The following is a 57671-nucleotide window of genomic DNA, read 5'->3' as shown; positions in this document are numbered from 1 at the left end:
AGGTGGGGGTTTCATTTTGACTCATTTAATAGATTAAAAGAAAACAGGGGTGAGGAAAATGACGCAAACACAAGCGCATACAGAACAAAATAAAACTCCATATGGGATGATTGTCATTTTATTTATCGGTGCATTTGTAGCTATTTTAAATGAAACACTACTAAATGTTGCACTTCCTTCCATTATGGACGAATTCCAGGTAAAACCAACTGCAGTTCAATGGTTATCAACAGGTTATATGTTGATTAATGGGATACTAATACCTGCGAGTGCATTCTTTATACAACGATTTACGAATAGAAGTTTATTCTTAACAGCAATGTCCTTATTCACAGTTGGTACGATACTAGCAAGTTTGTCTCCCACATTTGGGGTATTACTAGCTGCACGTATGATCCAAGCTGCTGGTTCCGCAGTCATGATGCCATTACTTATGAATGTTATGCTAACTGCTTTCCCAATTGCAAAGCGTGGAACAGCAATGGGGATATTCGGACTCGTAATGATCGTTGCTCCTGCAATTGGGCCAACTTTATCAGGATGGATTGTAGAACATTATAATTGGAGAGTGTTATTTGATATCGTCATTCCAGTTGCAGTTCTATCCTTATTAATTGGTATTTTCAAACTCAAAAATATTACTCCACAGCGAGAGATTAAATTAGATGTATTCTCTATTATTTTATCAAGTATTGGATTTGGTGGCTTACTATACGGTTTCAGCTCAGCAGGAGATATGGGCTGGAATGATCCAGTAGTATATGGAACCATCATTATCGGAACAATCGCTCTCATTGTTTTAGTTATTCGTCAGCTTAAGATGGATGACCCAATGCTACAATTTAGAATCTTTAAGTATCCAATGTTTGCTTTATCATCAGCAATTTCCATTGTATTATCTATCGCAATGTTCTCTGCGATGATTTTACTACCAATCTATATCCAAACCATTCGTGGATTCTCACCAATGGAAGCAGGTATCCTAATGTTACCAGGTGCTTTAGTGATGGGAGTTATGTCTCCTATAACTGGTAGACTTTTTGATAAATATGGTGCGAAGACACTTGGAATAATCGGATTAACAATAACCATTGTGACAACTTTCTACTTTAGTAGACTTGATATGACTGTTTCCTATACAAGCATGATGATTCTTTTTGCTATCCGAAGTTTCGGTATGTCAATGGTAATGATGCCTATTATGACAAATGGTCTAAACCAATTACCAATGAAGGAAAATCCACACGGTACAGCACTTAACAATACATTACAGCAAGTATCTGGTGCAATTGGTTCAGCATTATTAATTACTGTAATGAATAACCGAACAGAGTCACGCGCGGAAGAACTTACACAATCAGCCATGGCAAATATGGACCCAGCTACTTTAGGTTCAGAGCAAGCAATGGCAGAAATGCAAACACAAATTATGAATGAAGCAATGTTAAATGGTATTAATTTTTCGTTCTTTGTTTCTACTTTAATTGCAGTTGTTGCACTCGTTCTAGCCTTCTTTATTAAAAGAGTTGGAACAGACGGTCAAATTATTAAAAAAGAAAAGAAAATGGATCCATCAAAAGCTGTTGTTTCAGCAGAATAATAAAGTGAAATCCCCTTATGTATTTTAAGGGGATTTTTTTATTATATATTTCTTAGATTTTTGTTGTAGGTGTGGATCGTATTCCCAGGGATGGCGCGCGATTTCCTTGAGGGTCCCGCTCGAATTTCCTTGGGTGTCGCGCGATTTCTCGAGAGTGTCGCTCGAATTTCCCGGGGTGACGCGCGATTTCTCGATAGTGTCGCTCGAATTTCCTTGGGTTGCGTGCGATTTCCTGAGGGTCCCGCTCGAATTCATACCAAACTAAAAGGAATTAGCTACCCGTCATGCTAATTCCTTTTTCTGTTATCAAATAGTTAACGGCAAGATCATGGGCTTCAACTGGTAACCCCTCAAGCCTCTGAATAGAATGAAGTAATGAGACTGTTATATTCTGAAAATCCGTTAAGAATCTATCATAATATCCTCCGCCAAAACCAATGCGGTAGCCTTCTTTATCAAAAACTACCCCTGGAACAATCAGTAAGTCCATTTCCTGTTTTTCTATTTCCATCGTTTCTTCAGGTTTTGGCTCCAGCAAGTTATAATACACTACTTCAAGTTGATCGAAATGTTCTAACTTATAAAATACCATCTTCTTTTCTTTTGGAAAACATTTCGGTACACAGATGATCTTCCCATGTTTCCATCCCGCTTCAATAATCGCTTTCGTATTCCACTCAAACCCATGAGAAACAGTAATTCCAATCGTTTCTGATTGATTCCAACTTTCAGAAGTCGTAAGATAGTGCAGTAAATTTGACTCTGTTCGTTCCCGTTCTTCTCCTGATAACGCCTTTAATTTTTCAATCATTTCTTTTCGTAACGTTGATTTATTCACTCGCTCACTCCCCTAGCGATTGATTAATGCTAACACTTCACTTCTCGACTTATTATTCGTTTTAAACTCACCACGAACGGCACTTGTTATGGTTTTTGAGCCTTGTTTTTTCACGCCACGAATACTCATACACATATGTTCCGCCTCTATGACAACCATCACACCAATTGGATCCAATTCTTTCATTAATAAATCCGCAACAGATTTCGTGATACGTTCTTGAAGCTGTGGGCGTTTGCTAATATCATCAACAATTCTTGCGAGTTTACTTAAACCGATAACTTGACCATTCTTCGGTAGATAAGCAACATGTGCAACCCCAATGAACGGAACAAGATGATGTTCACACATCGAGGAAAATTGGATATCTTTTACTAACACAATCTCCTCATGTGGCTCCTCAAAAACGGTCTGGCAGTGAACTGCTGGGTCTTTATCAAGTCCTGAAAAGACCTCCTCATACATGTTCGCCACTCGTTTTGGCGTGTCTAATAGTCCCTGTCTATCTGGATCCTCACCGATTGCTTCCAGAATCATTCTGACCGCAGTTGCAATTTTCTCTTTATCCATTTGACTGAATCCTCGTTTCTACTAATTATTTGCTTTTATGATGCGTCTAATTGCACCGATATAATAAAGTGAACCAAAAGCACAGATAATGTCGCCTTCTCCGCATACTTTCATCGCCTGTTGAACAGCCTCTTCATAACTAATGCTCGGAACGGCAGTGAACCCCTTCTCTTGTAAACACGTGGCTAACTCTTCTGAAGGTAATGCTCTTGGCGTATCCGGTGTTACGGTAATGAACGTATTGATTGCTGGTGCTACTTCCGCAATCATTTGGTCAACATCTTTATCTTTCAATACTCCAAAGATACCAATGATTCTTTTATTCTTAAAATACTTTGTTAAATTATCTACCAATGCCTGTATACTGTCAATATTATGTGCACCGTCAATTACAACTGTTGGTTGTTGATGAATAACTTCAAATCGCCCAGGCCAAACCGTTTCTTCAAGCCCTTGTCGAAGCTGGGTTTCATTGATAGCATATCCTGCATCATGTAATAGATGAACGGCTTCAATTGCCATTACTGCATTCTTCTGTTGATGTTCTCCTAGAAGCGCAATTTTTAAATGGTTATATGTTTTATAATTGAAAATCTGTGCTTCGAGACTTGTACGAACTGTTGTAATCTCATCAAATTCTGGTTTATAGACAGTGCTATTTTTCTCTAAGGCAACTTGATAGATCGCATCCTCAGCTTCTTTTTCTTGTGGAAAAAGCAAAACATTGCTATTTTCTTTAATAATACCAGCTTTTTCCCCTGCAATTTCCGTTAGCGTATTCCCTAGAAAAGCTTGATGGTCATAGCTTACCTTCGTAATCATTGAAACGAGTGGTGACTCAATAATATTCGTTGAATCAAGTCTACCACCTAATCCTACTTCCAGTACTACAATATCACACTGTTCCTCGTAAAAATATTGAAACGCAATTGCCGTAATAATCTCAAATTCCGTTGGCCTTCTATTTGAAGCTTCCACTTGTTCTTTCACTTCGCTTGTCACACGACTAAGTGCTTCATCTGGAATTTCTAGGTTATTTATTTTGATTCGTTCATTAAATCTCTCTAAAAAAGGGGAAGTAAATAGGCCAGTCTTAAACCCAGCTTTTGTGAGAATATGCGATAGATAAGAAGCTACCGATCCCTTCCCATTCGTCCCAGCTATATGTACAAATTTTAATTGTGTTTGTGGGTTACCTAATGCGGCCATGATTTCTCTCATGTTGTCTAGTCCTAATTTCATCCCACTGTATTTTGGACTGTTTATATAGTCAATTGCTTCATTATAATCCATGAAAATCAGCCCCTTTCCCTTTAAAATAATCCGTATATCTTCCCTTTTGAATCGACGTCAATATTCTCCGCAGCTGGTTTTTTAGGTAACCCTGGCATGGTCATCATTGCCCCTGTTAATACAACGATAAAACCTGCTCCAGCAGAAACCTTTACATTTCGAATATTTACAGTAAAATCTGTTGGGCGTCCTAATTTTGTTGGATCATCAGAGAAGGAATATTGTGTTTTTGCAACACATATCGGTAAATTGCCAAATCCTAAAGCCTCAAGTTTGCCAATCTCTCTATGTGCTTCACGAGATAATTCTATCCCATTTCCGCCGTACACTCGACGTACAACTTTTTCTATTTTTTCTGTAATCGAATCCCCTAGTTCATAAGCATATTGAAGGGCTTGCGTAAGTTCGGTTAACTTTATTACTTCTCTCGCTAAATCTTCCCCACCAGCACCACCATTTGCCCATACATCAGATAGTACGACATTCACACCTAATTCAAGACACTTTTCTTTAATGAGGGCAAGCTCTACTTCGGTATCTGTCGGAAATTTATTAATCGCAACGACAGCAGGCATATTGTAAACCTCTTGAATATTTTCAAGATGCTTCATTAAGTTAGGGATGCCTGCTTCTAATGCTGGCAGATTCTCTTCACCTAGATCACTCTTTGATACGCCACCGTGCATTTTTAGCGCTCTTACTGTCGCAACGAGGACAACAGCAGAAGGCTCAATTCCTGAAAGCCTACATTTAATATCTATAAATTTCTCTGCTCCAAGGTCCGCACCAAAACCAGCTTCTGTAACTACATAGTCAGCATATTTTCGTGCCATCTTCGTAGCCATCACACTATTACAACCATGAGCGATATTGGCAAATGGGCCGCCATGAACAAGAGCAGGTGTGTGTTCCAGCGTTTGCACCAAGTTCGGTTTTAATGCATCTTTTAACAAGGCAGCCATTGCACCATGAGCATTTAGCTGCCCAGCAGTGATGGGTTCATCGTGATATGTATAACCAATAATAATATTTTTTAGCTTTTCTTTCATCTCATCGATGGAGTTTGATAAACATAATATTGCCATCACTTCCGACGCCACGGTAATATCAAATCCGTCCTCACGTGGAACGCCATTCGCTTTTCCTTGCAATCCATCAACAATGTTTCGTAATTGCCGATCGTTCATGTCCACTACACGTTTCCAGGTTATTTTACGTGTATCGATATGAAGCTCATTACCATGATGGATATGATTGTCAATCATGGCTGCAAGTAAGTTATTGGCAGCACCAATTGCGTGGAAATCTCCAGTAAAATGTAAGTTTATATCCTCCATTGGAACGACTTGAGCGTACCCTCCACCAGCAGCTCCACCTTTGATCCCAAAGACCGGCCCCAAGGATGGTTCCCTAATTGCAATCATCGTATTCTTGCCTAATCGATGGAGTGCATCACCAAGTCCAACAGAAGTGGTTGTCTTCCCCTCTCCTGCTGGCGTCGGGGAAATTGCGGTTACCAGAATTAGCTTTCCGTCCTCTCTTGTCTTTAACTTGTCCATTGCAGTATAATTAATTTTCGCTTTATAATTACCGTATAATTCTAGATCACTCAGGTCAATACCTGCTTGTTCAGCAATGTCTTCAATCGGTTGCAATTTTATTTCCTGAGCAATTTCAATGTCTGTCTTGTGCGTCATCTATTTTTGCCTCCTAACATTAACACTATTATAGAATAAAAATAGGGAAATGATAAGAATGGCGGGAGAAAGTTTGTTGGATGTTGTCGATGCGGTTCGCTAAGAGGACGTACATGTGAAGAGGTAGTGGGCAGGGAATTGTGAACTTTGGCGAAAAAGTTGTGAATTTCAGCGACTTAATTGTGAACTTCGGCGATTTAATTGTTAACTTCAGCGATTCCACTGTGAACTTTGGCGGAAAGGATTTTCAATATGCTTTTCCCGTATATAGTTGACGGGATGGAGAAAACTACATAAGAAAAAGAATGGAGGTAATGTAATGAGCCGTGGTAAAAACTTTAATCACAAGAAAAAAGGGCATCCAGGAAACTTTCCCGAAGATAGTACTGTAGAAGGTAAAGAACATAGTAGACAACGTGAACAAATAGAGGATATTGTCACACATGAGGCTTATAAAAACCGTCCAAAAGAGGACGAAATGCCCTAAATTACAAATAGAGGCTCCTAATTGGAAGCCTCTATATTAATTGAACATGATTCACCTATCCTAGTCACATATCATTTTGAAGTTGCAAAAATTCCTTCAATATAATTTGATGGGTTTTCACGATTCCTTCAGGGAGTTCAGTTGGATAGAAGAATTGAAATTGAATGGATTCTGTTTTATCAATCCTGAAATCACCTGAGAAATTATTCGTGTAATAAGCAGCGGTAACAGTATAAAACTCATCACCATTTTCAGCAACAGTTAGATATTGTGCACCTGAAAAAATATTAATTAAACGTAATTCATCAATAATTAAACCCGTTTCTTCTCGTACTTCTCGCTTTGCAACATCTTCCATTGACTCTCCTAGTTCCATTAGACCCCCTGGAATTCCCCAAGCTCCTTTAGGATGCGTTCGTTGTTGCATTAAAATTCTTCCCAAATCATCAACTATGATTACGACAGCACCTGGAAAAATAACCGGTCTGTGCCCAATAATACTACGTAAGTCTTCTATGTAACCCAAAATTAGTTCTCCTTTTCCAATTAGCATGTAGTTATGTATGCAGGATAGTGATAGCAGGTATGCAAATCAACATTGCTCTTCATTACACCTTTTGATTAAGTGCTTCAATTAAATGGTTTATTTCTTTAATTTCTGGGGAGTAATTGTTGTATTGAAGAAGTGTAACTGAAAGTATTATAACCCCTAATAAAGGCAAATAGATTTTTAAACTCTTGATTATCCGATATTCTGGAACGATTATTCCAATTAGACCTAAAAGAAGTAGCGTTGCATAGAGTGAGCTAAAAATCAATGCCAGATCTAGTTCATATTTTTGTACAAGTAATTCCAAAATAATGCCTTCCGTCTCTACATTGTAGGGATAAACTATCATTTCACCGGTTACCTTATTATCAATGATAAATTCTTCACCACTACTACTTCGTTCGTAGGAATATCCACCCGTATGATAGGCGAGTAATTCTCCCGATAAAAAGAATAGGCTATAAAGAATCCCGAAGAACCCAACACATTTTAATACTTTCCCGAAAAGTTGCCTCGTCTTCTCATCAATATCCATATTCACACCCCTTGTAGACAATAGCTAGCTTAGTTCAATCGAAATAATATAAACCTGTTCATAATCCGTTGCTTTTTCCAAATCTTCTTCCGTATTAATCTCATTGTACGTGGATACGCCACTTTTGTTTGAATTGATAACTGTTGCAATTACTTTTGTCTCACCAATAAATAGGGGGGCTGGCATGGCTATTTCAGCTGATGCTGTCGACGATATTTCTTCACGACCACTAATATCATGTGGCGTGTTTTGGCTTGCTTGACCATTTTGCGTCATGATGGAAGTAATCCACGTCTCCTCCCCCGTATTTGGCTTTTGATAGAGGAATACCGTTCGTATGGTGTCTTCTCTATCTTCCTCATTTATGCTCATACTCATCCCGCCAAGCGTGTCTACAAGCTCTCCATCTTCATAATAATCAACGATTGTATGTAGTTCCTCAACGTCTTTATTCGTAACATCCAAATCAAACACAAATACTTGATCACCAATAAGATTGGTTAGATTCCTTTCATAATTGGATAAATCAGCTACTTGAATAGCTGCATCTCCTTCAGCTTCCATTTCATCTTCAGAAGAGCATGCAACTAGCACCAGCAGCAAAATTATCCAACCAATTGCTATTTGCTTCATTCTTTACCCACCTTAACCATTAAAAAACACTTCTTTTATGACCCTACCTACTAGTCTTGGTATATAAATAAAAATATCCCAAAACCAAAATAATATATCAAATATCCATGAACGATCTTTTTTCTTTTTTACTTCTGCCATAGACATCCCCTTCTTTTCTAAATTTCTTATTTGTTCTACGGAAAAGAGGCGTGAAATGTTTCAATATAGATGGTCCTTATGTATAATTGTGGAATTCTCAACTTCCATAATTTCTACACTTTTTATTTTCATTAAAGCGTCCACTAATTTCTGACTTCCACCGAGCAAAGAAAACTCTACATCATAGTCCATACCAACAATCCAAGTTCTGTCTTCTGACCACCAATAAGTAGGCGAACACCCTGTTTTTTTTATTAACGTCTTTAATTCTTTTAGGGTACCATAGTATAGCCGTTCCTCACCGAGAGAACTTATCCTATCGTAATAAAAATAGCACTTTCCCTTCGTAAAACGCTGGAGCACACCATGCAACAGTCCTACAATTTCCTTATCTAGGTTTCCCTCATCTGAAAAAACAATATATCTTGCTAATGAACCACCAAAGTAGCGTATAAATGAATCATCACTAATTTCAGGTGTATAAGGAATATTGTATTTTTTCGCTAACGATTTATAAGTAAACTTCTTTTTAACATCTATCTCTAACTGATGGGTATCCTTCTCGTATACATCCCGACAATCCTCAAATGTTTCTGATTCGTCTTTAACGGCATGATCACGGAAAATCGGTTGAAAAATTTTCGCGTAACTTTCATAGCCCCTTGGAATAAGACGAGAAACAGGCATGCCATTTTTCGGTTCGAAATCCATCTCAATTCCGGCTTGTATCCATTTCAACTCACCAGCAAACGCTTTCAATATTTTTATAAGAATCACTCCTTAGAAAGATTTCTAGGAAATCAGCTTATTTCTGATAAGTATGCCAACTCGCGCTCGGAGGGAAAGAAATTCTCTTTAGTACTTCCATTGCATACACACTAGTCGTATCGAATTCACCCTGTAAATGTTGATATCCAAGTTCTTTTGCATATGTAATTTGTTGTAAGACGAGTTCGGGAATTAAAGGTATTGTTTGAGTATCAACGGAACCACACCAGCCTAATTCTAGCGTATCATCATCCTCCGATTTATGAAGCATTGAAAAAGCTTTTATCTCTTGATTCACACCTAAACATATTAGACTTCCTTCAGAAATCAAGTCATCTGGATATACGAGGCTTTCCCAGGCTTCCACGCCCATTTCTGCAACTGGATTATCCTCATGCGTGTTTTGATACACATCTTTAGCCAACAACGTTAATTTCTTCTTTAATTGCTTATCCCCCAAGATATTAGCAACAGTAACAATCTTGCCTTCTATATTATTAATAACATTGGCTACCTGCTGTTCCATTTCCGTTACACGTGATAAAGACAGTGTCGGCATACACGTCTTTCTAATATATTTAAATCCATTAGCTTCATAAAATTCCCTTAAGGCTATATTCGTATCCCAAATCGACGTTTGAAGAGGTAATTGTCTATCTATGGAAAGTTCATCTAGCAATCTCTTAGGAATATTTTCGTTATAATAGAAAGGATCAATTACTATCCGTAGATATATACAATGTGGGTGAAAAGTACTTTTCCAAGCAATCAAAGCACCGACCAATCGTTTTCCTTCAAATGCAGTTAGCTTATTGACCAGATGTTTACTTTTCAGGATATTTATCAAGAAAGACTCTTCACAACTCATACGTATTAGCCGCTTAAGTTGTTCCTCATCTTGTTGTTCTTCATTTCGAATAATTATTTGCATGTCCCCCCTATAGCAAGGTTCATTTCCAACAGAACCATATCGCGGCACACGATACCATTTTCCACAATTTCATGCGCATAGTTTCTAGTGAAATAATCGATATCAACACCAACAATACGAAAACCACATTTTTGATAATAAGCTAACTGGTCAACACTCGAGTTACCCGTACCAACTTTTAAAAATGAGTATCCTTGCTCTTTCGCAATCTGAATTGCCCGTTTAACTAAAGACTTTCCGATTCCTTTCCCTTGCTCTTCTACTGAAACTGCAATGTTTACTATTTCCATTTCCTGCTTGTTAAGTGGAAGTAAAACAAAAACACCTAGAGTTTCATTTGCTTCCCTTGCAACATAGCATTGTCCTTCAACAAGATATTTTCCTATATGCTCCTCAGATGGATCTGCTGATAAAAGTAGTTCCATCGGTGGTGAATCTGCGTACTCCCATTTTTCAATAATCATTGACTACTCCTTCTTAAAAGATATATGCAAAGCATCCCAAGCATAAACCAACTCTGTCAAATCAACACCAGAAATCTTGACTTTTATTGCATCTATTTTTCTAGCACCAAGCGCTTCATAAAAATACTTTGATGGATTATCCTCTATTACAAGCACTATCATAGAGTCAATCTCCTCTTTCAACAGATTTTCTACAACAGGCTGCACAAGCTGTTTCCCAATCCCTTTCCCTTGAAACTCCTTCATGATGTAGATAGCGTATAGCTCTCCTGGATACGCTTCATATTTATCAGTTCGTCTTCTCCCTCCAGCAGCAAAGCCTACAATCTCTAAAGAATTTGTTTCAGCAACATATACATCATGTAGTCCCGTATTATTTTCCCATAATGCAGTGCGGTTTTCGTAGGATAAATTACGTAGAAAATCGTCTGGGATTATTCCTGTGTATGTCGTACGCCAACTATCTACATGTACCCTGGCTATTTCTCGTGCATCACCTTTATTGGCTTTTCTAATTAGCATTCAATCATCCTCTTTACTTGTCATAAATCTGGAAGGATCCAAACCATCTCCCTCAATAACCATTGCCGTTAGCCCAAAATTAGTTAATGTTTCATGCCATTCATCCTTCTCCCAAAAAACAGCATCACCTTTTTTAACTTTCACATAGACATCCTCTTTTCCCCGAACCTCCCCTTCACCCTCTACAACTAGAAAAAGCTGAGGTGCAATTGCCTTGTGATAGCCTACAACACCATCTCTATCGATATATAGGCAGCCGATATGCATTTCTCTATCACTATTTAAGATTTTTGTCATAATAAAGTTTGAATTAAAATGTGTTATTTTTTTACCTGATGTGTTAGCAAAGGTATATATTTTCATAGAATAACCTCATTTCTTCTTTTTCTTCTTCCCTTCGAAAATATAATCAGCAATCGTTAATAAAAGCGCAAGCAAAAGTTCAGTTGCCGCGGGAACCGAAACGCTTAACATCATCTCATCCACAACAAATAAAGCTAACCAAGTAAAAGCTGTCTCCACAATAATTCTCGAAATAGCAAGTTCCTTCTTGTCAGCTATATAAGAAGCAGAGATGATAAAAAATGCCTTTGCTACAAGATCTGTAACCAATCCAAATATAAGAAAGAATACTAAAAATAAAACAAGTGACTGCAATGATTCATACGCTACCCCGAAAACATCAAAGAAACCCGCAAAGCCAAAGAACATGATGCCAAACGAGAATGCAATCGCAAAAATAATTAATAGAGCGAGTAAACCAAAGACGACGATTTTTCCAAACAAACCTAAGTTCTCTTCTTTTTTCATAAAAACATCCTAACTATTAATCTAGCAAAATCTTATTTCTAACTTTTAATGCCATTTCAACCGTATGCAAGATATGCCCATCAAAGTTATCTTCATATTCTTTAATCTTCTCAAACCCTTTTGCACGATAAAATCGCATACCAATACGGTTGTTTTTCTCAACATTTAACTGAACTTCTTTGACATCACCCATTTGTTCAATTCCAGTATGTAATAAAGCAGAACCAATACCAAGTCCTTGATATTCAGGGTAAATATAAATTGCACCAAGCGTCGTTACCCCCTCATTTGATGTGGGAGAATAGTTGGCAAAACCAACAATAGCACTATTTACTTCAGCAACAAAAATCGTTGTGTACTTCAGACGTCGCTTCATATTTCGATCACTATAAGCATTTTTTAAAAAGTTATTCTGAACATCAAGTGGAATAATTCCTTCGTAAGTAGCATTCCAGCTAACCCGAGCAACATGCTGAACCTGTGAAATATCCTTTTTCTTCATCTTCCGAATAATGAAACCCACAACAATCCCCCCCGAATTGTAACTACATTCGATTATTTTTAATATTATAACATTATTAGCGACAGAAAATATATGTCATCTGAAAAAAATCCACACATATAAGCTAATTTAGAAAACCCCATAAAATAATAAAAACGCTCAGTATATGCTAAGCGTTTCTCAACTATGTACTTATAATACTTAAGAACGTTTCTCAAGGTATTTTTCTTTAATCATTCTACCAACTTCAGATTGATCAATTCCACGCTTCACACCAGCAGCAATAACGAAGTACAAGATAACAAAAGGTATTGTATATACCACCAAAGACATGATAAAGCCCATCCTACTCCCCCTCTTTCATAAGGCCGATATTAATTCCTATTATAAGGCTCCTTGCTCCCTGTTACCAGGAATGTTGATATTTTTCGTTTTAGATTTGTCCCCACACCAAAATGCTATCCCATTAATATAATGCATTAGGTGTGAAGGGAGGTTATTAAACTTTTATGCGTAATAACTATTTATCATTCCTCTTGTTGGGATTGACCGCATTTTTCATTGCGTCATTCTTTGTAATCTTCTTTGCAGCCTCAACTGCTAATGAAGGCAAAGAGGAAAATACTACAGAAGAACCAGCTGAAAACGAAGACAACAACTCCGACTCTGATGATGATGAAAAAGAACCCGATAACGGTGAAGATGGAAACAATGGTGAAGAATCGAACAACGGCGATGATGGAAACAATGAAGAAGAATCGGACAACGACGACGATGGAAACAATGGTGAAGAATCGAACAACGACAATGATGGAAACAATGGTGAAGAATCGAACAACGGCGATGATGGAAACAATGAGGAAGAAGAAGGGAATAACGAAGAATCAGAGCAACAACTTTATTGGGGTATTGATTCCGCTAGTTATACAACAGAAGATTTATATGCATGTGTCGTCGATAACTTTGGCGATCCCGAAGTATGGGGCCGATATTTAGGTGATAGAGAAGATATTTCTGCGGGGTTAGATACTGATGAGGTCGCTTACCTCCATGAAAACGGGATTCCAATTCTAGTAATCTATAATCATGTAAATGATGCAAGAGGATATGACCATGGCGTGGAGCATGGCGAATCCGCAATTGCAATGGCTGAGGAATTAGGTGTGCCAGAAGGCGTTGCGATTTTCGTAGATATAGAGCCTAATTATCCAGTAGATGCAGCTTTTATGGAAGGTTGGTATGAGGCATTAGAGGCTTCTGCGTACTACCCTGCAGTATATGGGGTTTTTGATGAAGGCAGCGAATTAGACGAATCCTATAAAGCAATGGCAGAAGAAATTCAAGAAAAGATGATTGTTTGGACTGCCTTTCCACAAGAAGAAATTACTACAAAAGATAACGCTCCTGAATTTAATCCACAAGGCCCAGATACCTCATTGCTTTATGGCTGGCAATATGCAATCGATGCGGAGACATGTAACATTGATACGAATTTATTCACAAATGAAATGATGGATTATCTATGGCAGGAATAGGGATTTCCCTATTCCACCATTTTATTTTTTTGCATGGAAGGTGGACAAGCATAATTATATTCCTTAATTTTCTTGTTAATTTCTTTTATTTTCCTACGTCGTTCTCTTCCCTGTGCCTCTACTACCTCTTCCTTCAATATTGCAATTTCTCTCGACAAACGAACCCAATGTGGGAGAACATGGTTTTCCTTCATTGTTTTAAAAAGTTGCTTTTCAAAGGGATTTGCAATAAAACTTTGTTCGAATTCAATCGGCTTTCCTTTGCCAGGAAGATAATCAAACTGGCCGTCTCTCTCTGCTCTTTTGATGATATCTGTTAGATGATCCCTGTATTTAATTCTCTCCACAATTTCATATTCTCTCCTATTATCCCATTCAGGCTTTAGAATTGAATGAGATATTGCATCATGAGACTTTTCATCCTGAAGTAAGTATCCCCTTAAGATACCTTCACGCTTGAATCCAAGTTTTCCAAGTAAATTATTAGAAGCAGTATTTTCTGGAAAGGTCACTGCACCTAATCGAAATAAGCCTAGTCGTGTGAATGCATAATCTAACACGGTTTTTGTAGCTTCAAATGTAATCCCCTGTCTCCAATATGTTGGATCGAGCTCATAGCTTATCTCCGCTTTCTTATTCCAGATGCTTAAATTATTCAAAGCTACTGTACCAATAAATTCATTCTCTTCCTTGAAAATAATTCCCCACCTGATGCAGCGTTTTTGATTGAATAATCGATGAAGGTTTTCAATTAACTCCGAAGCTTCATCAATTGTTTTCAAATTTTCTTTGCCATAATATTTAGTTACTTCCTGTTTTGATAGAATATCGAATAATGCTTTCACATATTGAGGCTCAATCTGTACAAGACGAAGCCGTTTTGACTCAAGCTTAGGGAATTCTTCCATATCGATTTCCTCCCATAATCACTTATTTCTATAAGATAACACCTCATCAACAAAAGTTTTCTTTTTATTTGTATAGGTTAATTCATCATTCGCGTAACTTAACGCAAGATCCTTTTTCAATGTCTCATATTGTCTCGCTACTTCTAAATGTTCATTTAAATAATCTCTGAAAAAAGTATGTGCTTCCCACCAATCTCCACCATGCTCTACAACATGGTAATAATGCGTTTTTGTGAGGGTTTGAAGGCTGGAAAACTTCGCTAGTACTACTTTCCCGTCCACCTTTGCCCGATATTTACTTCTTGTAACGTCTTCCAATTAAAATGCTCTGTATCCTTAAGCGATTTTACTCCAATCAAAATATCGATGATTGGTTTTGCCTTAATATGGCGAATAGAGGTGCTTCCAAAATGCTGGATTTCTACAATATGTTCACTGATTAGTTTCTCTAATAGAGCTTTTTCTGATTGAAAAATCGCCTTCCATTTTTTATCATGTTTTACTAAATGAACGGTACCTTTGTCAACGCCTAACAAAAGAATTCCCCCTTTCTTTATATATTCTCTTTTGGATACATAATTCCTCTTAATACTTGAAAATCGTTCGAATATTTGCTGTTATGCTGATTTGTCCAGGCTCAATGGGGGTGGTGAAGCTATCTGTCGTGGCTGCGAAGGTTTTATAAGTAACATGCGAATCCATTAATTCCTCTGTAATTTTAATCGGAGTTTGATCGAGCGGGAGGTTCATGCTTAATGCAATCGCTTGTGCCTTTTGCAATGCGTTTTGAAGTGCATTTGTAAGTGCTTGCTCATAATAGGCGTGCTCATCATCTATTGTAAAGCGAATAGTTGAAACCCGATTTACCCCATTTCTAACTGCCGTATCAATAATATTACCCGTCTTGTCAATCGTATCAATTGTAACTGTGATTTCATTTGAGACCTCATATCCCCTAAAAAGTTGCTGGCCATCAATGAAGTCATATTGTGGATTTATATTAATTGCTGAAGTTTGAATATTCGTTGCAGGAACTCCAAGGTTTTCAATGGATTGGATTACGTTATTCATTTTATTTGCATTTTCCTGCTGGGCAATTGCAAGTGATTCGTCCTCTGTGATGACAGCTAGCTGGATGGTTACTGTATTCGGTTCAACGGAGATTGTTGAAGTACCTGTTACGGTGATTGTTCGTTTCTTCGATTTTGGATCGGTGTGCTGCTCTAGTTGGGGTCGCCTGAAGGATTGTTGATATTGCGAATAAGCTTGCCTATTCGGATAATACATCATACATTCCGCCTTTCGTGGTGTACTCTATTTAGATATATGCTGTAGATGGTGGAATAATTAAGTATTATTTGCAGTTTATTTTGGCGAGCACTATTTATAAGGATGAACTTGAAAATTTTCTTTTTGAATTGTGAACTTTGGCGAATTGGTTGTGAACTTCGGCGATTTAATTGTGAACTTCAGCGAAACTCCTGTGAACATTGGCGATACCACTGTGAATTTCAGCGAATTAACTAAAATCATACTTCAATTTATATTTTCTACCGCTTTTCACCCCAATTTGTTCTAAATTCTCGTTATGAAGTATTCGTTTTGTTGTATCAATTGATTCTAATTTCAAGAAATCCCTCGCTTGTCGATTAGTAATATACTCTCCAAATAGTAGCAAATAATCTTTCAATGCTTCCTTGTGAGCTGTCTTTGATACTGCTCCACAATACATGCAATTCCATTTCCCATGTATTCTCTTCATTGGTACACTCCTACACTCAGGGCAGAATACACCCTTAATAATGTCACGCTTTAAAATATCAAACTTTTTCATAATACACTCATCTTCTGGAGAATCCGCAACGAGTAATTCATTACTCAAAGACAATAAATCATTTTCTGAAAAACATTTGGTTTGATACTTTAAGGTAAATTGATCAATCTTTGAAAGTAGATTTTCCTTACGTACAACAATATTAATAAGATTTTTATCAAGGGATAAATTTTTCAATAAGGTATTTTGGTTGCTGTAGACAACAAGCTTTTCAATGGGGATTGGTGGTAAGTTAAATTCTCGGATCCAGCGTAGTAAACGGAGGTGCTGTAAATTAACTTGATCGATTGGGTTAGTGAAGATATCTTCTTTATTATTTTTCTGACGTATGGATTGACCCATATCATCAAATAAGACTGTTCCATCGATATTCTTTGTTTCAATGATTAATATAAAATAAATGTTTAGGAGGAGGATGTCTATTTGGAAGCAATTCTCTGAGTCATGATCAGGAATTCGAAGGTGGAAAAAAATGAAGAAATCATCGTAAGGCAGAAAGCTCAGAGGGAATTCTAATGCTTTCTCTCCGTTATAACCCGCCCGATGTCTTTTAGCGAAACTCGTTACTTGTTCTTTCTTTGGATGTTTACTCGAAATCCGCCGTTCTAAAGCCTCTGCCTCCAAAATATACTTAAATATTTGAAGCGGTTTTACAAACAATTTAATGCACAACCTTTCATATTTACTTTTTTATCTCAATTCGACAGAATGTGCATTAATTCCTGCTTTTTTTTATAAAAATTTCCACTTGAATTTGTGATCTTTGGCGAATGAAATGTGAACTTCGGCGATTTAATTGTGAACTTCAGCGAAACTCCTATGAACATTGGCGAAACCACTGTGAACTTCAGCGAATCAGTCACAACTGCCAAACCTACCCCCAATAATCCGGATCAGACATGCGCATTTCCTCCACGATATCCTCCAAATCAAATGGTGTGATGAAGAATAGCTGATAATCATCAACGCCTTTTGCATATTCATAGAAATATTTGTTGCTGCCAGGGAATTCTTCATCCATTAACATAAGGCTCGCATCACTTTTCTCCACAAACCACATATTCTTCGCTCTGAATTGATATGGTCCTTTGTAATCACCTTGATATAACGGTTTGTAAAAATCAACGACAAAGGTTAGCTCCTGATACTTTTCCTTTAATGGATCTGACCAACGGCTTTCTTGATTCTCAAAAGGAGGAAAGATGGCAATATTAATATCATAGATGTCCTTCAAATCGAGCACAATTTCTACTGTCCATAATTCCACACCCTTTTGTCCTGAGACAATTACCCATTCCAAGCCTTCCTCAATAAATCCAATCAATTGCTTTTGAATCGCTGCTTTTATGATTGTTACTCGAGGGTCATCTTCTTTAAATATCCCCATTTCATTAGGCTTGTACCCTGTTACGTGTAAAATTTTCACAACTAAAACTCCTTTCACCATACCTTCTCTCATTATAAACGAAAAAGAAAAGCTGGCAAAACGTTGAACGTTTACCAGCTTAATCTTCTTTAACACCATTTTTTAGGTGGTTTGGGTCCACATGGCCCACAACCGTGTCCCATGTGTCCCGGTCCGAATCCTGGGTTCATAGCTCCCGCCACTTGTCCCCCGTTTGGTCCGAATCCTGGACTCATTGCTCCTGCAACTTGGCCTGGGTTTGAACCAAATCCTGGGCTCATCGCTCCTGCTACTTGGTTAGGTGGTGCTGGTACTTGGAATGATGGACCCATTTGGTCTACGCTATTCGTAACATTCTGAAATGAAGTGGAGTGAGGGAAAATATGATTATTCTTCACTGTATGATGGTTAATAACATTTGTGTGTGAAGGATGCACATGCTCTACTACACTTTCAGAATAATTATGAACAGTATTAAACTTTGTTGGATGAACTACACATTTCGGACAGCCACAATTTGGTCCGTGATGATGTCTCATAAATAAAAATCCCCTTTCTTTTCATGGTACACTATTAATCTATGACAGCAGGCATCCTAGTGTATAAGCGCGTACCTATTTTTGTAGAGGAAAGTTATTAATAATGTGCCAGTAATCCTTTTTTCATTGCTACCCGCTCACAATACAAGAAGAAGATAAAACCAATCACAAAGTAAAATATCGCATTAAAAACTAATATCATAAAGTCTCCGAAGCCAATTCCTAACAATGATGTACCATCAATCATTACACTTCGTACGAGATCGACTCCCTTAACAATTGGAAGAAATGCCAAGACTGGTGCAACCGATACTGGAACAAAGGTTAATCCTGCGAGAATAAATTGCAAAATTTGCAAAAATGCTTGCACTTGTTTTAAAACGATGGACATTCCAGCGATAATAAAGCCAAGGCCAATCATGCTCATAATAGTAAGAATAAAAATAGGAGCAAGAGCGACAACATCAACATTTAACCATTGTCCTGTTGTAAGCATGGATAAATAAAGTAATGCAATGATAATTAAAAAATTCACCAAAACCGTAGATATTAAGCGCATGAGCATAATTTTCCATATTCCCATCGGTGACATGCTAAGCTGTTCAAGTGTCCCTTGAGTTGCTTCAATTTGCAGTTGCCAGCCAATATCCTGAACTACAATAATCGCTAAAAACCAAAAAACATAGTTTACAATTACATATTGAATATTCGCATCAGCTGTGTTTGGGTCACCAACAATTTGAATGCCAGCAAACATCCCAAGAAAAATGATGTAAAATGTAAGTAACATTGCAATCGTATTTGGTAAATAGCGTTTTAATTCAATGTATTCTTTTCGTATATTTCCTTTAAGAAGATTGAGCCATTTCATGTTCCGCTTCCCCCTTTACTATTTTTATGAAAATTTGTTCAAAATTAATGCTTTTACGATCAATTGATTCAACAACTGTGCTTTCTAATTTCAAAATATCAAATAAATCATAAATTTCTTCGCTTTTCTCTAAATCTACCTCTAACGACGATTGAAACGTGTCAGGTATATAGGTATAGTGCGGGAATTTTTGCTCGAGTAAGAGCAGTTGTCTCTCCGTTAAAAGACCTCCTAACGCTATCTTATATGCGCGCACTTCGAACAAGCGGAGCAAATTTTCTACTTTATCATCTGTGACAACTTGGCCGTTGTTAATTATAACTGTACGTTCGCATATATCCTGAATGACATCCATGTCATGCGAACTGATGATAATGGTACGATTATATTCGCTTGCAACACTACGGAGCAATTCACGAACCTCGTAGCTTGTTTCTACATCAAGACCAAGGGTTGGCTCATCCAGTAAAATTACATCGGTATTTGCAAGCATCGCAACAGCAATTGCTAACTTTTGCTGCATTCCGCGTGAGAGACGGTTTACAAGTTCATTCTCCTTCTCTTTTAATCTGAATTTCTCTAGTAAACTAGCAACCTCTTCTGCTACTTCTTTACGTGATGCTCCCCTATTTCCTGCGAAGTACTCCAGATTTTCACGAACCGTTAATCTCCAGTAAATATTGCGATTTCCTTCAAGCACTGCACTAATATGATTTAATGCTTTTAAACGCTTATCTTGATTATTAATTCCATCAATCAGAATTGTCCCAGCGTCTGGTTTCACTAATCCACAGATCATTTTTATCGTCGTTGACTTTCCAGCACCGTTTGGACCAAGTAATCCAAGTATTTCTCCCCGATTTACGGAGAACGATATTCCTTTCACAGCTTGTATGACCTCTTTTGCCTTCCTCTTCTTATAAGACTTCTTAAGATTCTGAATTTTAATGATTGGCTCCATCTTCGTCGCATCCTTCCATCTCTTAATCTATAATTAGTTTACCGTACGATTAGATCCTGCAATACAATCCTAAGTTTGAAAAAGACTCAGCCTTAGGACTGATTAATTTTATCATTTTAAAATTCCGTCTTAAGTACGACCGAGCAAAATGGAAAGTTTCATATTTTACCATTGCTAAAAAATGAAACCTAGCATACGATTAGTACGTAGATATTAAGAAAGAACATAAAAGGAGGTGAATATAGATGTTACTTGAATTGATGAATGAGCTTCTTAGTGAATTTTCGCCGATTTATTTCTACTTTGGCCTTTTGTTAACCATTGTGTATTTTGATCCATTTCAGTTCACAGTTAAAAGAAAGATAGTAGAAAATCAGCTTTATATGCGTCATAGTCATGAACTTAAATATCAGACATTACCAAGGCAAAGCCTTATTCCACGAATTATTGAACTTCGCAATTGGCTCACAACAAAAGTAAAGCGTGTTGAAGCGCCAGATGATGATGCGGATGCTCATTCCTTCTCGTACCCAAACTTAAACCAAATACGAGGAGGACAAAAATGGAAAAAACATCTATATTCACTTCTGTTAAAAAATATAGCTTTATCTTAGGAATTCTTTTACTAACACTATTGTCAGGATGCCAAGCTGCCACAAATGACCCAATTAACGCAAATTCAACAGGGTTTTTTGATCATTACTTTGTGTATCCTTTCTCAGAGCTCATTAAATGGATCGCAAATCTTTTTAATGAAAACTACGGAATATCAATTATTCTCATTACGTTAGTTATTCGTCTTGCGCTAATGCCATTCATCTTAAAGCAGACAAAAAGTAGTGTGCAAATGCGAGATAAAATGGCAGTCATTAAACCAGATATGGATGCACTTCAGGAAAAATATTCAGCGAAAAAAGATAGGGAATCACAAATGCAGATGCAGCAAGAAATGATGCAGCTTTATCAAAAGCACAATATGAACCCACTAGCATCGCTTGCAGGCTGTTTGCCAATGCTCATCCAAATGCCATTACTTATTGCGTTTTATTATGCAATTCGCCGTACACCGGAAATTGCAACCCATTCATTCTTGTGGTTTGATTTAGGTCAAACAGACATTATTCTAACAGTTATCGCGGTAGTTATTTACTTCGTTCAATTCAAAGTTTCACAAATTGGAATGGATCCAAAAATGAAACAGCAAATGGCAATAATGGGCTTAATTTCACCTGCAATGATTGGGTTTATCTCCCTTTCTGCGCCTGCTGCGTTGCCTTTATATTGGGCAGTTGGGGGACTATTTATGATTGTCCAAACACTGATTGCTAGAAAAATGTATACGACGAATAAGTAAACAAAAAACACTTCCAATCAGCTTTTAAGCTAATTGGAAGTGTTTTTCTTATGCTTTCTTATTTTGTTCTTTCAACAAGTCACGGATTTCCGTCAATAGCTGTTCTGTTGGTTCTATTTTCTCTTCAACTGGCGTATCGACAACTTCTTCTTTATGTTTAAATCGATTGAAGAACCGAATCACCAGGAAGATCGAGAATGCAATAAGGAAGAAATCAAGGATCGCTTGTAAAAATGTACCGTACAATACTTCAGCATCGCCTACATGTAATGTAAGTCCTGTTATATCAATTCCGCCAACAATAATACCAACGAGCGGCATGATGATGTTATCAACAAAAGCAGAAACGATCGAGCTAAATGCCGTACCAATGACAACTGCAACAGCAAGGTCGACAAAGTTACCTTTCTTAAATGCAAATTCTTTAAATTCTTTCCACACAAAAATCAACTCCTGAAAATATGTAAATCAACATTTTAAACCATACGTATTTCTTCCCTATTATTCGGGGGTTAAAACCTCGCAAACTCAAAAAGAGCATAAATCATTTCTGATTATGCTCTAAAGGCTCTTTTACATATCATGGTGTGTATTATGCTTTTGTCTTGAATGATTCGCATTTTTAACTTTTTTTGAACCTGCTAAAGGTTCTCCGTACGGTTGTTCTGGACTCTTCGGTAATCGAGGACGTTCTTGTTGCTTCGGTCCTTTTGGTTTTCCTGACATATGAATTCCTCCTTTCGCCAAATTTAGTGTTTGAGAAAAGGGGGAATTTATGCACTTTCTAGATAAAAGAAGGCAAAACACCAAAGTTTTGCCTTCTTTTCACTTATTTCGTAAATTCTTCTGTTAATACATTAACAATTTGTTTTTTGCGTGATACAACACCTTTAAGGAAAGCACGGTTATTGTCTAATGATACACCATAGCCTGTTTCAACTTTACCGTTTCCTTGTCCAAGTGCAAGTACTTCAGAATCGTTGTTTAAGATGTCTGTCACAACAAATAAGAATAGATCTAAATCTTTATCTTGAATGATTTTTTCAATTTCAGATTCAAGTTCCGCTTGGATTTCATACACTTTGTTTGTATCCACTGCATTCACTTGCGCAACTTCAACTTTCGCATTTCCCATTGCGAATTCTTTGGCATCCATTGTAACAAGGTCTAATGCAGATTTATCACTAAGATCAGCACCTGCCCTGAGCATATCTAAACCGTATTTTTCTAGATCCACACCAGCAATTTCAGCAAGTTCATGTGCAGCATCTACGTCTTCCTTGGTACAAGTTGGTGATTTAAATAAAAGGGAGTCAGAGATAATTGCAGAAAGAAGTAACCCTGCATTTTCTTTTGACACTTCTACGCCCTTTTCTTTGAACATTTTATTTATAATCGTTGCAGTACACCCAACAGGTTCAGCTCGGAAATATAAAGGTTCTTTTGTTTCAAAGTTTGATACACGATGATGATCAACAACTTCTACAATTTTTACCTCTTGAATATTATCAACACTTTGTTGGAATTCATTATGGTCGACTAAAATGACGTCCGTACCTGCTTCTACTTTTTCAATTAATTGTGGTGCCTCTACGCCGAAATAATCTAGCGCAAATTGTGTTTCTTTGTTTACTACACCAAGCCTTGCAGCTTCAGCTGTTTCACCTATTTGTTTTTTCAAATCAGCATACACGAGTGCTGAACAAATTGTATCTGTATCTGGGTTTTTATGACCAAAAATTAATGTATTTCCCATATTCCATTCTCCTTCTATGTATAAGTATCCAATTAATAGACTCTTAAAAAATTCTATCACATCATTTATCGTTATTCAATGAACTGTCATGCATGATAAGATGCTAAAATTGCCTGTTCTTTTACCGGGTCATGAACTTCTCTTGCTGCTACACCTGTAACATCTACCACTTTTAAAGATGGGTTCAGTGGCCCTTGCATGTCCTGTGTTTTCACAATACAGTACCCTTTTTTCGTTGAGGCTATGATTTCTAGGATTGCTTTATCAGAATATAAATCATAAATTTTCTCTTCATCTTTTTGGTTCATTGTCCAATTATCTTGCGCTTCTGGTGTTGAAGTTGTTTCTGTTTGAATCGAGGTTTGCCCAGATTTAGTAGGCGCGATTTGTAGAAGTTTTACATTTCGTAATAATTTATCCAGTAACTTAATTACTTCAGACAGACCAATCAACATCGTTCCAATTAAAGTAGGAATAATTAGCGTATTAAAGAAAAAACGCCAATCAAACAGTGGCTCATCCATTCCCCCAAAATTGTCATAGACATAGGTCGCATCTTTGTATGCCATAAAAACGCCAGCAATTATGATAAAGATTCCACCATAAAACATCACATTTCCAATAATATTCTTCTGAAAAATAATCATCCACCCCTTTCTATCATTTTACATGTAGTTTGATTATTTTTATAGTAAAATTGATAGAAAGTTTGTACAGGAAAGTGTGATGACTTAATATGAACAAATATATCGTTGTAGGTGCAGGAATTTTAGGAGCAAGCACCGCATATTACCTTGCAAAAAGTGGTGCAGAGGTCACGATCGTAGACCGGCAGGATAAGGGACAAGCAACAGATGCTGCTGCAGGAATGATTTGCCCATGGATTTCACAGCGGCGAAATAAAGCATGGTATGCCTTAGCAAAGGGTGGGGCAAGAATTTACGGGCAATTGGTAGCTGACCTTGCTGCAGACGGTGAATCAGATACTGGATATTCCCGTGTTGGGGCAATTAGTCTGCAAACCGAAGAAAAGAAACTCATCGCTATGCGGGACCGTGCATTAAAACGCGGAGATGATGCCCCAGAAATTGGTGATGTAACGATCCTCCATGAAAGGGAGACCAAGGAACTTTTCCCACTTCTTACTGATGGATATCAAGCAGTTCATATAAGTGGTGGGGCAAGAGTCGATGGTCGAGCAATGCGGAATGCGTTAATTCGGGGAGCTCAGAAACATGGAGCTACTTTTCTGAACGGAGATGCTACACTCATTCATGAGGGTAATCGAGTAACAGGTGTTACTATTAATGGTGCTATTATGCAGGCAGATACAGTTATTGCGACATCGGGTGCATGGATGAACGAATTGCTGCATCCACTAGGAATTGCATTTGACGTTGTACCGCAAAAAGGACAGGTGCTTCACGTAGAGGTTCCTGGTATGGATACTTCTAAATGGCCTGTTGTTATGCCACCAACTAATCAGTTTATCCTGTCCTTTGATGATCGGATCGTTATTGGGAGTACACATGAGGATGATAAGGGATTTGATTATCGCACAACAGCTGGTGGATTGCATCAGATTCTATCCAATGTGATGGATGTTGTGCCAGGGTTGGTTGAAAGCACAGTTATCGAAACACGCGTTGGTTTCCGTCCATTTACTCCAGGATTTTTACCAGTTATTGGGGCTATGCCAGGCTATGAAGGACTTTTGCTTGCAAATGGACTTGGTTCTTCTGGATTAACTACTGGGCCATATGTCGGCTCGCAATTGGCGAATTTAGCCCTTGGTAAGGAGCTTGAAATTGATTTGAGTCAGTATGATGTTAGTGGGGCTTTGAAGTAAGTTTGTTAGGCAGATTTGTTTGTGGGGTCTGTCTTATAACCTATTGTTTTAAAAGAAAAATAAACCGCTGAGAATATCTCAGCGGTTTAACTACATTCATTTTTGTATTAATTTCTTATCAGAAATACGATACTGAATGTCAGCAACTTTTTTTATGAACGTTTGGTCATGGGATACAAACACAATTGTTCCTTCGTATGCATCAATAAACCGTTCAAGTGCCTCAATGGCATGGATATCTAAAAAGTTAGTTGGTTCGTCTAACAATAGTATGTTGTATTCTCCTAAGAACAGCTGGCATAGTTGTAGACGAATTGCTTCTCCACCACTTAATGACTTCACACTTTTTCGTAAATCTGTACCAACAAACTGCATCGAATGTAACACACTTCGTAAAAATCCCTCATCATAATTAGAAGTTTTTTTCATAAATTGCATAACCGTTTCAGCACTTGTAAATTGATAACTCATTTGAAGAAAATAACCTATTTTTGCTTTTGGTGAGATCGTTAATCTGGGCGCCTTATTTGCAATATGCTGGAGCAATGTACTTTTGCCGCTGCCATTACTACCAGTAATCGCTATTTTTTTACCTAGTGGCAACTGAAAGCTTACCTCATCCAATAAAACTTTATCCTTCACTTGTAGCGTAAAACGATCCGCCATAATTGGAAATTTATTATGCAATTCCAAGTGCTTTGACTGCCTGAAGACGATTTTCCTATCTTCTTGTACTGCTTCCACTTCTTCAAGTTTTTCCATTCGATGTTCAATCGCTTTTGCAGCGCGCTGTGCGGCTTTTTGGCTCGTTCCTTTTGATTTCGTCATAAAAGACTTGTTCGGCATAGCGTTTGCTTCTCTTTTTGACATGCGCCCTGCTTGAGCAATTTTTTCCGCCTTTTTCATTTTTTCGTGCGCAGCTCTTTCTAGGCGACTCTTTTCTTTTACAAATTGCTCATGAGCATGTATCTGTTGCTCACGTTCTAACTGCTTCTGGGCAGTGTAGTCACTATAATTACCTGAATATACATGAACCTCTCCGTCACGTATCTCCCAAATGGTTGTGACAAGTTCATCTAGTACAGCACGGTCATGACTAATTAAGACGAGTGCTCCATAATAAAACTTGAGTTCATCAAGTAAAAATGAAATACCTTCTTGATCCAAGTGGGTTGTTGGCTCGTCAATTAGTAATGCCTCATAATAGTCGGTAAACAACTGTGCAAGTTTCAGTCTTGTCTGCTCCCCGCCACTTAGCACATCAGAATCTTGTGGAACTGCTAGTTTTCCAACTAATGCTCTATCGGCTTCTTTTTGGCTTGGGTCTTCAAGCTGTTCTAACAGCCCAAATCCTACATGGCGTTTTACTAATCCTCTTGTCGGTTGAATTTTACCGGCAAGCAGTTTCAGCAATGTACTTTTCCCAACACCATTTTTCCCAACAATACCGATACGGTCAAATTGGTGTACAGCTAATCGTTCTACTTTTAATATTTCTTTATCCAAATAAGACATTTCAACGTTTTCTAATTCAAAACATATTTGTTCCATTTTTGCTACCTCCCCGAAATTTTAATCTTTCGTATCGATAGCTAGAATCGATACGAGCTTGTCATTCAAACTCGTATCAAAAAAATAATAAAAATTGCATGATTGTCACCCTCCTACTTTACTTTTAATGCCATAGCTCCATTTAGAATAACGAGAACACCTATAATAGAAAATAGTGCCGCAACACTTGTTAATTCAAGCAATACTCCTGCAACCGCATAGCCAATTGGGGTTGCTAGTAACGAGAGACTTGTCACAAAACTAAAAACTCTACCCAATAAATGGGGTTCGATTTCTGTTTGGATAAAGGCATAGAATGGTGCTGAAAACAATGGTCCAGACAAACCGACTAAGCCAGCCAACACAATAAAAACGACAAACAGTGATGGTGAGAGTAAACCAGAAATAGATAGTGCAACCCCCATCAGCATCATTCCTGTAACAAGCATTTTAATTTTGTCAAATCGATCTCCAATTACACCGACTAGTGAGCCTCCCACGATTAAGCCCACAGCAAAAATAATCTCCACGATACCAGCTTCCACAACACCCTCTCCAAAATGATTGCGTGTCATCAGTGGAAAATAAGTGCCAAGTGGAATGTATAACATGGCTACAACCGTCATGACGATTGTTAACTTCAACAGAACAGGATGCTTCACAAGTGCATCATATCCCTCTTTCATTTCAACGATAAATCTTGTAGAATCCGCTTTTTCAGTTCTTTGTACTTTTGGAATGTTGATAAATAGTAAAATACTGCTTGCGATAACCGCACCAAAAACATCTAACAATAACACCCATTCGAGTGAGCTAACTGCTAGTAATGACATCCCAACAGCTGGACCTGCAATATTTGATATCGAACCGACTGTCTGTCCCCAACCAGCAACCTTTGTAAGATGTTCTTCGGGTGCAAGTAGTGGAATGGAAGCCTGCATTGCAGGCATGTGAAATGCCGTTGCTAATGAACGAACAACTAGGACAATGATTACCAATAAAATACTTGGCTCATAAAAATACATTGTTATAAATAAGAAGAGACTTCCTAGTGCAACGGTCATATCTGCCAAAATCATCATCAATTTTCGTGAATAACGGTCCGTAATTGTCCCTGCAAATGGACCTACTAATGCCTGTGGTAAAAATCCAGCTAAACCAGCCAGCGTCAGCACCAATGGAGAACCACCCGTTATATCTGTTAACCACCAAATAATACTAAATTGTACAGCAGCACTACTTAGTAATGAAAAGAACTGCCCTGTATATATTGCTATAAATTTCTGTTTCCAATTTTTGTTTTTCATTATAATCGATACCTCCTGAATTTTTGCGTATCGATTTTTCATCGATAAGCGTTTGTTAATTGAATAAAACGCTTATCAATAAAAAAGTAATGTCATCACGTGAATATCCCCCAATCATTTTAAAAACACAAAAAACCACAGACCATCTGCCTGTGATTTGAGAGTAAAGGGAATATGCCCCATCCTTTTCGATTCGGATAAAGCTTAAATTCTTGCCATTAGAAAAAAATATAGAAAGACAGAATAATCCACCTTTCTTCATATTTTATCATTGTAATTGAAATGAAGATTATTAAAAAAGGACAGACTAATCCCATTTACTCTGTATATCCAAACAGAGCCTTTGAACGTATTCAATTACTGGTTCAAAGCTGGGAAACGAAGTCTCATACTGTGTGTCATTTTTTAATAATCCTCCTTCATATTTAAAAGTACGATACCAATTATAATTATCCTTATAGAAAAAGTCAATGCTAAATCTTAACTATACCTTTATTTAACAATTAAAACTGGACATTCTGCTCGCTTGGCAATTTTATGACTGACACTCCCTAGTATAAAGGTCTGCAATTTATTTAACCCTCGACTACCTAAGACAACACAGTCAAATTTATTTTTATTAGCATAGTCAACTATGACGGGTCCTGGCTCACCATGAAGAATATGTGTCTTATAATCTAGCCCTGATTCCTTAATCAATTCTTTTACAGATTTCAATTTATCTCTACGTTTCTTTTCAATCTCAAAATCAGATGCGGCACCAAGAACATCTGACTTAGATGTTTCAATACTAACCACATATACGACTTCAATTGCACTATTAAACTTCTCCCCTATTTCAACCGCATATTTAGCTGCACGTAAGGAATGTTCAGAACCATCTGTTGCAAGTAGTATCTTCTTAAACATCGTGGAACCCCCTCAGAGAGCATCTTGTTTTCTAATAGAATACCATTAGTAAACTTGGTTGTCACCAAGCCTTTCAGTGACAGCCTCCATTGCACTTATGTAGGTAAGAAAGGCTGTAATCTCTAATAATTACTTAGAAAATTACAGCCTTGTAAATTAATTACCAGAAGCTTTTGTAATGCCACCGATACGATTTATTAATTGTTTGCTCTCCATATTTAATCCAGTAAACTGTATACGAATACCATTCTGTTCAAATTTCATTTCAATTTTATCTAAAGCACCAATCGCTGAATCATCCCACAAATGAGCTTCTGTTAAATCTATTTCAACTTGTTTAACTGAATCGGTAAAATTAAATTTTTCCACAAAGTCATTTACAGATGCAAAGAATAACTGACCTTCGACACGATAAATGCGTTTTTGACCACGCATCTCCAATTCTTCTGTTACTTTTACCTTTGATATCTTCGCAGCAAAGAAAATTGCGCTTAGAAGTACACCGGCCAATACACCCTTTGATAAGTCATTCGTTACTAACACAATTCCAACAGTTACTACCATCACAATTGCATCTGTCAATGGTATTTTGTGTAGTGTTGTTAATGACTTCCACTCAAATGTACTAATGGAAACCATGATCATAACACCTACTAATGCAGCCATTGGGATTTGTACCACTAAGCCGCCTAGTGCAACAATTAAAACCATGAGGAATACACCAGCAACAAGTGTTGATAGGCGGCCCCTCCCACCAGATTTCACGTTAATCACGGATTGACCAATCATCGCACATCCAGCCATTCCACCAAAAAATCCTGAAACAATATTGGCGATTCCTTGCCCACGTGCCTCTCTATTTTTATTACTCTCTGTATCTGTCATATCATCAACAATATTTGACGTTAGCAAAGATTCTAGTAAACCAACAATTGCTAGTGATAACGAATAAGGAAAAATAATCATAAGCGTTTCAAGCGAAAACGGTATAGATGGAATTAAAAATACGGGTAATTCTTGTGTTAAAGACCCCATGTCACCAACCGTACGAATGCCTAGGTCTCCAAATATAGCAATAAGTGTTACGACAATAATTGCAACCAACGTTGAAGGTACTGCCTTTGTTATACGTGGAAATAGGTAAATAATTGCTAGCGTTAACCCGACTAAAGCATACATAACCCATGTTTCTCCAACGAAATGCACAAGTTGTGAAGTAAAAATAACGATAGCTAATGCATTAACAAATCCAACCATCACCGAACGTGGTACGAATTTAATTAAGTTTGCTAACTTAAATACACCAAATATTATCTGAATAATCCCTGTTAAAATCGTAGCAGCAAGTAAATATTCTAAACCATGTTCTGCTACTAAATTAATCATCAACATTGCCATTGCACCCGTTGCTGCCGAAATCATCCCAGGTCTTCCACCAACAAATGCTATGACAACCGCAATACAAAATGATGCATACAATCCAACCATTGGGTCAACTCCAGCGATAATTGAAAACGCAATCGCCTCTGGAATTAATGCTAAAGCAACAACAATTCCTGCTAAAATGTCACCCTTCACATTGCCAAACCACTCTTGTCTTAATTGTTCTGTTCTCAACGATTTCCCTCTTTCTATAATAATTTTTCAAGCCATTCATAAGCTTGTGCCGACAAAGACCATAGCATCATAACACAAGAATCACCTTTTGAAAAGAGGAGGGAAAACGCATACACTACATCCATGCTCGCTTATTCATACCTTTTCTTCATTAATTACCATTAATTTATATAATCGCTCTTCATACTTCTCCCAATATGTCTAATGTAATCTGTAATAAAGATGGATAAAGTTGTGGATTGGATTTGTATTTTACAGAAGTGGCGTTAATCTCATAATGAGGAATAATTTTGCTAGAAACTTTTTTCACCAGAGGGATTGGGATATGTAGGATTCCTTTTAAAGCGATATAGTAGTCACCTGCCATCGGGAATAACATACCTGTAATCATTTCTCCGCGTTTCGGAGCTCGTGTGTTTTTACTATTTATATATGTCAATTTAGAATTGCCTTCAAAGAGGTCGTTTAAAATAAATACTTTCCCATTTGAGTGGTCCGTGTTCTCTACCATATAGAATCCAGGATTTAAATGAAGCCATTTAACCAACACTTCTTGTACGGTTACATTTCTCTTTCGCAAATTTGCTTTGTTTCTTAAAAGGTATCGCTGATAAATTGTAATTTGCTCAAGCCCAATTGGGGAACAAAATGTCTGCCAAAAAAATAGTTGTTGGAAGATTCGCTCACCCTCTTCTTTTGAAATGTTCATCCCTTCTATCAATCTTTCCATCTTATTAACAATCGTTCTACTATAATAGTGCATAGCGAAATCAAATATCTCATCTAATATTTCAAATAATTCTTCCTGTACAATATCTGGAAACAACACAACGTTGCTAAGTTGTCCTTGCATGATTCTATCTCCTTTCGCTTTTTTCTTATTCTACCATGGGACAGAAATCGCTGCAGAACGTGAAACCTGATTTTACAGGACCAAATTGCACGCATTTTGCTATTTCTCTCTAGGGAAAACGTAAAAACTGAAGAAGAATGTGTGGTGTTTTACAAATTAAGGGTAATTTTCAATCTTTCATAAAAGCTCTTTTCGCATATTTTGTTGCATTTTTTATAATTAGCATTTTGTATAGACTCCGAAGTAAGTTAAAGGATTACTTAATCACATCGTTCCGGAAAGACACTTCGCTTTTCGCGGGCGGCTGATGAGCCCCCTTCGTGCTGACGCACTACGATGTCTCATCTAGGCCTCTCCTCCCGCAGAAGTCTTCGTGCCTTTCCTCCACTGAGATCCTGCTCTATCGCTGTACATTTTTGAATTTTACTGTCTATTATGATTGTTGATTGTAGCGGAGGGCAGCCAGTCGACTCCTACGGGAACAGCACGTGTCCGAAGACCCCGCAGCGGCGATCTTTCCGCGAGGAGGCTGAGGCCGTGCCCATGGAAAGCGTACTGGCTGACCGTAGCGGAAATCAACGTGCACTTACTTCGCATTTTATATCAACTATAAATTTCAATAGCTAAAAAATAAGTAATCTTTAAGAAAAAGCCTTCAAAAAAAACTCATCTACCAGTTAACCAGTAAATGAGTACCTAGATGCTTATGTATTTTTCCATACAGCAGTATATTTCTTTTTATATTTTACATCTTCTTCCTTTTCAATTAAGTCCAATGCTAACTTCTTTATGCCTTCATCATTTAACACATCATATAAATTTCTTAAACCTTGTATCATATCAAAGCGAATGAGTGTGTAGTTCTTTTCATCAGTACCGTTAATAAAACGATTTGAAAAATGATCTAACACTAACGCTTTTTGTTCAGATCCGGCTAGCCCAATTTTCCAAATGGATTGTAAGCTATGTCTTGCTGTTACGAACTTCTTATCTTTCGTCACTTCCCATACGGAAGAAAAGTCTTGAAGCATTCTGTTCTCTGGATCACTCTTCGCCAAACCACATAGAAATTGTGCAGCCCTAGACCTTTCGTGGTTATCCTTATGTTTTAAACTCTCCTTCAATTCGTCCCATACTTCATATGCCCAATCGACCTTATTATCAATTGCTATCATAATTTGATTATATGCTTCGTATTGTACATTTTTGTCGGCTGCATAAAGTTCCTCAAAATACGCTTTAATTGTTCCGTTCAATCTAATCACTCCAGTCAGTTTCTTAATATGGTCAGTCTTCATGTAATTTAAACAATTAAGCTCATTATACTCTATTTTAGTTGATTGGAAGGGTGGTGGATGAAGATTCCACCACTCAATATAGATTAGATTTGAATAATACCAATAAATATAGCAATTACTAACAAGACAAGGCTAAGTCCCCACATCCAGAATAGAGAATAGCGTAGATGACGTCCCATTTCAAGTCCTGATAAACCAAGTGCAAGCCAAACTGCTGGGGCTAAAGGACTGACAAATGTACCTACAATATTACCAATAATCATCGAATATGCAGTAGATAAAGAGGCTACTCCAAAACCTGATGCAATTTGTTCTACGACTGGAAATAAAGCAAAGTAATACGCATCCGTACTTAATAGTAAATCAAATGGTACACCTAAAATCCCAATGATAATATGCAAATAAGGTGCAATCGCTCCAGGAAGGATACTTACAACATCATTTGCTATAGCAGTTAACATTCCTGTCCCATTTAGGATTCCTAAGAATAATCCTGCCGCAAGAATAATGGATGCCATTGTTAGTGCATTTGGTGCATGTGCACGTATTCTTTCCATTTGTTCCTTAACATTAGGAAAATTGATAAGTAAAGCGATACTAACCCCAATCATAAACGCTAATCCAGCTGGAACAATCCCCGACATAAGAACACCAATAACAGCTACAGCTAAAATAGCATTTACCCATAATAATTTTGGTCTGGTCAAAGTATCTTTTTCTTTGGAAACTTCCTTATCATTCATGACAGTTTCATCATCCAATAGTTCGGCCGTTGCTGCGATTTCCAAAGAACCATATTTCTTAACAATTCGACGTTGCTCTCTCATTCCAAGTAATACAGCTAAAACTAACATTAGAATAACGCCAATAATTTGAATCGGTATAAGTGGTCTCCATAATTCTGTAACATCCATCCCAAGAACAGAAGCGGTCCTCCCTAATGGACCTGCCCATGGAAGCATATTCATAATACTTGCGGAACCAGCTATTAATAAAAGTAGGAGATATGGATTCATTTTTAAACGGTTATATAATGGAAGAAGTGCTGGAATGGTTATCAAAAATGTAGAAGCTCCAGATCCATCTAATTGTGCTACTACCGCAATAAGAACAGTTACCACACTAACAATGATTACATTCCCTCTTGAAAAGGCTACCATTTTATTAATTATTGGATCAAATAAACCGACATCTTGCATTATTCCAAAGAATAGGATTGCGAAAATAAACATGACAGCAACAGATATAACCGTCCCTATTCCATCTTCAAAAAATGTACCAATTTCAGAAAAAGTAAATCCTGCGAGTAGCGCCCCAATAATCGGTGGTAACACCATTGCAACAATCGGAGTTACTTTGCCGCTGATAAGTAGAGCTACGATAACTATTATAATTATGAAACCAATTAAACTTAGACTCATATTTTCTCCCCTTCCCACGGTAAATATTACAACTCTATGCCATCCCTTTTATTGAATGCGCTTGCAATAGAGTGTAAATTCATTTGATTCTTTAGATTAATAAAAAAATACCATAAATTCAGGAAGGGATAAATAATTAGTCCATAAATGTAATAACCTGTATATTATTAATATTGTTCATAAGTTTCACAGAGAAATATATCTACGTTCTGGTCTTCCAACACTTCCATAAATAAGTTTTGTTTCTATCTTATTCGTTGACACTAAATATTCTAGATACCTTCTTGCTGTAGAACGACTTGTTCCAATTTCTTTACTTAGCTCAAGTGCAGTTATTCCTTCAATTCCCTTATCTTTAAATAGTTGAATAATCTCATTCAGAGTAATAGAATCAATCCCTTTTGGTAGATTTGTAGTGGCTGCGGAATGCGAAGTTTCCCCGAAACCTATAATAAGATCAATTTCTTTCTGATTCCACTCTTTATCCACTTCTAGCTGTGTTCTGAAGTCTTTATATCTCTTTAACGTTTGCTCAAAACGTGAATCATCAAATGGTTTTACAATAAAGTCAAAGATACCCCCACGTAGCGTTTCCTTAATCGTTTCCACTTCTTTTGCCGCTGTTACGACAATCATATCAACATCATGGTACCTATGACGAATTTCCCAAAAAAGATCTAAACCCTCTACATCAGGTATGTAGATATCCAATAAAATCAAATCTGGCAAACATTCTGTATTGTCAAGGAAAATCAATGCTTCTTTCCCACTGCTAACCGTATGCTGCACTTCAAATCCATTCACTTTTTCAACATATTGCCGATTAATATCGGCCACCCTAAAATCATCCTCCACGATGAGTACAGAGAAATTATTACTCATTTGTATCCCCCTCTTTTGGAATGCTTATGAGGAAACAAGCCCCTCCCAACTCTCCTTCTTCTATGATGATTTCCCCACCAACTTCTCGTATCACTTGCTTGGATAATGCCAACCCTGTACCATGATGTAGTCCAGGTTTTGTTGAGAATCCTTGTTCAAATATATGCGGAATATCTTTTTGTTTAACACCCGTACCAGAATCTTCTATTTCAAATAAAACTTCTTCCCCTATGTCCGTAAAGAAAATGGAGATTTTACGTTCCTCATCAATATTATTTTTCACTGCATCTAATGCATTTTCGATGACATTCCCTAATGCCGTTAGAATTGCATCCTGCTGTGCTTCAGAAAACGAAAACTTTAGCTGACTGTATGGATTAATAGAAAAAGTAACGCCAAGTTCGAGCGCTTGATTGAACTTTCCAAGTAGTAAAGCATGAATCAATGGGTCAGAAATATTTTCTGATAAAAACTTTAATCGATCACTTTGAATATTATTTTCCTTTTTTATAAAATCAATAGCCTCTCTTAGTTGGTTGTTCAATATTAAGCCAAGTATAATATGAAGTTTATTGGAATGCTCATGTGTTTGCGCTCTTTGTGCATTTGCATATTGCTTAATTCGTGATAATTCTTCAGTTACTTTCTGAAGCTCACTTTTTTTTCGAAAAGTGATTACGGCACCTGATATTACCTCTCCTTGGTACATCGGTAATTGGTTAACCAATACAATCTGTTCACCAAAAACCATTTCCCTATCAGTAAAGTTTTCTCTATTATTAGTAATTGCTGGTAAAATCTCTTGGATTTTCGTTCCAATATAATGCTTATCCATATCCACATGTTGATTAGGTAGAAATTCTTTTGCAGCTACATTTATTGTTGTAATCAATCCATTATTATCAATTGCGATTATTCCTTCAAGTGTCGACTCTAAAATAGCTTCTTTCTGCAAATACAGATGCGAAATTTCTTCTGGCTCCATATCGTACAACAATTTCTTTATGTAATTAGAAATAATAATAGCACCTATAATCCCTATGAGAACGATAATGCCAAGCGTATACCATATGGATTTACTTTGATTTATAATAATATCTTGTACATTATCATTTAGAAAACCGACAGATACAACACCAATTATATTTTCTTCATCATATATTGGCACTTTTCCTCGAATGGATAACCCGAGCGTTCCCACTTCTTTCGATATGTATGACTGCCCATGTAACAATGCTTGTTCATTATCTCCACCAACCATTTCTTTGCCAATTTTGTTAGTATCTGGATGTGAATACCTTATTCCATCACGGTTCCCCACCACGATGAATTCAGCCCCAGTATCTTCCCTGATGGGGATGACAATGTCTTGAATGACTGATGAAGGATCCTCCAAATAAAAGGAATCCTTTATTTCGGGGATATTCGCTACACTTTCAGCTAAACTTAAAGCTCTTTTCCCAATTTGGTCTTCTATCGTGGCTGATATGAAATGATGTAGGAATAGTGCAAAAGTAATACATATTCCAACGATCAGTAAGCTAATAAGCATTATCATCTTAAGCCTTAAATTAAATTTCACTTTTGGAGCCATGTATTTTCACCTCACTTCAGCGCCCAATTCGGGCCATTTTGGTGCCTGTCACTTGTCATCATTTTGGTGCCTGTCACTTGTCAGAATTTGTTTAATTTTGTCGAAATAATATTACTAATCTAGTACATATTTATCTCTCCCAGCTGCTAATCCGAACAAGAATACTAGAATAGCAACGGTGATAATGGTGGCTAATGGAATATTCCACAAATGCGTAATATCATATAGATACCCTATAAAAATTGGCCCGACTGCCGCAAGGACATAACCTAATGCCTGTGCCATACCCGATAACTCAGCAGCATCACGAGCATTCCGCGCCCGCATGCCCAAAAATGCGAGAGCCAATGCAAATGTTCCTGACAATCCAAATCCGATAAACATGGTACTAATAATCACCAACGGATAAGCTTCACTAATCAAAAGCAGGGAAAATCCTACAACCGAGCAAAATGTTATGGCAGAAGCAACCCACCGCTGTGATTTGAATCGTCCGGCAATAACTGGTACAAGAAAGCTTGCTGGAAGACCAATAAATTGTGCAAAAGAGAGCAGCCATCCTGCAGTAGACATACTGAAACCTTTATCATGCAGTATCATTGGTAACCATGAAATCGTGACATAGAATAAAAAGGACTGAAGCCCCATAAAAATCGCTACTTGCCAAGCTATTGGTGAACGCCACATTTGCTTCGTATTAGAATGCACATATCTTCTCTCTTCTACTTGTTTGTCAGCCTGGGCTTTCCTAGACAGGATAAACCAAATGATTATTCCAGCAATTGTAGGAATTACCCAGACTAATAAAGCCAATTTCCAACCAAGATCGAGTCCACTAGCTAAAGGTATACTTACCCCAGAAGCCGTTGCAGCAAATATCCCCATAGAAGTTGAGTAGATACTCGTCATTAGCCCTACTTTCGCTGGAAACTTATCCTTAATAATCCCAGGTAAAAGCACATTTAATATAGCAATTCCGAATCCAACAAACAATGTGCCCGAAAAAAGTAAAAATACCAATGAAATCGATCGGACACTTACCCCTATTAAGAGAAAAGCCAAACCAATTACTATTGCACGTTCATTTGTATAGCGATTTCCAAGCCTTGGTGCAACCGGAGACATCATTGCAAAGGCAATAAGCGGCAAACTCGTTAACAGTCCTGCACTCCAATTTGATAAACCAATATCATCCCGAATCATACCAATGAGCGGACCAACAGATGTGATTGCAGGACGTAAGTTAAAAGCAACAACAATAATGCCCACTATTAATAAAATTGAATAAAATCGTTTTGTTTGTTCTGACGTACCTAACAAATTTTATAACAACTCCCCTCACAAAATCGGTGCCTGTCACTCCTCGGATTTTGTCGTTTTTTGTCGACGATAGTACACTGTTTCGATTTAAATAACCCCCTATGAGTTATTATTCATTTTAGGGGGCTATTTTTTAGATTTGATATGCAGAAAGCTTACTCCTTTGCCAATTCATAAGTAGCTTGTGCGTACAATGCTGTTGCTTTAAGTAGGTCTTCCACATATGCATATTCATCTTTCTGGTGCATGACATCTTCACGCCCTGGGAACATTGCACCAAACGCAACACCATGCTCCAGTGCTCGCGCATAGGTTCCACCACCGATTGCCAGTAGTTCGGCTCTTTCACCAATTTGTTCTTCATACACTGTTTGTAATGTTTGAATGAGTGGATCATCTTTCTTCACATAAGCAGGCTTAGAATCGCTAAAGTTTTCCATTTGAAGACCTGCTTCTGCTAATTTCGCTTCAATCGCTGTTCTGCCTTTATCAATATCAAATGTTACTGGATAACGCATGTTTAACCCGATACGCCCTCCAGTTTCCTTCTGATAGCTCATAATTCCTACATTTATGGTTAACTCGCCAGAATCCTCATCACGATAGGCAATGTCAAATACTTCCCCACGGTTCTTATTATAAAAATCGGATACCGTATGAACAAATTTCTTCCCTGCACCATCTAAATCATACGTATGTAAAAACTTCGCCATCAAAATACCAGCATTTTTACCATTTCGTGGTTCCGCACCATGGGCACTCATACCAACCAATGATAAAACAAGTTTTTCTTCCTTTTCAGAAGTATTTCCTTCTAGCCCGAAATCCCCTAGAAAATCCTGAAATGCTTGTACAATCTCTGTTTTCCCCTCAACTTCTATATGTGCTTCTGCATAATCAGGCACCATATTATATCTACGCCCAGAATCAAAAGATACCAATTGAATACTTTCACTAGATTGCTCAGACTGTACAGGTTGTACAATATCATAATCGGAAATACCTTTTTCTGCATGGATAATCGGAAAATCTGCGTCTGGTACAAAGCCTAGAGTCGGCATTTCTTCTTTTTCAAAATAGTGTTCCACACATCTCCAATCACTTTCCTCATCAGTACCGATAATCAAACGCACTCTTTTCCCGAGTGGTAGTCCTAATTCTTTTACAATCTTCATGCCATAATATGCAGCAATCGTTGGTCCCTTATCATCACTAGCACCGCGTGCATAGATTTTACCGTCTTTTATTACTGCACCATAAGGGTCTACGCTCCAACCATCACCCTCAGGCACGACATCAACGTGACCTAAAATTCCAACAAGTTCTTTTCCTTTACCCACTTCTAGGTGACCTGCTAGATTGCCAACATTTTTCGCTGTGAAACCATCTTTCTCTCCAAGGTCTAGAATATATTGTAAAGCATCCTTGACACCTTGTCCAAGCGGCGCATCAGCATTAGTATTTTCTTCATCTAGCACACTTTTAATCTTTAACAACCCTTGTAAATCTTTGATAAAATCATCTTTCCTTTTTAAAACTTCATCCATCCAGTTAATCTTTTCCATCATTTTACACTCCTTGAAGCATGGGGACGGTTCTTCCGCTTCCATGCTTTCTATTTTCCACAACATTTTTTATACTTTTTATTACTTCCGCATGGGCAGGAGTCATTTCTGCCTATTTTCTCTACTTTTCTTACTCCCCTTGGCTCAGGTCTAGATTCAGGCAATGGACGTAAGGCTTTTTGTTCTTCACGAAATAACTCTTCAGATGTATGGCCTTTAAGGAACCATTCTCTCGTATTATTCATCAAATGGATAAGCTTTCCAGTTAACTCTTCAATTTCTTCTAAACTTTTAAAGTCAAATCGTTTTCCTAAATATTGTAAAACATCTTGAGGCCCGTCGCCATTTCTTGTTGCATACACGCACTCTTCTACGATGTTCTCAGTCTCTTCCCGATCAATTTCATAATTCTTAGTAATAAAGTTAACCAACTGTACATAACCCTGGTTCTTTTCAACAAAATCTGAGTCACCAGCTTTTAAGAGTTGTTTTTTCGTAAAAGGATAAAATGGCACATTTTTTCTTGTCTGTTGCTCTTCTAACACCTTTTTAGGATCATTCACTCTAATATCTGAGATACCATTTGTATCAATATAGAATCCATTATAATAAGATTTTGCATCTTCCATTACTGCTGAATACGCAGCAATATCAATTGTTTCTTTTATATATTTACCCATTACCTCTATAAAGTCCTTCATACGTAGTGTCCCATAATAATACAATATACCCTGTGTAAGTTTAATCCATTCCGTATTTCGTTTTACTGCTGTTCTTATCTTAAAATCTACTTCTAGCGTAGCTATTGCTCGGCTAAACTCTTCCGGAACAGCTAATACCTTTCTTCCGTTCAAGGTACCAGTATAAACCACCCCACTAGCTCGGAAATAGTTAAGTTGGTCTGTATCTAAGTTTGGAGCGTCTAAATAACCACCATTATGAGCAATCTTTGTTAACAAGTTGAAACGCTCAGTATCCAACCCTAGACAAAATGTTTCTAAGAATGCAGGGAGCTTTTCTTCTAACAATGCAATTAGTTCTGCTTTCTTTAAACTACTTGCATTCTTTAATTCTAAAAACTTCCTTATATCATCCAAGTTTATTTTTGTATATTTACTTAACCCTTCATGTAATGTAAAAGGAACAGCTATATCACTCCAGAATTTCTTATTCTGTCTTATTTCTTCATCCCTTTTCATTTCTTCTAAACCTTCCATAAGTTTCATCATATGTTTTTCTTCTATTTTTCCGCTCATATTATACCCCACTTCCTCTTCGTTGAAAAAATTCTTCTAGAAATATTTTACCATATGTAATCAAGGAACGTAGAGTTGCTACTATTTTAGTCTGCATACAATTATAAAGATTTTACCTTCATATTTCTGTATTAATTTGAATGACATATGACCAAATGGGGGTATATTTTTGTTAAACACATTATGTATGAGATTAAGGTTTATACATTTGAAAGGAGGGCTGAGAAGAGTGGAACAAGAAGCAATGCTAAATGAAATCTTAAATGCGTTAAAAGTACACGGGGAACAGATAAGAACGGAGACGAAGGAAGGATTCAAGCTTGTCGATAAACGTTTTGAACAAGTTGACGAGCGTTTCGACAGATTAGAACAGAAATTTGACAGAAGCCAAGTTCTATATCAGTTCTTGCGAGAACATGGGAGTAATCTCCACCCTTATTACGCTTTCTACCGTTGAATTTCTCATCTAACACTAGCATTTCAGCAACTGTACGATAATTATTTTCTTCCATGAGGGTAGCATTTTCTTTAACAGCCTGTAGAAGGACGCCAGCCTCGCCTGCTTTTGTTTCGCTTTTACGATTTGATTTAAATCCTCGATTTTTTGCATAGTGAATTAGGATTCTAGCAAACTCTCTATCGGTTAATTTCCTCTCCACACCATTAACACGAATTAGCCAGATATCAAAATCCTCTTCTTCCCAATTATATAGCTGATTCGCCTGTATTTCGGATAGTAGACCCTTCTTTATAATAAAATCGCGTACTCTACCAACTCTATATCGTCGTCTCCTTATTCTCCTTCTTGCTGACCTCGCTTCACGTCTTGGTGTAGCAAGTAATGAGCCGTTCTTTGGATTTTCCGCAACGTCAAAAACTCGAGAATTCAAGTCCTCGATTCGTTCTTTGTCTAGATTAATAACAGCCCAACCGACTGATGAAATCCCAATATCTAGTCCTATGCTATATCTCACTAGAATCACCCTAATTAATGTATTTTTAGTGCTTTGTGCCCTATTTTAGATATAAAAAAAATGACTAAATGCATTTAGTCATAGTTGTAATGGGGAACTCCGCGTATGCGAAGCTAGGCGATCCCCAACGCCACGGCTTAATGCCTTACCATAATAACTTACCTGTGAACACTGATGTAATATAATTCAAACGACCTTCCCCTAGGTCGTTATATCTATCATATAAAATATAAAAAATTTTTCAATATTTTCTGTTATAATTATTTTCAGAGTGGTACTGTCACCCGTTCCGTTACGTTCAGTAGTAATACATCAAATAAATAAGAATCACAGACCGTTCTTACGGCGTATCTACTAGAATATAATATAACAAATCTATTCATGATAAAAGGAGTTGAGCACATGTCTACAGTAGGTGGAAAGTATATCGAAGTTGATTCTGGTGTAGAAATTTTTGTTCAAGACGTTGGACAAGGTGATGCAATTGTATTTATTCCTGGTTTCACTTTCACTACGGAGGTTTTTTCGAAACAAGTGGATTATTTTTCAAAAACAAATCGTGTGATTGTTATTGACCCACGAAGCCATGGGAGATCAACGGTTACTGTACAGGGAAATGATTATGTTACACACGGAACAGATTTGGCTAACGTGTTACAACAGTTAGATGTAAAGAATGCAACACTTGTAGGTTGGTCTTTTGGCTGCTTTACTGTCTGGGAGTATATCAAACAAAACGGAGTAAACAACATTAGATCGATCGTCATGGTCGATATGCCAGCAAAATCATTGTCTATAAATAATGAGGATTGGGTAGAAGGTTCACTTGATGATATTGCTGCAATTTACAGTACGTATTTACGCAATCCGCAGGGTCAGAGGCAATTCATTACGGATTATATTCAACAAGTAATGGTTCAGCGGGAACTAGAAGAGGAAGAATTAACATGGCTTGTGGAACAATCATTAAAAACACCATATTACATTGCGGCAAATCTATTTGCATCAGGTATGTTTTCCGATTATCGTGCTCATGCAACATCAGTGGGGAATTCTATTCCAACATTAACGATTGTTGCTGAGCATTGGTCGGAAACTGCAGTAGCATACACAAAGAAACTTTCCCCAGAGTCTGAAATCGAAGTATTAGGTGGACATATGATGTTCTGGGAGCATAGTGATCCATTTAATCAAATCATTAAGAATTTTATTAAATAGTAGCACCCCAAAAGATGGCTTCGTTTCGTTATCTTTTGGGGGTCAATCCATTACATTACATTTAATACTTTATCCGTTATTTTCCGAATGACGTCTCCACGACTAACAATCCCAACCACTTGCTTCGCACCATTTATTACTGGTAACTTTTTAAAGTGATGTTTTGATAATATTTTTAATGCGGTTTCTAAGTCGTCATCTTGGTTTAAAGTTACCACATTTTTTTTCATAATAGACTTTATCTCATCGGTACCTCGATGCGGAATAACCTCTTCTAAATCTTCTTTATAAAACATTAAGTAGGAACTATATGTTTTTGGACTGATATGCCTTAACACATCTCCATCACTAACCATCCCAATTATTTGACTGTAATCGTTTACAATCGGAAGACCACCAATTTTATTTTTTGATAAAGTTTCCAATAATGTTTTTATCGTATCATCCTCTTTTAACATATACACATCTTTAATCATAAAATCCCTTACCAACATTACGCTCATCTCCTATTCGGGTGCCTGTCACTTGTCGAGTTTTGTTGTAATTTGTCGAGGTTTGATTTTCACATTATTATTATACCACATTTCATAAAATTAGTGAATAACTTCACAAGGATGCCTTCTTCCAAAACAATAAAGCCTTGCTTATCGAAAGCAAGACTTTGACATACACTAATCATTAATGCTTCATTTTCGGATCTAATGCGTCTCTAAGTCCATCTCCAATCAAATTAAATCCAAGAACAACTAACATGATGGATATACCTGGTGCAAATAACGTCCAAGGGGCTAGTTGAATAAAATCACGAGAATCAGCAAGCATTTGGCCCCATTCTGGTGTTGGAGGTTGTACCCCGAGCCCCAAAAAACCAAGTGCCGCTGCTTCAAGTATGGCTGTACCAAAACTTAATGTTGCTTGTACAATTATTGGAGCGATACTATTTGGTAAAATATGATGAAAAAGAATCCTGCCGCTCTTCATTCCTTGAGCTTTAGCAGCCATGATATATTCTTCCTCACGCAAACTTATTACTTTAGAACGAACAAGTCGACCAAAGATAGGGATATTTACAATGGCTATCGCTATTAAGGCATTTTCTAAAGACGGACCTAAAATCGCAACGATAGCAATTGCAAGTAATATACTTGGAAAAGCTAGTAATATATCAAAGATTCGTGAAATAAGCATATCGATCCAGCGCCCAAAATACCCTGCAAGGATACCTAATAAAGTACCAAAAACCAACGCACCCGTAACAGCAAAAAAACCAACCTGTAGGGAAACCCTTGCCCCGTAGGCAATTCTTGTGAAAATATCCCTACCTATGTGATCTGCCCCTAACCAATATTCTTCAGATGGTGGGTGGAGCCTGTTAGCTAGATTCTGTTCTTCATACGTATACGAAGAAAGAACTGGTGCTAAGAGACCGAGTAAAATAAAAAATAGAATAATTGTAAAACCAATAATAGCAAATCGGTTTTTCCTTAATCGTTTGAAAGTATCTTTCCAGGGAGATATTGCTTCTTGTTCTTCCAACTCTATTTCTTCAAGATTCATAGGGTTTGCTTGTTGTTCCGCATGTTTTTTTATTTTACTTGTTCCCATATGCAACTCCCCCTAATATTTAATCCTTGGATCAATTATCTTGTACATAATATCAACAATAAGATTTACCATAACAAAGATAAATGCAATGACTAGAATTCCCGACTGGATAACGGGATAATCCCTAAAACTTATGGCTTCATAAACATATCTACCAATCCCTGGCCAGCTAAAGATCGTCTCTGTTAGAATCGCTCCACCTAATAGTACCCCTGTTTGTAAACCAATTACAGTTAAGATGGGAATAATTGCATTTTTTAATGCATGCTTATAAATTACTAAAAATTGACTACCACCTTTTGCACGAATGGTTCGAATGTAGTCAGATTTCATAACCTCTAGCATACTTGAACGTGTCATTCTTGCAATAATTGCCATTGGTATCGTACCTAAGGCAATGGCTGGTAATACCAAATGTTTTAAGATCGTAAATGCTCGTTCAAAATCAAGATGTATTAACGAATCCAACACGTAAAATTGTGTAATTGCAGCGATTGGATCCCTACTATCCTGTCGTCCATAAGCAGGTAGCCATCCAAGTTCCTGTGCAAAAATCCACTGCTCCATCAATGCTAACCAGAATACTGGCATCGATACACCAACAAGCGCAATAATCATTGCAAGAAAGTCAAACCAAGAATTTTGTTTCCATGCACTAATAATGCCCGCATTCACTCCAATGACAATAGCAAATATCATGGCAAAAATAGTTAACTCGATTGTTGCAGCAAGATGGGGCCAAATTTCACTAGAAATTTCAGCCTTTGATCGTAGGGAGGTACCTAAATCACCTTGTAACAGGTCCATAAAATAAATTCCATACTGTACCCAATAAGGTTCATTTAATCCCATACTTTCTTCTAAGTCTGCTATGGCTTCAGCAGTTGCAGCCTCTCCTAAAATTACCTGTGCTGGATTTCCTGGGATAAGGTGAACAATGGAAAAGGTAATAATTGTCATTCCTAATAGGACTGGTATGAGCATGAACAACCTTCTTACAATATAGGCAAACATTTTTTCACCCCTTGTTCGTTATCGTTATGTACGCTATAAATTCCTTATTTATTTGAACGAATTGGGAAAATGGATTCAAGGGAAAGGGTAGTAGCAAGCAACTACTACCCCCTCTTGTAACGGTTACTGAGCTAATTCAACTTCTTCTAATGATTCACTTGTTGAAGGATGCGGCACATAATTTAATACACCACTACCAGCTGCTAATACAGGAGTAGAATGTACTAATGTTACCATCGGAGAGTCTTCCGAAATTAATGCTTGTGCTTCCGCATATAGCTCAGCACGTTCATCCTGATCAACAGAACGCTTTGCTTGGTCTAATAGCTCATCAACCTCAGGACTGTTATAAAACGTATTGTTACTACTTCCAATATTTGAACTATGAAGTAAACTACTTAAGAAATAGTCTGGATCGCCATTGGTACCGGACCATCCCATAATGTACATTTGATGTTCACCTTGTTCAGTCATCTCTAAGTACGGTGCCCACTCATGACTTGTAATGGTTACATCAACACCAACGTCCGCTAGATTGTTTTGTACAATTTGTGCAACTGTTTCTGGATCTGGCATATATGGTCTTGCTGTCGGTGACATCATCAATTCAATTTCTAAGTCATCCACATAACCTGCTTCTTCTAGTAACTCTCTAGCTCGTTCTGGATTATAATTATAACCTTCAACATCATCGTTATATCCTAGATAACCTGGTGGTAATGGATTCTTCGACGTAGTTGCATAACCAGCATATAAAGCATCTGCAATTGCTTGCTTATCAATTGCGTAATTGATTGCTTGACGGACTTCTTTCTGATCAAATGGTGCTTTTTGCGAATGGAATCCAACATATCCAAAGTTGTTCTCTGAACGCGTATAAAGCCCAATTCCTTCTTCAGATTCAATACCTGCAGCATCATCTGGATTTAATCCATCCATAATATCTACTTCACCAGACCGTAGCGCAATTAAACGAGCAGAGTTATCTGGGATTACCTGGAAAATAACTCTATCTAATTTAGGCAAGCCTTCTTTACGATAATCCTCAAATTTCTCTAAAACAATGGAATCATTCTTTGTCCAACTAGCAAATTTAAACGGCCCAGTTCCCACTGGATTTTCATTAATTCCAGAGCCATACTCCTCAAGTGCTGCAGGAGAAGTAATTGCGAAGTAACTCATTGCTAAATTTTGCAAGAAAAATCCAAGTGGTTGATTCAGAACAAATTCAATTTCATGATCATTAATAACGTTAACTTCCTCTACGACATGTCCTTCATCACCTTTATATCCACCAAACATTGTTCCATACATGGAATATACATACGCTGCATCTGAAAATGCATACTCATGTTCTGGGTCTGCCCAACGGTCGAAATTAACTTTAACCGCTTCGGCGTTAAATTCTGTTCCATCATGGAATGTTACCCCTTCCTCAAGATAAAAGGTATAACTTAATCCATCATCTGAAACCTCCCAATCATGTGCAAGCCCTGGTTTGATTTCAAAAGAATCAGCTTCAAAATCGAGCAACGTTTCGAGAACTTGTTTTGTTACTCGTGATGATTCTCCATCTGTTACACTTCCAGGATCTAAACCTTGTGAATCCCCACCTCTTGCAAATACAAGTACTTGATCACCAGTGGCTTCGGTAGGTTCTTCAGATGTTTCTTCTTCACTCGTTGAAGAATCATTTGTAGTTTCCTCCCCATTATCAGTGGATGACGTGTCATCATTACTGCTTTGACTACCGTCTCCACTACACGCTGCAAGAACTAGAACAACACTAATGAGTAAAGCGAATAAAAGCGAAAACTTAAATCTCATTTTTGTTTTCTTCCCCCTTTATAGCTATTTAATATATTTTTTACTGCACTCCATCTTGATAAAGATGACATGCAACAAAATGATAATTCTCAACGGCTTGAAATTCCGGCCTTTTCTGTTTACAAATATCCATAGCATGAGGACATCTTGTATGAAAGGCACAACCTGTTGGTGGGTTTTCAGGGCTTGGTACGTCCCCTTTTAAAATAATTCTTTCCTTTTTTATATCTGGGTCTGGATCAGGTACTGCAGATAAGAGTGCTTGTGTATAGGGGTGTTTTGGTTCTTCATATAATTTATCTTTCGTTGTTAATTCAACCATTCTTCCTAGATACATTACTCCAACACGATCACTAATATGTTTCACCACACTTAAATCATGAGCGATAAATAGATAGGTAAGATGGTATTCATCTCTAAGTTTTTCCATTAGATTGAGAATTTGTGATTGAACAGATACATCGAGTGCAGAAACGGGTTCATCACAAATAATTAATTGTGGGTTATTCGCTAAAGCCCGAGCAATTCCTATTCGTTGTCTCTGACCTCCACTGAATTGATGGGGATATCTTGATGCATGATAACTACTAAGTCCTACGACTTCTAATAATTCTTTTACACGACTTGACCTCTCTACTTTCGAAGTCATCCCATGAACCAATAATGGCTCTCCAATAATTTTTTCAACTGTATGCCTTGGATTGAGTGATGCATAGGGATCTTGAAAGATAATCTGCATATCCCTTCTTAATTTTCGTAATTCTTCCGTATTTAGTTTTGTAATATCCTGTCCATTAAAGGTTATTTCACCTTCTGTAGGTTCAATTAATCGCAGAATTGATTTTCCTGTTGTAGATTTACCACATCCAGATTCACCGACAATCCCTAGTATTTCTCCTTTATTCACTGTAAAAGAAACATCATCAACCGCTTTTACATGTCCAACCTTACGACCAAGGATTCCACTTTTTATAGGAAAGTACTTTTTTAAGGACTTAACTTCTAATAGAGGACGCTGCACGATCTATCCCATCCCCTTTCTTCTCGTCATATAAGAAACATCTACTCTTTCGTTCCCCTTCAATTAAAAACAATTCTGGATCTACTTGAAAACAACGATCAAAGGCACGCTCACATCTAGAGGCAAAACGGCAACCCTTACGATCCATTTTCGGTTTTGGTACTGTACCTGGAATGGAATAGAGTTTTTGTTCTTTTTCATGTAATTTAGGCAAAGACTTAATTAATCCTTGTGTGTACGGGTGCTTTGGATCTTTTAATATTTCTCTTGTTGTTCCTTCCTCAACTACTTGTCCCGAATACATTACAACAACCCTCTCGCAAATTTCTGCTACTACGCCTAAATCATGCGTTATTAATAGAATCGCTGTTTCTTTCTCGTCATTTAGAATTCTCATTAAGTCTAAAATTTGTGCTTGAATGGTTACATCTAGCGCAGTTGTCGGTTCATCGGCAATGAGGATTTCTGGTTCACATGACATGGCAATTGCAATCATTACACGTTGCCTCATTCCACCTGACAATTGATGAGGATATTCGTCAATTACTTGCTCTGCACGGGGAATTCCTACACGCTTTAACATGTTAATCGATTGTTCCTTTGCTTCTTTTTTACTTATTTTCTGATGAATACGAAGCGCTTCTATCATTTGATTACCAATCGTGAATAGTGGATTTAATGAAGTCATCGGTTCCTGAAAAATCATTGAAATTTCGTTTCCTCGGATTTTCTTCATTCGCTTTTCGGTAGTTAAAGCAAGATTCTCACCTTTAAATCGAATCTCTCCTCCGACGATTTTACCTGGGGGACTAGGAATTAATTGCATGATAGAAAGAGAGGTTACACTTTTCCCACAACCAGATTCTCCAACAATACCAACTACTTCACCTTTATGTACCTTGATACTAACTCTATCGACAGCAGGAATTTCTCCATAATCTGTAAAGAAATGTGTGCTTAAATCCTGTAATTCTAAGATGACCTCTGACAAAGTATCTACCCCCTTTAATAAAATATAGTTCTTATTATTTATAATATACTGAATTATTTTTAAAATATCAAGAAAAAGATTATTCTAATCTATTATTGCGTCTTTTATCAAGTCACCTGTATTTTTAATTCTATATCTAAGTCTAAAAGCATAATCTAATTTAAAGAATACGTAAGCATGACAGAAGATATATACGTATCCAAGTCTTATTCTTCTCTAAACACCTTTTTTTGGTTATTTTCACGAAATACTAGTTTGAATTGAATTTTCTAAAAAGTATTAAGTTTGCTACTATTTAGATGCGCTAGTTGTCCATACAGTTTTTAAAGAAAACAAAAATCTATTCAAGGGGGCTTTTTAATGAAAAATAGAAAGTTGCAGTTCGGTTTTATTGTGTTTTCTCTTGCTTTTATTCTTCTATTAGCAGCATGTGGCGGGAATACGGAGGAAACATCAGGAGGTGGCGGAAGTACAGATGATGAAACAACTGCTAGTGAAGGGACGACCGATGAAGAAGCAAACTCAAATGAAAATAGTTTAAACGATTCTTACACCATTGTTAGTGATAATTCATTTGTACCATTTGAATTCGTTGAGGATGGAGAATTGGTAGGCTTTGATATCGAGCTTATCAAAGCAATTGCAGAAGAAGCAGGATTTGAAATCACAAATGGTGAAATTGAAACAACGAATTTCGATGGAATTATTCCAGGGCTACAAACTGGTCAATTCGAGATTGCAATCGCGGGGATTAGTATAACAGAAGAAAGAGCACAAGTTATCGATTATAGTGATCCATACTATGAATCTGGCTTAGCCATTGGAGTACAAAGTGATAATGAAGAAATAAATGGATTAGAAGACTTAGAAGGTAAAACAATTGCTACCCGATTAGGTTCAACCAGTTCAGCGTTTATAAAGGAAAATATTGAAGGTGCTGAGCCAAATGAATACGAACAACTTGACCAAGCCTATTTAGCTGTTGAAAATGGTAGTGCAGACGCCATCCTTTACGATGCACCAAATGTAAAATACTACATTGCAACTACTGGAGCTGGAAAACTAAAAGTAGTTGGTGACTTATATCAAGCTGAGGACTATGGAATTGCTATTACAAAAGGAAATGAAGAACTCGTTGAAGCAATCAATGATGCTTTAGCGACATTGAGAGAAAATGGAACCTATGATGAAATCTATAATAAATGGTTTGGTTCTCAAAATTAACATTCCCGTTACGAAGTAAAATACAATCAAAATAAGACTTATCTCATTTAAGATAAGTCTTATTTTGCTCCAAGAGGTGAAAACATGGAAGGGAAATTTAATTGGGCTAGTATCATTGACTTTTTACCAGAGCTTGGGACTGGCCTCTATTATACATTATTAATATCAATTGTCGGACTTTTAATTGGTTTTGTTTTAGGTGCTATATTCGGTCTAGGACGAATATCTAGGAATAAGCTATTTTTTGGAATTTCATCTATTTATATCGAAGTCATACGTGGTACCCCAGTACTTGTGCAAGCGATTTGGATATTCTTCGCACTCCCATTAATTACTGGTTATAATATGGAATCTATCACAGCTGGTATCGTTGTTATTGCAATAAATTCTGGGGCTTATATTGCGGAAGTTGTTCGTGGCTCCGTTCAATCCATTGATAAAGGACAAGTAGAAGCTGGACGTTCCCTTGGCCTAACACATAACCAAACAATGCGTTATATTATATGGCCACAAGCATTCAAACGAATGATTCCACCATTAGGTAACCAGTTTATTATTAGTATTAAGGATACATCTCTCTTATCTGTTATTCTTGTTCCAGAACTTATGTTTCAGGGAAGGTTAATTGCTTCAAACTATTTTAACGCTGTTGAAATTTATACAGCTGTAGCAGTCTTCTATTTAGCGATTACCTTAACCCTATCCTTTGTACTACGCTATATTGAAAGAAGGTTGGATGTCCAATGATTACAGTGAATGATTTGAATAAACAATTTGGTGATAATGAAGTGTTAAAAGGAATTAATTGTGAGATTAAGCCTTCAGAGGTTGTTTGCGTAATTGGTCCAAGTGGATCTGGTAAAAGTACATTCCTTCGTTGCCTAAATATGCTGGAAACGATAACAAGAGGCGAGGTTATTGTCGATGGCTTCAACTTAAATGATTCGAAAACAGATATCAATATGGTTCGAACCGAAGTCGGCATGGTGTTTCAACAATTCAACTTATTCCCGCATAAACGCGTGATTGAAAATATTATGCTAGCACCTGAAAAAGTACGTAAAATTTCCCGTAGTGACGCAAGAGAACGTGCGATAAAACTACTCGAAAAAGTTGGATTAGCAGAAAAGGAAAATCAATATCCATCTCAACTATCCGGTGGACAACAACAACGGGTAGCCATTGCAAGAGCACTCGCAATGGAGCCAAAGTTAATGTTATTTGATGAGCCAACTTCAGCACTTGACCCTGAACTTGTTGGTGAGGTGCTGGAAGTAATGAAGCAACTAGCACTTGAAGGGATGACGATGGTTGTCGTAACACATGAAATGGGATTTGCCAGAGAAGTGGCTGACCGTGTCCTATTTATGGATGAAGGGATAATTATGGAGGAAGGCGATCCTGAGCAAATCTTCTCAAACCCTAAATCAGAAAGAACGAAGGAATTCTTGAATAAGGTTTTGTAGATTAATATGCCTGTTCCCACTAAGTATGGAACAGGCACTGTTATTTGATTAATGATACTGTTTTTCCTTCGCTATATCTGTATGCTTCTTCTCCAAACGCAACTCGATTTGAGATATTCGTCTTTTATCTCCTAACAATTCCTGTTTATTTTGTTGAACCAATTTTTCAAAATTTAATGCCTTGGGTCTCATGTTACATTCTCCTTGTTATGTTATTACTTTTATTATACCCCAAATAAGCACAATATAAATAGAATTGTTCGAACATTTTATGAATAATTTATTTTTCATATTATTTCATTAATAATTAAAAAACTAACTTCCCCTCACATGAAGTCAAAGAAATACCGAATAATATGGAAAAAAACGGGTGAGGTATAAGTTAAACTATCAATTCGACTTAAATGACTATCTTTAAGTACAGCTTGTTTTTCACTATTCCCAATTAAAAGGTCCCGCTTTAAAACGGCGATTGTTAAACTTCCAAAATAACCTGCAATACTAATGATTACTCCTGATAGAATTCCAAATTTCAAATCAAATGGTGTTAGATATGGGTAAAGAACATAGGAAATACCTGTTGTCACAAACAATGCCACCATAAATCCTTCCCACGTAATATTCGGATTGGCCGACGGAGCAACTCTTCGTTTCCCAAAGTATAGGGATACAAGGTATTGTATGACATCATTCAGCTGAGTCAATAGAACTAAAAACAACACTAAATTCGAACCAAATTCTGGAGATGCTATCTGATAATATGCTAAATGACTAAGACCAAACACCATAAGCATTAATCCCCATTGCGTGAAACTTACTGACCTGAGAAATCCAATCGTTCCTTTACCAATAATTCGTGGTAATGGTAAAAATAAAAAGACATAAATAGGAATAAAAACAATAAACATCCCGTACCAACCAATATAAATCCAATAAAATTGTAGCGGGATCATGAGATATGACCAAAGAAATAAACGTCTGTCCGATTTTCTTGTTTTCATCATCGAAAAATATTCCCTTAATGAAAAATAACAAAGCACCATTAAGGAAAGCAGAGAAACTGCTGGATTAAATAATGTCGCAAAACAAAAGATGACAAACATCCCCCACCACGTTTTCACCCGAAGTTGAATGGTTGAGAAATCCTTGTTGGGCTGTGTTTTGCTCGCTATGAAAAATACAAGTGTCGCAAGTATTAGTGCCAAAAAAATAACAGATAATGTCCAAATCGTTTGAGACATGTGTCCACACCCAATCTTTTATTAAAAACTGCATTCATTTTACTAGATTTCGTTTATAATGAAAAGATGAAGAACTTATTTAAAGAGGGATATATATGAGTCATAAACATTATGTATATATTATGCTTTCTGATACAGGGACCATCTTTACAAATATAATTAAAAAGTATACGAGGGCTCCTTATAATCATGCGTCCCTTTCATTTGACCCTGAATTAAGAGAAATGTACAGCTTTGGAAGAAAAAATCCAAAGAATCCTTTAAACGGTGGTTTTGTTAAAGAGAATGTATTTACCGGGACATTTAGTAGATATCGAGAAACAACTTGTGTCATTTATAAACTGGAAGTTACCGATCGGGAAGTTGAGAAAATGAAAAGAATTCTTGAAATTTTCATTAGAAATGACAATAAATTTCTCTATAATATTCTAGGAGTCATTGGTGTCTCTTTAAAAGAACCGATTGAATTCAGTAATTCCTACTTTTGTTCACAATTTGTTGCCGAAGTCCTTCGCCGCTCGGGGATTAAACTATGGGATAAGCTCCCTGTAATGGTTACTCCAGATGATTTCCGAAACAATGAACGCCTTCAATTAATATACGAAGGAAAGCTCTTTGACTATGAAGCTATTAAATGACTTGGTGAGGGAAATAGTAGGGGCGGTTCTTCTGCTTCATAAGTGCTCGCAACAAGAGAAACTAATCCACATAAAAAAAGAATAATCAAATAAGGGATTTAATATCTTTTATTTGCTCAATGTGACGTTGTTCATGCAAATAGATTTGTTCAATCCACTGATTGAGGGGTAAGTCTCCCAAGGCAGGATGCTTTACTGATTTTTGTGCTAAGATTGATTTATCTTCTATCGTACAAAGAAAAGTCATCAATTTTTTTCTGGAATTATGCAACATATCAAGTACTTGCTGAAATTCAAAGGATCCAGCGTCAGGTTCAACAACTTTTGGAGCTTTATACTTCTTAGATCTATCTAAAATTTGGTGAACTTTCTCATTTTCTTCATGTGTATTCTTTCCTTCTATTAATCCCCAGGCAATCGCCTTTGTTGATGACTTTTCCACTAAAACTAAATGATGGCAAATTTGTGCGATACTCCACGTATCCAATTCAGGACGAAAATTAAATTGTTCTAGACTTAATGAAGATATCTCCTCAATAAGATTATTTCTCATCTCATGCAGCTTATCATTTACGAAACTACTCATAATCTTTCCCCTCTCTATTTAGATTCCTATTCTCTATATATTCACCACGATGAAAAGTATTCTCCAAAACAAAAAAGCCATCCCCACATGTTAAGTGTGTCCAGCACTTAACGGGAATGACTCTTATCTTCAAATCACTAGTATTCTAAGATATTTTCATTATATAGCGGTAAAATCACGATATCAACTGGTAATTATATCAAGTTTTGCAGGGTAATCAGTTATTCTTTTTATATTTACCAAAGATATAATCTGAAATCCACCAGAAAAAAGCATCAGGCACTTTATAATCTGCGCCCAATACTTATTCATCCTATATTATATAACTCCTTGTTCAATCATAGCATCTGCTACTCTTACAAATCCAGCTATATTTGCACCGACAACGATATTACCTTCTACACCATATTCTGACGATGCTTTGACACTTTTACTATAAATATCTTTCATAATGATTTGCAATTTTTCATCGACTTCTGCCTCTGTCCACGCTAGCCTTGCACTATTTTGTGCCATTTCAAGAGCTGAAACAGCAACACCGCCTGCATTGGCTGCTTTAGCAGGTGCAAATAAAACATTATTTTCTATAAACACATCAATGGCTTCTTGGGTCGATGGCATATTAGCACCTTCTCCCACTGCCTTAACCTCATTCTCTACTAACATTACAGCAGCTTCTTTATCAAGCTCATTTTGTGTTGCACACGGCAGCGCAATGTCACATGGGACGGACCATATTCCTGCACAACCAACTTTAAACGTCGAATCTGGGTGGACTTTTACATATTCATATATTCGTTTATTTTCTACTTCTTTTAACTGCTTGATCGTATCTAGATTAATCCCATTTGGATCATAAATGTAGCCACTTGAATCACTACATGCTACGACCTTTGCACCTAACTGCATCGCCTTTTCCATTGCATAAATGGATACATTTCCTGAACCAGATACAACGACCGTACTCGCGCTAAAGCTTAGATCCTTGTCCTTTAACATTTCTTCCACAAAGTAAACGAGGCCATATCCTGTTGCTTCTTTCCGACCTAAACTACCACCGTAACCGATGCCTTTTCCTGTTAATATGCCAGCTTCATATGCACCTTTTAACTTCTTATATTGCCCAAACATATAACCTATTTCTCTTGCTCCGACTCCGATATCACCTGCAGGAACATCGGTATCTGGCCCGATATGCTTACTTAATTCCGTCATAAAGCTCTGACAAAAACGCATAATTTCCATATCCGACTTTCCTTTTGGATCGAAATCAGAGCCACCTTTTGCCCCACCAATCGGTTGCCCAGTTAGGGAGTTCTTAAATATTTGCTCAAATCCCAAGAATTTTACTATACTAGTATTAACAGACGGATGAAATCTGAGCCCACCCTTATATGGACCAATCGCACTATTAAACTGAACACGGTAACCACGATTAACTTTTACATTTCCATTGTCATCCACCCATGGTACTCGAAAGGAAATAAAGCGCTCTGGTTCAACGATTCTGTCCAATATCGCCTGTTTGATATATGTTGGATTTTTCACAAGTACAGGCACTAAGGAGTGAAGTACTTCTTTTACAGCTTGTTGGAATTCCAGTTCGTTCGGATTACGTTCCTCAACATATTTAATTAAACGATCCACATAATCCTTGGCATTTTGTAATGGTGTGGCTTTCATTTCTTCAAGTACTTTCATGATTATCATCCCCTAATTTTTTAAAAATTTGCCGAATTACTTTTATTTCTTCTATTTTCATTTTATAATTTTATAAATGATAGTTTCAATATGTATAATCGATGAAATCAATGCGTTTTTTGCATGAATACATGGAGTGATCAATAATGGAGACGAGACAGATTCGATATTTTTTAAAAGTTGCTGAGATGGAGCATATGACAGAAGCAGCAATTTCCTTACATGTTGCACAATCTTCCGTTAGTAGACAAATTTCTAATTTAGAAAATGAATTAGATGTTGAGCTTTTTATTCGTGAAGGAAGAAGGGTAAAATTAACCCCACTAGGCAAAATATTTTATGACCGTATGAAGCAAGCAATGAACTTGATGGACGATGCAAAGAGAGAAGTAAAAGAATATATGAACCCAGAAAAGGGAACCGTTCGAATTGCATTTCCGATTAGCATGGCGGCACACACACTCCCATCCATTATTTATGCCTTTCGCACAAGATATCCAGAAGCACAATTCGAAATGAGTAATGCACTTTATCCAGACTTAATTAAAGGTGTTGTTAACGGTGAATTTAATTTAGCAATGATTGCACCGATGCCAATTAAGGAACATGAGAAAAAAATAACTGGAACAACCTTATTCACGGAAAATATAGTCGCACTCTTGCCACTCCACCATCCATTAGCTAACAGGACATCCATCCTCTTACGTGAACTGAAAGACGATCCATTCGTTGTACTTCCGGAAGGGTTTATTTTCAGGGATCAAGTTGTACAAGCTTGTAATGTAGCTAGATTTTCACCACAAGTTGCCTTTGAAGGAAAAGACATTGATGCATTAAAAGGTTTAGTCTCTGCTGGATTAGGTGTCGCATTAATGCCAGAGAGTACATTAGTGGATAACACACCACGCTCAACTGTCATGATCCCATTAACAGATGCCAATCTAACACGTACTGTCGGTGTCATCTACCCAACACAACGCGAGCTACTCCCGACAGAACAATTATTTTATAATTTTTTACTTGAAATCTATGAGCGATTAAATGAATTTAAGAAGTGATACACTTTTACCAACCATGGAGGAATGCCAAATGACAAAGCATCTTATTCTAGCATCGTCTTCACCGCGAAGACAGGAATTATTACATCAAGTAAAGATTCCCTTTACCATCCGAAAACCTAATGTCGATGAATCACAAGTTAAGACAACCGACCCATTTGAAAAAGTAAAACAATTAGCA

The 57671-nt window shown here is 37.1% G+C and carries 66 protein-coding genes (1 of these 66 only partly in view); 13 read left to right on the top strand and 53 right to left on the bottom strand.

Annotation, left to right across the window (positions count from 1 at the left end; genetic code table 11):
• The first annotated feature begins 58 nt into the window (after positions 1–58).
• Positions 59–1600, top strand: a complete 1542-nt coding sequence (locus D8M05_RS00825) for a DHA2 family efflux MFS transporter permease subunit (protein ID WP_121127662.1) — start codon at positions 59–61, stop codon at positions 1598–1600.
• A 271-nt stretch (positions 1601–1871) separates the two neighbouring features.
• On the opposite strand, the gene D8M05_RS00820 is transcribed toward D8M05_RS00825, so the two are convergent.
• Genes D8M05_RS00820 through D8M05_RS00805 form a run of 4 tightly spaced genes read right to left on the bottom strand, consistent with a single transcriptional unit; the run spans position 1872 to position 5998 of the window.
• Positions 1872–2438 (bottom strand): 5-formyltetrahydrofolate cyclo-ligase, encoded by a 567-nt coding sequence (locus D8M05_RS00820; protein WP_183072666.1) that lies wholly within the window; start codon positions 2436–2438, stop codon positions 1872–1874.
• A 12-nt stretch (positions 2439–2450) separates the two neighbouring features.
• A complete protein-coding gene (folE, locus tag D8M05_RS00815; protein WP_121127660.1) occupies positions 2451–3008 on the bottom strand; it encodes a GTP cyclohydrolase I FolE in 558 nt (185 codons plus the stop codon).
• A gap of 21 nt (positions 3009–3029) precedes the next feature.
• A complete protein-coding gene (locus D8M05_RS00810; protein WP_121127658.1) occupies positions 3030–4301 on the bottom strand; it encodes a bifunctional folylpolyglutamate synthase/dihydrofolate synthase in 1272 nt (423 codons plus the stop codon).
• Positions 4302–4321: 20 nt separating this feature from the next.
• The gene (locus D8M05_RS00805) at positions 4322–5998 is read right to left on the bottom strand and encodes a formate--tetrahydrofolate ligase (RefSeq protein WP_121127656.1); all 1677 of its coding nucleotides are present in this window, start codon (positions 5996–5998) and stop codon (positions 4322–4324) included.
• Between the two features lie 319 nt (positions 5999–6317).
• On the opposite strand from D8M05_RS00805, the gene D8M05_RS20050 reads away from it, so the two are divergent.
• Positions 6318–6485 carry a hypothetical protein gene (locus D8M05_RS20050; RefSeq protein ID WP_183072665.1) on the top strand — a complete coding sequence of 56 codons (168 nt, stop codon included), beginning with the start codon at positions 6318–6320 and terminating at the stop codon, positions 6483–6485.
• 64 nt (positions 6486–6549) lie between these two features.
• On the opposite strand, the gene D8M05_RS00800 is transcribed toward D8M05_RS20050, so the two are convergent.
• From D8M05_RS00800 to D8M05_RS20045, 12 genes are all read right to left on the bottom strand, one after another.
• Positions 6550–7011, bottom strand: a complete 462-nt coding sequence (locus tag D8M05_RS00800) for an NUDIX hydrolase (protein ID WP_245985097.1) — start codon at positions 7009–7011, stop codon at positions 6550–6552.
• A gap of 82 nt (positions 7012–7093) precedes the next feature.
• On the bottom strand, positions 7094–7570 hold the full coding sequence (locus tag D8M05_RS00795) for a hypothetical protein (protein ID WP_121127654.1): 477 nt from the start codon (positions 7568–7570) through the stop codon (positions 7094–7096).
• A gap of 24 nt (positions 7571–7594) precedes the next feature.
• Positions 7595–8203, bottom strand: coding sequence for a hypothetical protein (locus D8M05_RS00790; protein ID WP_121127653.1), 609 nt, complete (start codon positions 8201–8203; stop codon positions 7595–7597).
• 12 nt (positions 8204–8215) lie between these two features.
• On the bottom strand, positions 8216–8344 hold the full coding sequence (locus D8M05_RS20705; RefSeq protein WP_281271888.1) for a hypothetical protein: 129 nt from the start codon (positions 8342–8344) through the stop codon (positions 8216–8218).
• A 60-nt stretch (positions 8345–8404) separates the two neighbouring features.
• The gene (locus tag D8M05_RS00785) at positions 8405–9082 is read right to left on the bottom strand and encodes a hypothetical protein (RefSeq protein ID WP_183072664.1); all 678 of its coding nucleotides are present in this window, start codon (positions 9080–9082) and stop codon (positions 8405–8407) included.
• 67 nt (positions 9083–9149) lie between these two features.
• Positions 9150–10043: a GNAT family N-acetyltransferase gene (locus D8M05_RS00780; protein WP_121127651.1), complete on the bottom strand. Its 894-nt coding sequence runs from the start codon at positions 10041–10043 to the stop codon at positions 9150–9152.
• Positions 10034–10507 (bottom strand): GNAT family N-acetyltransferase, encoded by a 474-nt coding sequence (locus D8M05_RS00775; protein WP_121127650.1) that lies wholly within the window; start codon positions 10505–10507, stop codon positions 10034–10036. The genes D8M05_RS00780 and D8M05_RS00775 overlap by 10 nt, the downstream gene beginning before the upstream one ends.
• 3 nt (positions 10508–10510) lie before the next feature.
• On the bottom strand, positions 10511–11029 hold the full coding sequence (locus D8M05_RS00770; RefSeq protein ID WP_121127649.1) for a GNAT family N-acetyltransferase: 519 nt from the start codon (positions 11027–11029) through the stop codon (positions 10511–10513).
• Positions 11030–11392 carry a cupin domain-containing protein gene (locus D8M05_RS00765; protein WP_121127648.1) on the bottom strand — a complete coding sequence of 121 codons (363 nt, stop codon included), beginning with the start codon at positions 11390–11392 and terminating at the stop codon, positions 11030–11032.
• Positions 11393–11401: 9 nt separating this feature from the next.
• On the bottom strand, positions 11402–11839 hold the full coding sequence (locus D8M05_RS00760) for a YrvL family regulatory protein (RefSeq protein ID WP_121127647.1): 438 nt from the start codon (positions 11837–11839) through the stop codon (positions 11402–11404).
• A 16-nt stretch (positions 11840–11855) separates the two neighbouring features.
• On the bottom strand, positions 11856–12362 hold the full coding sequence (locus D8M05_RS00755; protein ID WP_183072663.1) for a GNAT family N-acetyltransferase: 507 nt from the start codon (positions 12360–12362) through the stop codon (positions 11856–11858).
• Between the two features lie 180 nt (positions 12363–12542).
• Positions 12543–12686 carry a hypothetical protein gene (locus D8M05_RS20045; RefSeq protein WP_183072662.1) on the bottom strand — a complete coding sequence of 48 codons (144 nt, stop codon included), beginning with the start codon at positions 12684–12686 and terminating at the stop codon, positions 12543–12545.
• A gap of 164 nt (positions 12687–12850) precedes the next feature.
• Here D8M05_RS20045 and D8M05_RS00750 point away from each other — a divergent pair, with 164 nt between their 5' ends.
• Positions 12851–13876: a glycoside hydrolase domain-containing protein gene (locus D8M05_RS00750; RefSeq protein ID WP_121127646.1), complete on the top strand. Its 1026-nt coding sequence runs from the start codon at positions 12851–12853 to the stop codon at positions 13874–13876.
• Positions 13877–13884: 8 nt separating this feature from the next.
• Here the strand turns inward: D8M05_RS00750 and D8M05_RS20040 are convergent, their stop codons facing one another.
• The 9 genes from D8M05_RS20040 to D8M05_RS00710 all read right to left on the bottom strand — a co-directional run bounded on the left by D8M05_RS20040 (position 13885) and on the right by D8M05_RS00710 (position 20394).
• Positions 13885–14784: a GNAT family N-acetyltransferase gene (locus D8M05_RS20040; protein WP_183072661.1), complete on the bottom strand. Its 900-nt coding sequence runs from the start codon at positions 14782–14784 to the stop codon at positions 13885–13887.
• An 18-nt stretch (positions 14785–14802) separates the two neighbouring features.
• Positions 14803–15102, bottom strand: a complete 300-nt coding sequence (locus tag D8M05_RS20700) for a GrpB family protein (RefSeq protein ID WP_281271887.1) — start codon at positions 15100–15102, stop codon at positions 14803–14805.
• The gene (locus D8M05_RS20695; RefSeq protein ID WP_281271886.1) at positions 15051–15320 is read right to left on the bottom strand and encodes a GrpB family protein; all 270 of its coding nucleotides are present in this window, start codon (positions 15318–15320) and stop codon (positions 15051–15053) included. The genes D8M05_RS20700 and D8M05_RS20695 overlap by 52 nt, the downstream gene beginning before the upstream one ends.
• A 49-nt stretch (positions 15321–15369) precedes the next feature.
• Positions 15370–16074 (bottom strand): SIMPL domain-containing protein, encoded by a 705-nt coding sequence (locus tag D8M05_RS00735; protein ID WP_121127645.1) that lies wholly within the window; start codon positions 16072–16074, stop codon positions 15370–15372.
• Between the two features lie 229 nt (positions 16075–16303).
• Positions 16304–17278 (bottom strand): nuclease-related domain-containing protein, encoded by a 975-nt coding sequence (locus tag D8M05_RS00730; RefSeq protein WP_183072660.1) that lies wholly within the window; start codon positions 17276–17278, stop codon positions 16304–16306.
• Positions 17279–17492: 214 nt separating this feature from the next.
• Positions 17493–18044: an SLOG family protein gene (locus tag D8M05_RS00725; RefSeq protein ID WP_121127643.1), complete on the bottom strand. Its 552-nt coding sequence runs from the start codon at positions 18042–18044 to the stop codon at positions 17493–17495.
• An 89-nt stretch (positions 18045–18133) separates the two neighbouring features.
• Positions 18134–18562, bottom strand: a complete 429-nt coding sequence (locus D8M05_RS00720) for a spore coat protein (protein WP_121127642.1) — start codon at positions 18560–18562, stop codon at positions 18134–18136.
• A 97-nt stretch (positions 18563–18659) separates the two neighbouring features.
• Positions 18660–19433, bottom strand: coding sequence for an ABC transporter permease (locus D8M05_RS00715; RefSeq protein ID WP_121127641.1), 774 nt, complete (start codon positions 19431–19433; stop codon positions 18660–18662).
• The gene (locus D8M05_RS00710; protein ID WP_121127640.1) at positions 19411–20394 is read right to left on the bottom strand and encodes an ABC transporter ATP-binding protein; all 984 of its coding nucleotides are present in this window, start codon (positions 20392–20394) and stop codon (positions 19411–19413) included. Before D8M05_RS00710 ends, D8M05_RS00715 begins: the two co-directional genes overlap by 23 nt.
• A 245-nt stretch (positions 20395–20639) precedes the next feature.
• Between D8M05_RS00710 and D8M05_RS00705 the strand changes: the two genes are divergently transcribed.
• Entirely contained in the window at positions 20640–21008 is a 369-nt protein-coding gene (locus tag D8M05_RS00705) for a hypothetical protein (RefSeq protein ID WP_121127639.1), read from the top strand.
• A complete protein-coding gene (gene yidC / locus D8M05_RS00700; RefSeq protein ID WP_121127638.1) occupies positions 20957–21748 on the top strand; it encodes a membrane protein insertase YidC in 792 nt (263 codons plus the stop codon). Before D8M05_RS00705 ends, yidC begins: the two co-directional genes overlap by 52 nt.
• A gap of 48 nt (positions 21749–21796) precedes the next feature.
• Here the strand turns inward: yidC and mscL are convergent, their stop codons facing one another.
• From mscL to D8M05_RS00680, 4 genes are all read right to left on the bottom strand, one after another.
• Positions 21797–22189, bottom strand: a complete 393-nt coding sequence (gene mscL / locus D8M05_RS00695) for a large conductance mechanosensitive channel protein MscL (protein WP_121127637.1) — start codon at positions 22187–22189, stop codon at positions 21797–21799.
• Positions 22190–22321: 132 nt separating this feature from the next.
• Positions 22322–22474, bottom strand: coding sequence for a small acid-soluble spore protein P (locus D8M05_RS00690; protein WP_121127636.1), 153 nt, complete (start codon positions 22472–22474; stop codon positions 22322–22324).
• 103 nt (positions 22475–22577) lie between these two features.
• Positions 22578–23504 carry a manganese-dependent inorganic pyrophosphatase gene (locus D8M05_RS00685; protein WP_121127635.1) on the bottom strand — a complete coding sequence of 309 codons (927 nt, stop codon included), beginning with the start codon at positions 23502–23504 and terminating at the stop codon, positions 22578–22580.
• Between the two features lie 86 nt (positions 23505–23590).
• The gene (locus tag D8M05_RS00680) at positions 23591–24151 is read right to left on the bottom strand and encodes a hypothetical protein (protein ID WP_121127634.1); all 561 of its coding nucleotides are present in this window, start codon (positions 24149–24151) and stop codon (positions 23591–23593) included.
• 89 nt (positions 24152–24240) lie between these two features.
• On the opposite strand from D8M05_RS00680, the gene D8M05_RS00675 reads away from it, so the two are divergent.
• Entirely contained in the window at positions 24241–25353 is a 1113-nt protein-coding gene (locus tag D8M05_RS00675) for an NAD(P)/FAD-dependent oxidoreductase (RefSeq protein ID WP_121127633.1), read from the top strand.
• A 96-nt stretch (positions 25354–25449) separates the two neighbouring features.
• On the opposite strand, the gene D8M05_RS00670 is transcribed toward D8M05_RS00675, so the two are convergent.
• From D8M05_RS00670 to cas9, 14 genes are all read right to left on the bottom strand, one after another.
• On the bottom strand, positions 25450–26904 hold the full coding sequence (locus D8M05_RS00670; protein WP_121127632.1) for an Msr family ABC-F type ribosomal protection protein: 1455 nt from the start codon (positions 26902–26904) through the stop codon (positions 25450–25452).
• Positions 26905–27017: 113 nt separating this feature from the next.
• Positions 27018–28211 carry an MFS transporter gene (locus D8M05_RS00665; protein WP_121127631.1) on the bottom strand — a complete coding sequence of 398 codons (1194 nt, stop codon included), beginning with the start codon at positions 28209–28211 and terminating at the stop codon, positions 27018–27020.
• Between the two features lie 357 nt (positions 28212–28568).
• Complete coding sequence (locus tag D8M05_RS20855) at positions 28569–28613, bottom strand: erythromycin resistance leader peptide (protein ID WP_121128006.1); 45 nt, start codon at positions 28611–28613, stop codon at positions 28569–28571.
• 90 nt (positions 28614–28703) lie between these two features.
• Positions 28704–29120 carry a universal stress protein gene (locus D8M05_RS00655; RefSeq protein ID WP_121127630.1) on the bottom strand — a complete coding sequence of 139 codons (417 nt, stop codon included), beginning with the start codon at positions 29118–29120 and terminating at the stop codon, positions 28704–28706.
• 156 nt (positions 29121–29276) lie between these two features.
• Positions 29277–30737, bottom strand: a complete 1461-nt coding sequence (locus D8M05_RS00650) for a SulP family inorganic anion transporter (RefSeq protein ID WP_121127629.1) — start codon at positions 30735–30737, stop codon at positions 29277–29279.
• A 181-nt stretch (positions 30738–30918) separates the two neighbouring features.
• Entirely contained in the window at positions 30919–31590 is a 672-nt protein-coding gene (locus tag D8M05_RS00645) for a hypothetical protein (RefSeq protein WP_121127628.1), read from the bottom strand.
• 704 nt (positions 31591–32294) lie between these two features.
• Positions 32295–32846, bottom strand: coding sequence for a hypothetical protein (locus D8M05_RS00640; RefSeq protein ID WP_121127627.1), 552 nt, complete (start codon positions 32844–32846; stop codon positions 32295–32297).
• Positions 32847–32971: 125 nt separating this feature from the next.
• The gene (locus D8M05_RS00635; RefSeq protein WP_121127626.1) at positions 32972–34309 is read right to left on the bottom strand and encodes a CitMHS family transporter; all 1338 of its coding nucleotides are present in this window, start codon (positions 34307–34309) and stop codon (positions 32972–32974) included.
• Positions 34310–34495: 186 nt separating this feature from the next.
• Positions 34496–35191, bottom strand: a complete 696-nt coding sequence (locus tag D8M05_RS00630) for a response regulator (RefSeq protein WP_245985094.1) — start codon at positions 35189–35191, stop codon at positions 34496–34498.
• Complete coding sequence (locus tag D8M05_RS00625) at positions 35184–36785, bottom strand: ATP-binding protein (protein WP_121127625.1); 1602 nt, start codon at positions 36783–36785, stop codon at positions 35184–35186. Before D8M05_RS00625 ends, D8M05_RS00630 begins: the two co-directional genes overlap by 8 nt.
• Before the next feature lie 114 nt (positions 36786–36899).
• Positions 36900–38105, bottom strand: coding sequence for a CynX/NimT family MFS transporter (locus tag D8M05_RS00620; RefSeq protein WP_121127624.1), 1206 nt, complete (start codon positions 38103–38105; stop codon positions 36900–36902).
• A gap of 155 nt (positions 38106–38260) precedes the next feature.
• Complete coding sequence (gene pepV, locus D8M05_RS00615) at positions 38261–39670, bottom strand: dipeptidase PepV (RefSeq protein ID WP_121127623.1); 1410 nt, start codon at positions 39668–39670, stop codon at positions 38261–38263.
• Between the two features lie 50 nt (positions 39671–39720).
• Positions 39721–40926: a YecA family protein gene (locus D8M05_RS00610; protein WP_121127622.1), complete on the bottom strand. Its 1206-nt coding sequence runs from the start codon at positions 40924–40926 to the stop codon at positions 39721–39723.
• A gap of 314 nt (positions 40927–41240) precedes the next feature.
• Positions 41241–41900 (bottom strand): type II CRISPR RNA-guided endonuclease Cas9, encoded by a 660-nt coding sequence (gene cas9 / locus D8M05_RS00605; protein WP_121127621.1) that lies wholly within the window; start codon positions 41898–41900, stop codon positions 41241–41243.
• A 402-nt stretch (positions 41901–42302) separates the two neighbouring features.
• Between cas9 and D8M05_RS00600 the strand changes: the two genes are divergently transcribed.
• Entirely contained in the window at positions 42303–43118 is an 816-nt protein-coding gene (locus D8M05_RS00600) for an alpha/beta fold hydrolase (RefSeq protein ID WP_121127620.1), read from the top strand.
• Between the two features lie 50 nt (positions 43119–43168).
• On the opposite strand, the gene D8M05_RS00595 is transcribed toward D8M05_RS00600, so the two are convergent.
• The 6 genes from D8M05_RS00595 to D8M05_RS00570 form a co-directional block, all read right to left on the bottom strand.
• Positions 43169–43612, bottom strand: a complete 444-nt coding sequence (locus tag D8M05_RS00595; protein ID WP_183072659.1) for a CBS domain-containing protein — start codon at positions 43610–43612, stop codon at positions 43169–43171.
• A gap of 184 nt (positions 43613–43796) precedes the next feature.
• Positions 43797–44675: a nickel transporter permease gene (gene nikC, locus D8M05_RS00590; RefSeq protein WP_121128004.1), complete on the bottom strand. Its 879-nt coding sequence runs from the start codon at positions 44673–44675 to the stop codon at positions 43797–43799.
• A 60-nt stretch (positions 44676–44735) separates the two neighbouring features.
• The gene (locus tag D8M05_RS00585; protein ID WP_121127618.1) at positions 44736–45737 is read right to left on the bottom strand and encodes an ABC transporter permease; all 1002 of its coding nucleotides are present in this window, start codon (positions 45735–45737) and stop codon (positions 44736–44738) included.
• Positions 45738–45860: 123 nt separating this feature from the next.
• On the bottom strand, positions 45861–47564 hold the full coding sequence (locus D8M05_RS00580) for an ABC transporter substrate-binding protein (RefSeq protein WP_121127617.1): 1704 nt from the start codon (positions 47562–47564) through the stop codon (positions 45861–45863).
• 40 nt (positions 47565–47604) lie between these two features.
• Positions 47605–48585 carry an ABC transporter ATP-binding protein gene (locus tag D8M05_RS00575; protein WP_121127616.1) on the bottom strand — a complete coding sequence of 327 codons (981 nt, stop codon included), beginning with the start codon at positions 48583–48585 and terminating at the stop codon, positions 47605–47607.
• A complete protein-coding gene (locus D8M05_RS00570) occupies positions 48560–49576 on the bottom strand; it encodes an ABC transporter ATP-binding protein (RefSeq protein WP_121127615.1) in 1017 nt (338 codons plus the stop codon). Before D8M05_RS00570 ends, D8M05_RS00575 begins: the two co-directional genes overlap by 26 nt.
• 360 nt (positions 49577–49936) lie before the next feature.
• Between D8M05_RS00570 and D8M05_RS00565 the strand changes: the two genes are divergently transcribed.
• The 3 genes from D8M05_RS00565 to D8M05_RS00555 all read left to right on the top strand — a co-directional run bounded on the left by D8M05_RS00565 (position 49937) and on the right by D8M05_RS00555 (position 52266).
• A complete protein-coding gene (locus tag D8M05_RS00565) occupies positions 49937–50800 on the top strand; it encodes a glutamine ABC transporter substrate-binding protein (protein WP_121127614.1) in 864 nt (287 codons plus the stop codon).
• An 84-nt stretch (positions 50801–50884) separates the two neighbouring features.
• Complete coding sequence (locus D8M05_RS00560; RefSeq protein ID WP_121127613.1) at positions 50885–51547, top strand: amino acid ABC transporter permease; 663 nt, start codon at positions 50885–50887, stop codon at positions 51545–51547.
• Positions 51544–52266 (top strand): amino acid ABC transporter ATP-binding protein, encoded by a 723-nt coding sequence (locus tag D8M05_RS00555; RefSeq protein WP_121127612.1) that lies wholly within the window; start codon positions 51544–51546, stop codon positions 52264–52266. The genes D8M05_RS00560 and D8M05_RS00555 overlap by 4 nt, the downstream gene beginning before the upstream one ends.
• A 48-nt stretch (positions 52267–52314) precedes the next feature.
• Here the strand turns inward: D8M05_RS00555 and D8M05_RS00550 are convergent, their stop codons facing one another.
• Positions 52315–52458: an FbpB family small basic protein gene (locus D8M05_RS00550; protein ID WP_121127611.1), complete on the bottom strand. Its 144-nt coding sequence runs from the start codon at positions 52456–52458 to the stop codon at positions 52315–52317.
• Between the two features lie 134 nt (positions 52459–52592).
• On the bottom strand, positions 52593–53507 hold the full coding sequence (locus D8M05_RS00545) for a phosphatidate cytidylyltransferase (protein WP_121127610.1): 915 nt from the start codon (positions 53505–53507) through the stop codon (positions 52593–52595).
• Positions 53508–53602: 95 nt separating this feature from the next.
• Between D8M05_RS00545 and D8M05_RS00540 the strand changes: the two genes are divergently transcribed.
• Positions 53603–54145, top strand: a complete 543-nt coding sequence (locus D8M05_RS00540) for a hypothetical protein (RefSeq protein ID WP_121127609.1) — start codon at positions 53603–53605, stop codon at positions 54143–54145.
• An 85-nt stretch (positions 54146–54230) separates the two neighbouring features.
• On the opposite strand, the gene D8M05_RS00535 is transcribed toward D8M05_RS00540, so the two are convergent.
• Together D8M05_RS00535 and gdhA are read right to left on the bottom strand one after the other, a co-directional pair.
• Positions 54231–54731, bottom strand: a complete 501-nt coding sequence (locus D8M05_RS00535; RefSeq protein WP_121127608.1) for a DinB family protein — start codon at positions 54729–54731, stop codon at positions 54231–54233.
• A gap of 318 nt (positions 54732–55049) precedes the next feature.
• Positions 55050–56432 carry an NADP-specific glutamate dehydrogenase gene (gene gdhA, locus D8M05_RS00530; RefSeq protein ID WP_121127607.1) on the bottom strand — a complete coding sequence of 461 codons (1383 nt, stop codon included), beginning with the start codon at positions 56430–56432 and terminating at the stop codon, positions 55050–55052.
• A gap of 146 nt (positions 56433–56578) precedes the next feature.
• On the opposite strand from gdhA, the gene gltC reads away from it, so the two are divergent.
• Positions 56579–57490, top strand: a complete 912-nt coding sequence (gene gltC, locus D8M05_RS00525) for a glutamate biosynthesis transcriptional regulator GltC (RefSeq protein ID WP_121127606.1) — start codon at positions 56579–56581, stop codon at positions 57488–57490.
• Positions 57491–57521: 31 nt separating this feature from the next.
• Positions 57522–57671 carry the start of a Maf family protein gene (locus D8M05_RS00520; protein WP_121127605.1) on the top strand. The gene runs 426 nt beyond the window's last position, so only the first 150 of its 576 coding nucleotides appear in the window; its start codon is at positions 57522–57524; the stop codon falls past the right edge of the window.

This window comes from Oceanobacillus bengalensis (assembly GCF_003628445.1).
In the GTDB taxonomy this organism is placed as follows: Bacteria; Bacillota; Bacilli; order Bacillales; family Amphibacillaceae; genus Oceanobacillus; species Oceanobacillus bengalensis.
Note: the sequence above shows the minus strand (reverse complement) of the source record. Positions and strands in the feature narration are given on the sequence as shown.

Excerpts from the sequence above, each read along its gene's own strand:
- D8M05_RS00670 (WP_121127632.1), bottom strand. The coding sequence starts at position 26,904 with ATGGAACAAATATGTTTTGAATTAGAAAACGTTGAAATGTCTTATTTG.
- D8M05_RS20705 (WP_281271888.1), bottom strand. The coding sequence starts at position 8,344 with ATGGCAGAAGTAAAAAAGAAAAAAGATCGTTCATGGATATTTGATATA.
- D8M05_RS00810 (WP_121127658.1), bottom strand. The coding sequence starts at position 4,301 with ATGGATTATAATGAAGCAATTGACTATATAAACAGTCCAAAATACAGT.
- D8M05_RS00705 (WP_121127639.1), top strand. The coding sequence starts at position 20,640 with ATGTTACTTGAATTGATGAATGAGCTTCTTAGTGAATTTTCGCCGATT.
- D8M05_RS00685 (WP_121127635.1), bottom strand. The coding sequence starts at position 23,504 with ATGGGAAATACATTAATTTTTGGTCATAAAAACCCAGATACAGATACA.
- D8M05_RS00550 (WP_121127611.1), bottom strand. The coding sequence starts at position 52,458 with ATGAGACCCAAGGCATTAAATTTTGAAAAATTGGTTCAACAAAATAAA.
- D8M05_RS00780 (WP_121127651.1), bottom strand. The coding sequence starts at position 10,043 with ATGCAAATAATTATTCGAAATGAAGAACAACAAGATGAGGAACAACTT.
- D8M05_RS00675 (WP_121127633.1), top strand. The coding sequence starts at position 24,241 with ATGAACAAATATATCGTTGTAGGTGCAGGAATTTTAGGAGCAAGCACC.
- D8M05_RS00760 (WP_121127647.1), bottom strand. The coding sequence starts at position 11,839 with ATGAAAAAAGAAGAGAACTTAGGTTTGTTTGGAAAAATCGTCGTCTTT.
- D8M05_RS00690 (WP_121127636.1), bottom strand. The coding sequence starts at position 22,474 with ATGTCAGGAAAACCAAAAGGACCGAAGCAACAAGAACGTCCTCGATTA.
- D8M05_RS00775 (WP_121127650.1), bottom strand. The coding sequence starts at position 10,507 with ATGATTATTGAAAAATGGGAGTACGCAGATTCACCACCGATGGAACTA.
- D8M05_RS00795 (WP_121127654.1), bottom strand. The coding sequence starts at position 7,570 with ATGGATATTGATGAGAAGACGAGGCAACTTTTCGGGAAAGTATTAAAA.
- gltC (WP_121127606.1), top strand. The coding sequence starts at position 56,579 with ATGGAGACGAGACAGATTCGATATTTTTTAAAAGTTGCTGAGATGGAG.
- D8M05_RS00735 (WP_121127645.1), bottom strand. The coding sequence starts at position 16,074 with ATGATGTATTATCCGAATAGGCAAGCTTATTCGCAATATCAACAATCC.
- D8M05_RS00790 (WP_121127653.1), bottom strand. The coding sequence starts at position 8,203 with ATGAAGCAAATAGCAATTGGTTGGATAATTTTGCTGCTGGTGCTAGTT.
- D8M05_RS20040 (WP_183072661.1), bottom strand. The coding sequence starts at position 14,784 with ATGGAAGAATTCCCTAAGCTTGAGTCAAAACGGCTTCGTCTTGTACAG.
- D8M05_RS00680 (WP_121127634.1), bottom strand. The coding sequence starts at position 24,151 with ATGATTATTTTTCAGAAGAATATTATTGGAAATGTGATGTTTTATGGT.
- D8M05_RS00595 (WP_183072659.1), bottom strand. The coding sequence starts at position 43,612 with ATGTTGGTAAGGGATTTTATGATTAAAGATGTGTATATGTTAAAAGAG.
- D8M05_RS00540 (WP_121127609.1), top strand. The coding sequence starts at position 53,603 with ATGAGTCATAAACATTATGTATATATTATGCTTTCTGATACAGGGACC.
- D8M05_RS00655 (WP_121127630.1), bottom strand. The coding sequence starts at position 29,120 with ATGTTTAAGAAGATACTACTTGCAACAGATGGTTCTGAACATTCCTTA.
- D8M05_RS00630 (WP_245985094.1), bottom strand. The coding sequence starts at position 35,191 with ATGAGTAATAATTTCTCTGTACTCATCGTGGAGGATGATTTTAGGGTG.
- D8M05_RS00665 (WP_121127631.1), bottom strand. The coding sequence starts at position 28,211 with ATGAAAAACAAAAATTGGAAACAGAAATTTATAGCAATATATACAGGG.
- D8M05_RS00720 (WP_121127642.1), bottom strand. The coding sequence starts at position 18,562 with ATGAGACATCATCACGGACCAAATTGTGGCTGTCCGAAATGTGTAGTT.
- nikC (WP_121128004.1), bottom strand. The coding sequence starts at position 44,675 with ATGAATCTTGAAGAAATAGAGTTGGAAGAACAAGAAGCAATATCTCCC.
- D8M05_RS00545 (WP_121127610.1), bottom strand. The coding sequence starts at position 53,507 with ATGTCTCAAACGATTTGGACATTATCTGTTATTTTTTTGGCACTAATA.
- pepV (WP_121127623.1), bottom strand. The coding sequence starts at position 39,670 with ATGGAAAAGATTAACTGGATGGATGAAGTTTTAAAAAGGAAAGATGAT.
- D8M05_RS00600 (WP_121127620.1), top strand. The coding sequence starts at position 42,303 with ATGTCTACAGTAGGTGGAAAGTATATCGAAGTTGATTCTGGTGTAGAA.
- D8M05_RS00750 (WP_121127646.1), top strand. The coding sequence starts at position 12,851 with ATGCGTAATAACTATTTATCATTCCTCTTGTTGGGATTGACCGCATTT.
- D8M05_RS00560 (WP_121127613.1), top strand. The coding sequence starts at position 50,885 with ATGGAAGGGAAATTTAATTGGGCTAGTATCATTGACTTTTTACCAGAG.
- D8M05_RS00825 (WP_121127662.1), top strand. The coding sequence starts at position 59 with ATGACGCAAACACAAGCGCATACAGAACAAAATAAAACTCCATATGGG.
- D8M05_RS00555 (WP_121127612.1), top strand. The coding sequence starts at position 51,544 with ATGATTACAGTGAATGATTTGAATAAACAATTTGGTGATAATGAAGTG.
- folE (WP_121127660.1), bottom strand. The coding sequence starts at position 3,008 with ATGGATAAAGAGAAAATTGCAACTGCGGTCAGAATGATTCTGGAAGCA.
- D8M05_RS00625 (WP_121127625.1), bottom strand. The coding sequence starts at position 36,785 with ATGGCTCCAAAAGTGAAATTTAATTTAAGGCTTAAGATGATAATGCTT.
- D8M05_RS00645 (WP_121127628.1), bottom strand. The coding sequence starts at position 31,590 with ATGCAAGGACAACTTAGCAACGTTGTGTTGTTTCCAGATATTGTACAG.
- D8M05_RS00770 (WP_121127649.1), bottom strand. The coding sequence starts at position 11,029 with ATGCTAATTAGAAAAGCCAATAAAGGTGATGCACGAGAAATAGCCAGG.
- D8M05_RS00635 (WP_121127626.1), bottom strand. The coding sequence starts at position 34,309 with ATGAGTCTAAGTTTAATTGGTTTCATAATTATAATAGTTATCGTAGCT.
- yidC (WP_121127638.1), top strand. The coding sequence starts at position 20,957 with ATGGAAAAAACATCTATATTCACTTCTGTTAAAAAATATAGCTTTATC.
- D8M05_RS00585 (WP_121127618.1), bottom strand. The coding sequence starts at position 45,737 with ATGTTTGCCTATATTGTAAGAAGGTTGTTCATGCTCATACCAGTCCTA.
- D8M05_RS20045 (WP_183072662.1), bottom strand. The coding sequence starts at position 12,686 with ATGGGCTTTATCATGTCTTTGGTGGTATATACAATACCTTTTGTTATC.
- D8M05_RS00535 (WP_121127608.1), bottom strand. The coding sequence starts at position 54,731 with ATGAGTAGTTTCGTAAATGATAAGCTGCATGAGATGAGAAATAATCTT.
- D8M05_RS00580 (WP_121127617.1), bottom strand. The coding sequence starts at position 47,564 with ATGAGATTTAAGTTTTCGCTTTTATTCGCTTTACTCATTAGTGTTGTT.
- D8M05_RS00765 (WP_121127648.1), bottom strand. The coding sequence starts at position 11,392 with ATGAAAATATATACCTTTGCTAACACATCAGGTAAAAAAATAACACAT.
- D8M05_RS00610 (WP_121127622.1), bottom strand. The coding sequence starts at position 40,926 with ATGAGCGGAAAAATAGAAGAAAAACATATGATGAAACTTATGGAAGGT.
- D8M05_RS00710 (WP_121127640.1), bottom strand. The coding sequence starts at position 20,394 with ATGGAGCCAATCATTAAAATTCAGAATCTTAAGAAGTCTTATAAGAAG.
- D8M05_RS20050 (WP_183072665.1), top strand. The coding sequence starts at position 6,318 with ATGAGCCGTGGTAAAAACTTTAATCACAAGAAAAAAGGGCATCCAGGA.
- gdhA (WP_121127607.1), bottom strand. The coding sequence starts at position 56,432 with ATGAAAGTACTTGAAGAAATGAAAGCCACACCATTACAAAATGCCAAG.
- D8M05_RS00565 (WP_121127614.1), top strand. The coding sequence starts at position 49,937 with ATGAAAAATAGAAAGTTGCAGTTCGGTTTTATTGTGTTTTCTCTTGCT.
- D8M05_RS00715 (WP_121127641.1), bottom strand. The coding sequence starts at position 19,433 with ATGAAATGGCTCAATCTTCTTAAAGGAAATATACGAAAAGAATACATT.
- D8M05_RS00805 (WP_121127656.1), bottom strand. The coding sequence starts at position 5,998 with ATGACGCACAAGACAGACATTGAAATTGCTCAGGAAATAAAATTGCAA.